Here is a 57,671-nt window from a genome sequence, read left to right as displayed (position 1 = left end):
CGGATTTACCATCAGTACAAACTGTTTTTCTGGCTCGCCCAACTACTTCAACCATCCTTATGACTCAAATGATAGGCAGGGCTTTACGAGGCGAAAAAGCAGGAGGAACGGCCACTGCCTATATTGTCAGTTTTGTCGACCATTGGCGGGATAAAATTGCTTGGGTTAATCCTCTGCGTTTAATTGAAGATGAAAATGAGTGGAACGAAGTTAAAGATAGGGAGAAGCGAGAACATATCACGCGTCTTATTGCTATTCAGAAAATGGAGGAATTCGCAAGAATCATAGATGACAGCGTGAATACAGATGCGATTGAAGCCCGTCCCTTCATGGAAAGAGTCCCTGTTGGACTCTATTCGTTCTCATTGCTTATTCCTGATTCTAAGGGCGAATGGGTAAATAAGCTTTGCGACATTCTCGTCTATGACAATATGTACGATGCTTTTATGGCGTTCACCAGCGAACTTGAAAGTATTTTTGCCGATAATCAAATCGGTGAAATGGAAACGATATCCGAAAACACATTGGCTGACCTCAGTTTCGACATCCAAATTCAGTATTTCGAGGATTCGGTCAGTTGTGAAGATATTGAAGACATTCTACGCTATTATTCTTTAAACGGGGTCAGCCCAGATTTCTTGGAGCTTAAAGACCGTGAAAATTATGATATTACAAGAATTGCCCAATATATTTGGGATAATGATTTGGGCGAAAGGAGCAAAGCCCCTTACCTAAATGCCATCTGGAATGAAGATAAGAGCTTTTGGAAAGTCTTCTTTGCCAGTAAAGAAAAATACTTCCTCCGCCAGGTACAAATCGAACTGGATAAGTTAGCTCATCCAAGCCTATACGAAAAAACAGATCAGCCTGAAGTAATACATGAAACAATAGATATAACCCAATTGTCGTTAGAGGAAATAAAAAAACGCGACAATGATTATTGGAAAGAGCTGATTGAAGGCATTTATGCAAAAAGTAAAGATAAAGAGGGCTTTTATAACAGTGCCATAAGTGATTATCAGAGTAAGAACCGCTTAAATTTTCAAATTGACCACATTCATCCCCTCTCAAAGGGAGGGCTTTCCGTCTTGGAGAATCTACAGCTTATTACCCGATGGGAAAATGCTAAAAAGGGAGATACGTGGTCGGATGACGACAAGGGCCGAAATCTCCACAAGGAATCCAGAGATGTTAAAAATCCTGTAATCAATGAAACAATCAAATTTTTCAATGAAATCTATGACCTCATCGAAAATGGAGAAGCGGAAACTGCCCTGTACAAAATAAACCGAGAATTGGCTTCAGGCATTAAAGAAGAGGAATATTACTTTGTTAAAGCAGATATTTTGGCAGAAAAAGAGCAATTTGAAGAAGCCTTCGAGTCTGTTAAAGACGCAATGAGGTCATTTCCTCTGAGTCCAAGAAGTAACATTGCTAAAGGACATTTGTATGCTAGGATGGAGAAATGGGATGAAGCTAAGGAAGAATACCTTAAAGGTTTAGTTAAGGACCCTGATAATGAAAAGTGTTTGTTTAATCTTGGACTTGTATATGAAACGAAAGAGGATTATAAAAAAGCACTCCAATATTACGATGACGTTATTGGCGTAAATCCATCGGATGCAAAAAGTAATTTGAGAAAAGGAGTTATCTGGTCTCGCATACATCCGAGGAAAAAGGATGAAGCTTTGGAATTGATAAATAAAGCTATAGAACTTGATACTCAGGATGGTGAAGCTTACTTTGAAAAAGGGGAGCTTCTCAATAGCTTAAGTCAATATAGCGATGCCTTAAACTGCTATGAAAGTGCGGAAAAATATGGGAAGGATGATATTGATACTCTAGCTGGAAAAGCATATGCTTTGGAAAGTCTGAAGAACTATGATGAAGCCATCGAGGCTTATGAAGAGTTAAGCAGAAGGGAGCCAACGGATTCTTATTCCTATTTTGAAATAGCGTGGATACTTGATAAGCAGAAGAACTATGATGAGGCAATTGAAACTTACCGAAAGTACATTCATATGGAACCAGAGGATGCTATGGCATATAACAACATGGGCTATACTCTTTATAAAATGAGGAAGTTCGATGAGGCACTCAATGCATATAACAAAGCGTTAATAATTGACCCTAAGCATTCTTACGCTCGGAGAAATAAGGAAAATCTACTTAAGAAGATGGAGGTATCTTAATTTGATGTAATGCCACTGTGAAACTGAATGGGTCATGAGAATATTCAACTATACTTTTTTGGGGTAAAGAGCAATTATTTGATTATAATTACTTTAATAATTACTATGACAGGTGGACTTAGAAGATGGAACTAAAATCGGTAGACCCTAACCAGGGCTATTTAGCGGATATGATACTGATAAATTTTCTCATTGCTTTGGGAAGTAATACAAATCTTCATGGTGAAATTGATAGTATTTATTCTTCTAATAAACTGGAGTACTATGATTTCTATAGAAAATCACGTTACAAAAATAATAGACTAATATTTTCTTTTCCAACATTGTATACAGAACAAATCATTAAAGTTATCGGGATATACTACTGGTGTAATGAAAGAAATCAATATGACTTGGTTACAAATTTTGTAAGACTAGGGTATAAGAAGGTCTTGAATTACGTTATTAATAATGAAGTCATATATTTAGATGATTTTGTAAACAAAATATTCGATAATACTCATAAATTTAATAAGGTCACTAATCAAGAATTTAATTCGATTTTAGCGGTCATGTTTTTTCTTTGTTTTAACCAAGATAAGACATGTGAACTTGGGTCAATTGGTAATGACATAAGAATGAAATTCTTTGAGGATTATAATTTTGAAAAAGGACTTCCTGGTCACGAAGAGGTGGGACCTCAACACAAAGCAAAAGTTAAAGAATTGCATGATGTATATTGGCTTTCTAGCAAATCAAAGAATAAAACATTAGACCAGCTAATGGAAGCTAATGAATATCAAATATCTAAGGAATTGGATACCATTTTGCATAGTCGTAGAAGAAAAATCAACAAATATTATGAAATACTTTTATCGTATTTTAAAAGTCTAGGTATCGGAGCTTATGTGTTTGCTGGAGAATCTATAATAACGTCGAAGGATTTTGATAAATTGTGTGAGACGTTTTATAGAGAACAAAGTGATGGCTCTCTAACAGATGAAGAATGCGATTTTTTCATAATCACGTGTTTACTTATTAGTGCCTTTGTTGCAGAATATGAAAACACTCGAAAAATATATTTATCGAATGCTAAGGATGATTATTACTTAGATACACTAAATCTGAAGCTGGAAACAGAAGCGAAATTGGAATTGCTCCGTAAAGAAAAAGCAGATTTCAAATCAGAAATCGTCCGATTAGAAGATTTGATGCTTAGCTGTCAAGATGAAGCAAGCCGTTGGCAACGTGAAGCAACTCGATTGCAACAAGAGCTTAACCAAGCTGAGCTAAACAAAAAGGAACTTCTGGCTCTTCGTGATTTTGTCTTTGAACAGCAAACATCGAAAGAGGAGTTAGAGGACGATTCTAACGACTATTCTAGGGCGTTGGAATCACTTGGAAAACACAACTATGTGATTACAGGTGGACATGCTAATTTAATAAAGGGATTGAAAGAGATTTTACCCAATCTAATCTATCTTGATATGGATAATTTGCACAAGGATTTGCGATTTTTAGATAATCAGGAAGCAGTTTTTGTAAACACAGCATATCTTTCTCATGCTTTTTATTATAAGGTCATGAGCAGAATGGAAACGAACAAGACTAGGCTCTTCTACTTAAGTAGCTCTTCGGTGAGGGGCGTTGTGCTTAAAATGAGTAAGCTATTAGGTATATAATTTCTGTCCAGTAATTAGTTAATTAGGACGGAAAGGCCTCCTTAGGAAAATAAAGACCACCCAGAGGATGTTTGGTTTGTTTATATAATGAACAACCTTATTAATTTCGGATTTACTGTAAACTGTTTTCAAAGGGTATATCATTAACAAAGTCATCATCATTTCCCAAAAAGGTATTGTTGCGGAATTGAAGGGCTGTTCTCTTCAAACGAATCGGTCTTAAGTCATAATAAAATTAATAACCCCTTGCATAGGAAAAACCTGCTCTTAAAGGGCAGGTTTTTTATTCTCCTTTTATAAGTGCATCACGATTGAAAGCATAGAACGGGGTCATGCAAAAAAGCCCTTCCAGACTCTTTACAAAGAGGCTATTATTTGTTCATCGAGTAAGTAAGGGGGGATGTAGATAAGCAAAGTGGACAATCAGGTAACTAAGATAGTACAGGTGGCAACCCGTAAGGGTTATATAAGCTAAGCTTAGGAAAAAAGGAAATAGGCTCAAGAAGTATACCTCTCATACTAAGATGGAGCCAATCTGTCTACATTCCAATCATTTTTCTATTTCTAGTAGTGAAATCACTATTATTGCTTGCCCCACAATAGTAGGGGATTATGGTCTAGTTTAATGGATGACGAATTTGTAAAGCAACATAGAGCATAAAACTTGTTTCCTTACAATTCACTAAGGTGTAATATTTCGCTTATAGAAGCCGAGGCTTCAAAAACACGAAGGAGGAATTAGATGACAAATAATTATAACAATATCCCTGATAAACTCAAGGAGAAAAAGTATTGGGTAGGATGGAAAAGAGAGGAGAGAAATGGGAGACTTGCAAAAATTCCAATTAACCCTGCCGATGGTAAACGAGCGGATACGACAAGTCCTCAGACGTGGGGGACATTTAGGGAAGCATTATCCGCTTATGAGAGATTTAAACTCGATGGTATAGGGTTCGTATTTACTTACGAGAATCCGTATGTTGGAATTGATATTGACCATTGTATTGATGAAAATGGAAATATGAATGAAGTTGCTAGGGACATTATTTTACGGCTCAACAGCTATGCAGAAATTTCTCCCAGTGGTTCAGGAGTCCATATTCTTTGCAAAGGACAATTGCCAGAAGGTAAGAAACGGGATAGCAACATTGGGTTGGAAATGTATTCTGAGAAAAGGTATTTCACAGTCACGGGGAATATTGTTCCTGGAAGCTCCAGGTGCGTGGAAGAAAGGAGTGATGCACTTAGAAATATTCATAAAGAATACCTTGGGGATAAGGGGAATAGTGAGTTCAAGATAAAACAGGAGTCAGTAGAAGAAGTGCTGAGACAAGGAAATGAGGCTATTAGAAGAGGATTGTACACTCGAAATAATTATGATTTGACGGATGAAGAGATAATCGAAAAAGCGAAGCGGGCAAATCGAGGCGATATTTTTGATATGCTATTCTCTGGCAATTGGCAAGGTTACTATAAGTCGTGGAGCGAAGCGGAAATTTCCTTTGCCAACATGCTGGCATTTTGGACGGCTAAAGATAGCGAAAGAATGGACAGGATTTACAGACAATCGGGACTTAAGCGAGCTAAGTGGGACGAAAAGAGAGCAAGTTCAACATACGGCCAAGGAGTTATTAATGACGCTATTGCAAGGTGTACAAAAGTCTATGATAGACAGATGAAGGAGCGAAAAAGAATTGATGGAAATTCTGAGATTCAAGGAAGGAGGAGAGAGTTTGAAAAAGAAGAAAATGCTGACTCTCGTGATAAAGAGTCTACTGGTTCTAATGAACAAAAAGTTACTACGCCAAATCTACCTGCTTGGTATCAAATCCTACCTAATGGCAACCTTAAGTTTCTCCCCGCCGTGCTCGCAAGATACCTTTATGAGAACATTCAAGTAGTCTATTCGAACGGACAAGCCTACAAATATGAAAAAGGGGTTTATTCACTTGCTGAAGATATTGAATTAGATGTAATAGTTAAGGACCACTTGCGAGATGACCATGCAACTATGTATGCTATTCGGGATGTCCGAAAACAGTGGAAGATAGAATGCTCACGAAACCGAGTAGAGTTTGATTTACCTTCATTATCCTATATTATTAATCTCAAAAATGGCTTGTATGATGTCAAACAAGAAAGGCTCTTATCCCATACACCCGAACATCTTAGTTTAGTACGATTAGATTGCTCATATGAACCTGATGCCAAATGTGAACGATTTAAAGAATTTATTAATCAGGCTCTACCGCCAGAATCGGTGGTCTTGGCACAGGAAATTGTTGGGTATTTTCTAGTTCCAATTACTCATGCACAGAAAGCTGTTATCCTCTATGGCCCAGGTAGAACTGGTAAGTCTACGTTTATCCGTGTCATTGAATCAATTATTGGAGAAAATAATGTTTCTAATATTGCATGGCAGGATTTATCCGATAGATTTCGTCCAGCGAGACTCTTTGGGAAATTATTGAATACCTTTGCCGATTTACCAGATAAAGCGTTAAAAGATGTTGGCAATTTTAAAACCCTTATTGGTGAAGATAGAACTACAGCGGAAAACAAAAATGTAAACGCTTTTGAATTTAGAAATAGGGCACGTTTTCTATTTTCAGCTAACCATCTTCCTCAAAATTCTGGCGACAGCGGGGAGAGTTTTTATAGTAGGTTGACTATATTACCTTTTGAAAATAGAATCGACAGAGATGAAATGGATACTCACCTAACAGAAAAACTCATTGAGGAAAAGGATGGGATTTTCCTCTGGGCTATTGAGGGTTTGAACCGCCTGATTAAAAATAACTTCATATTTATCGAAAATAAGTACTCACAAAAGGTTCTTGCTAAATATAAAATAGAATCGAGTAGCGTTCGTTGGTTTGTTGAAAATAATTGTGTTTTTGAAGCTGATTCTGTGATGTCCGCTGAAGAACTTTTTGGGCGGTATCAACAAAGTAGCAAATCTGATGGAATTATGCCAATCGATAACAGGAGATTCATTCATGAAATGGAAGAAAACTACGGGACTACCATATCAAAAGGAAAAGATGGAAAAACGAGAAGGGCTATTTGGCGGGGGTTAAAGCTCATTTAGTTGTTGGTTGGTCTTGATATTGAACATTTAATTAAAGCAGGTAAGGCATCTGAAATTTGAAAATATCGGCTAAAATGCCTTAAATATAAAAGGTGCGAAGGGATAGCAAGGAGCTATTCCTTTTTAGTACATATTTTTTGACAACTACAGTGGGGGGTGCAAGCCGAAGGTTCTTGAATGGCTGTCATCATTGCTACAGCTGAAATCGAAGGTATCGAAGGTATTTTATTATACTTAATACAGTGGGTTGGTTATTTATTTATATATCTTTATATTAGTATCTTTACGTTAATAAATATAGTTAAATAACCACCTTCGTGAGCTACGGTCTTGGTTGAGATGCCCCCCCACCCACACCCCACCCACACCCGCTGTAGTTGTCATCTCATGATGACTAATGTTGTTATGACTAATATGTTAATGATTGTCTTATGGTTATAGATTTCTTACGCTAGGGTTTAATTTACCCAAGGTCTATCCTAACCGCATGATAAATTAGCTTAGTAGGCAAAGCTTTTAAATGACCTTTTTAAGCTCTATTTGATTGGGATTGAGATAAGTCAAGTCAAATCATTACAGTATTAAATGCATCATTAAGTAGGGATTTGATTTTGATTTGAGGCGGAATTCCAGAACGTTACCTGGCGTTCTGGTTAATTTTTGGGATGCTCGCGTTTTTGGGAGGAATATTTGGAAATTTGTTGAATTCATGAGAGAGGGAATTTGTGGAATGTTCTAAAAGGGTGTTTAGGAGCTTTATGCATCATTAAATGAGAACCTAAGCTTTCTTCATAATTATATGGATGGTGATATAGCATTGCATGACGAAACAATGTTTGATATAACTTCACAAGAAAAGGCAAAGGGGTTTCTGAGCAATTTTTTAAACATAGGTATAGATAATATTGAAAATTACATTAGTAATAATGCTGTAGAGTATGATGCTGAAGATTTTATAGATAAGAATGATATCAAACTAGAGAAAGTACAGATTCGCAATTTGCAATTAATTGTACAGCATATCTCTACCAGTCATGATGAATGCCAATCTTTAAGGAAGTTTGGCTTATTAAATCTTCAGCAATCATTAACCATGGAAACAATACTTAAGGAATACTTAGCGAGTTTCGGGATTTTCTTTGATATATCGAACAAATGGATGGCTTGTAAAGGAGAAAAGATTGATATTACATATAAATCCGATGATATAGGGCTTCCAGGTGGTTCACAAAAACATAGAATTTGTAGAGTCGCCCATAAAATATATTACGATTATCAAATCAACGGATTCTTTAGTATGGCAAACAAGACTTCGTATGGTGGTAGAGTTCACGAGAGACCTGAATTTTTGCATAATTTGAAAGAACTTTTTAAAGCTAACATAATTGAAGATAATTGGATGAAGCGAGTAAACCCATATCTAATTACATTTAAAGCGAGCTTAGACAGTTTTGCTTGGTTTAGCTTTTACAATAATAAACGTGAGTACGAAGAAGATTATTTCGAAAAAGAGGAAATTAAGAAGTGGTTAATAAAGAAAGCCCTTTATGTGATATGGAAGGATTTCCGTTATTCAAGGCCTGAGATAATTGCGTATATGAAGCCAGAGGTCATTATTCCTCCAAGTGATTTTTTGAGTATAGAAGAAATAATGAATTAGAATTATTGTCACTATGACGGAAAAGCAGGAGTATTATACTCTTGCCTTTCAAGAGGGAAAATGAAAAACAAAAATTGGCTAAGGTATATGGTGAGTGGTCTGTTTTGGGAGGTTCAGTATGAATAGCATTACGTTTTGGCTTAAAAACAAAAAATGGGTTATTAGAATAGTTATCATATTTGGCATCTTGCTTTTAAGCTGGTTTGTCCAATGGAGATTCACAAGCATTAAGCCGAATGATGCAAGCGAAATCCAAAGGCTAATTTTAGATTCCGTGGCAACGGAGCAAACGGCTATTATACTAGCAGAACCATATCGTTCAAACCCTAACATCAGTCTTACAGACGAAGTTAAGAAAATAGCAAATGAGAACATTGAAGATAAGCTTTCTAAATCCTATACTCCAAACTCGCGGATTTTAAAGAAAATAGTTGGGCAATCAGTAGAGATGATAAATGCACAGGAAACAGGTAACTATAGATTTTCAGACGGTGGAGTTTCCAAGTATAAAAATATTAAGATAAGTGGACATGTCAACATGGCCACCGTCAGTGCTGACATTTGGGTTTGGAATAAAGCGTTGATTAACAATGTAATTGCTCACCCTGAAGTTGGATTGCATTATCGATTTTCAGTTGTTCGAACAGGTAATAAATGGGCAATTAATGATGAAAGCTCGCATGTCATACCTGGCGAAGGTGCATAGATTCATTTACTGGAGATTATTGTTCTAGGGATAAGGGAATATGAAATATTTCTATTGATTATTTATATCTGACATAGGGGGAGCGGTTTCATGGAATATATGAACATCAACGGGAAAGAGTATGAATTTGTGCATGGATACGGGAAAAACAATGAACTCAGAAAGAGTTTTAATGATTTAACACAAAAAACATTTGGATTTGATTTTGAACAGTGGTATCAAGATGGATATTGGAAAAATCAGTATATACCTTATTCGTTAATAGATGAAGAAAAGATTGTTTCTAACGTATCCGTTAATATCATGGATTTTAAAGTTTTTGGAGATGAGAAACGGTATATTCAACTTGGAACTGTAATGACCCATCCCGATTACAGAAAGCAAGGCTTATCACGAGTGCTGACAAATAAAGCGATTGCTGATTATCAGGACAAATGCGACTTAATATACTTGTTTGCGAATGACTCCGTGCTCCATTTTTATCCTAAGTTTGGATTTTATGAATTAAAGCAATATCAATGTGTGCATAAGGCAAACTCAATTCAAACAGACGTATCAGTCAAAAAGCTGAATATGTCTGATGAGAACAATAGTGCCTTCGTAATTGACAAGGTAATGCACGCCGTTCCTGTTTCCAAACTTTCTATGTGCACGAATTCAGAACTGGTTATGTTTTATTGCACCCTATTTATGAAAGACAACGTTTACTATTTGGAAGATTATGATGCCGTTGTAATTGCAGACTTTGTGGAAGACACGTTGGAAGTGATAGATATTTTTTGCTCTGAAAGTATTCCATTAAATATAGTACTGAACGCTATGACAAACAAGAGCGTAAAAAGAATAGCTCTTTCCTATACTCCCCTAGATACTTCTTCATTTGAAACAATATTGCTTGAGGGTGAGGAAACTTTATTTGCAATGGGAAAAGACCTACAACTGCTTAAAAGCAACCAATTCATGTTTCCGAAATTATCTCATACATAATTTGAATTAGCAGAGACAACACGAGATTAATATTGTAAAGAAATGTTGGAATACCTACAGGGAGAAGCATCTGCCAGTCAATTCTCCATTTTCCTTCTTGGTGAATACGGTGAAATAAGCCTGGTACTCCTAAAATCTTTCCTATCAATATAGGGTATAACATACAGTACCGCTGTAGAGGCAGTAGTGTTTTTAGTAGTTTGGCTATTCTATGGAATGGTTATGGGATATTTAAAGGCAAAAAGCTTTACTAAATTCATATCGCTCTATTGGGGAATAAGTGGTTTAGTATATGTACTTTCTATTTTTCTTGCTCCCATCGGTAAATTAGCAATTTTGTTTATCCCTATAGTTATACTTACCTTAGCTCCAACTTATGGGCCTGGATATTTTGTGCATTTAGGAATACATGGATATCTCTTTGAAATAAAGTGTATTACACTATCATGGTCATCAGGAGCTATTGGGTAATCACTTGGTTATTTACTGAAAAAGTCCAAGGTTAGTATGTTGTTGGATAAATAAATATGTCGCGTTCTTCTAATGCTGTGACGCATCAGTACGATATTTTGAAGTAAAAAGGGGGCAACGTTAAGGTGGAAACAATGGATGCAATTGCGAAACATATCTTACAACTAGAAAATAGTTTATTGACATCTGAAATAAGAAAGTCACCACAAAAAATAGCTGGACTATTAGTAGATGACTTTATTGAGTTTACAGGTTCAGGGAGTGAATACCATTATAAAAATGGTGATGTATTTCAAGAGCAAAATGATAATTCTGATTTGGACTGGGAAATAATTAATTTTAAGATTAGAGAGCTAGCTACAGATTGTATATTAGCGATGTACAAGGTAGATAAACATAGCGATTTAGATGAAAGGAAGAAGTATTCACTCCGTAGTTCCATATGGAAACGTTATGATAGTAAATGGAAGATAGTTTTCCATCAAGGAACGCCATCTTTATCCCCTTGAATAGAATTCGAAAATCTATTCAAGGGGATAAAAGGTTACTACGCATCATTCTGATTATGTAGAATTTAGGTCAAGAAAAGGAGACCTGCGGGTCGTCTCTCAATTGCTCGTGTTGTATATTAGGGATTGTAAATTTCGTGATTTGAGGTGGGAAAATGAAGAGATGGGTCGTAGGCACAATTTGCTCATTTGTCATAATTCTCTTTTCGTTAGCATCTATGATTCAATTTTCTAACGGATGGACAATAGGGGATTATATTTTCAAGTTCCTAAATCAACTACCCTGGTCGAACGGTTCATCAGGGACACATTATAGTGTAATAGCTTTTTTGGTATTATTACTTGTAGGGGCAATCTGTTTAAGGTTTTCGTTAGAGTCAGCACCTACAAAATTAGCTAATAGGCTGAATATTATTACACTAATTTTGGTTTTATGTTGGTTGCCAATTACATATGCAGGTGAACAATTAGTTATGAGATTTTCTACAGGGATTAACTCTATTGGATATGATAAAGGGATAAGCTCATGTAATTTCAAGGTCAGTGATGATGGTAGAATAATAATCTCTGCCGAGATAAATTTAACTAACCATGGCAAGAGACCTGTAACATTCCATATGGAGATTAAATCGCATAGTACCGATGATGACTTAAAACGTTTCTTCGGGGATGGCTTGGTTTTAAAAGATATGGATAACATGATGGAAACATTTGAATTGAACCCAGGCGAGGCTCGTACATTTGAGATAGAAGCATATGCTGATAATTTGAGTGATTTACATATGTCAGGAAGCATGAGTACTCCCACATTGGTACTTTTTAATGAACAGGGTGAAAGGACATTTGCAAGATAACTTGTGGTGAAGAGGGTAAGCTTAGCGGAGCGATGAATGAGGTCTCCGAACAGTTATGAACCTTACTGATTAAAAATTATGGATAAGTTGCAAGACTATAATTTGAATATTTAAGAGATTAGAGAAGTGTTCGGTTATCGCTTTCAAAGTTCTGACTTCTAATATTTCTGAGCAATAATTTTATTCATTGCATGTTGATGGGGTATACCCGAGGAATTGCAGTCAAAAATTACTTCTGTGCATTCTTGAATTAACCAATCGTGATAGTGTGTGAATATCTCACCTGAAGTCCAGTTACAAGCAGTTGGCTCCTTTTCAGGTGGTGGAACAATGAATGGCTTGTTTACGAATACATTTAGGACGTGAAGTCCATTTGGATTGGTAAACTGTTTATAGTTGTTTAAGATTTCTTCTCGTAATTGAGGTTTGATGTAATGAAAGACACCACTCGAAAAGATGACATCAAAATAAGTGTCTAAACGGTAGTCTAAAATATCTGCTTTTAAAACCTTTACCTGAACATGGACGTTGCCAGCAAGACGCTTTGTTTTTTCTAGTCCAGCATCAGAGATGTCAATAGCTGTTACATCATATCCATTTCTTGCAAAAAATACAGCATCTTTACCTTCCCCACAACCTATGTCGAGGAGTTTTAGACGACGTGTGGATGGTGGCAAAAGTTCAAGTACCCGTAAACACGCTTTGGAAGGCTCGATTCCCCAATAATATTCTGATATTTTATATTCTTCTTCATAGATGGATATTTGTTTATCGTAAAAAGAATACCCCAGCAACTTATCAACGCTAATGTCAAATACTTGCGATAATCTTGGTAACAATGTTATGTCTGGAAAGGTTTGACCTGTTTCCCATTTAGACACGGCTTGAAATGTTAGGCCGAGCATTTTTGCCAGTTCCTCTTGAGTTAACCCTTTTTCTTTACGATATCTACAAATATTCTTTGCCAATTCGTCCTTCATATCTTCTCGCTCCTTTATAGCCATTATCTTATCGTTTAGAGAGAAGCGTTTCAATAACTCAATATTTGATTTTCTTGAAAACTCAACTCATGGTTGAAATTCTAGAAGGGTTTATATGGAGGGATTTCAGATGGAGGTTTTGGCGAAGCCTGGTGTTTGTGGAATAATTGAGCAAACTATTAATAGAGTGCATCATATTTTACAATGTCTGCAAGAAATACTGTGCCATTAGTGTTTAAAAATAGACAGGAATTTAACTGGAGGTATGAATATGTTAATGCAGGAAGCAACACCAGAAATGTTTGAAGCACGGGAAGTGACATGGAATGAGTATAAGGATAGGCTGAACCCAAATCGCAAGTCTGGTGCAGAGATTGTTGCATATCTCTCAGGCAAGTATTTACTATCGAAAATTCATGATGATGAGGCACTGCAAGTGATTATCGATAATGTACTGAACAATGAGCCGTATGCAGAGAAAATATCTGTTGGAAACACCCCATCACCAGTGGCTTTTTTCGTTAAGAACACTGGTAAAGGGAAAATACTCTTTGAAAATCAAGATGAAGTTTTTAAAGAGAATAAAATCTTTGTTGGCGTTGACCTCACATCTGGATTTTTCTGCGTTGAGGGTAGCAGTATGCTTTGGGATGAACTATGTGCCTTTCAGGGCTTGGATGAAAAAGACATACAAAACCCTTACTGCGTTGCCGAATATATTTCCTGTTTGAGGCGGTTTGGCTTACTGGATGAAATTATAGATACAGTCGGATAAATTTCAATGTATAGGGTGGGAACGCTCTATATAAAATTGTTAATAATCAACAATATGCTGTGACAGAGCCTTAATCTATTTGAACAATTAATATCGCATTCGTTGGATTATGTGCATTAAGAATTATTTGTATAATAGGTGGTGGCTAAACTATGAAGGATACAATTGAAAATGTTTTTAAATTTGTACCAGAACCACATTCTGGAGAAGAGTTAGTGCAATTTTTGAAAACAAACTTTAGTGCTGTTGAAATTAGTGAAGAATTTGAGGATTTAGCATTAAAAGATTCTGCTTTGCAGGTCATTGCTCCGAGCTTCGCTCAATCCCTCCCGATGGATTTTGTTCAAAGGTTAAAAAGAGTCCGTGATATTCCTAAAGAAGAATATGCAATACAAATTGTCGCATTGCACTTGCCTCAATTAAATATGGATTTTCGAATTGAACTAGAATCCGCTTGTTTTATTGCTTCATACTCAGGTGATGATGAAATGGACGAAGTCAATCGCCGTTTTTTAAATAAACTGCGTCTTTGGTTGGGCATCTCCCAAGAAGATATTGATAATCAGTCTGGTCGCTTTATGACTTATGTACATGCCTATAAGGAAGTTAGTAAACACACATTATGAGCTTCATGTGTTGTTGAGTTACTGCACATTTTTCTTAGTATGTTCAGTCACGCAAGTTGAAACTTTGTGTGACAACTACAGTGGGGGGGCTAAACAGGAAAGCCGAAGGTTCTAAATTGACTGAAATCCTTATCACACCTGATATCGAAGGTTAAGAAGGTGCTTTTATTACTTTAAACATAGTGGGTCATATATTTATTGTCTATGTTGCTATTATATTTACATTCTTAACGGTCGAAAAGTGGAAAAACTGCCTTCGTAACCTTCGGGGTTGCCCCCCACTGTAGTTGTCATTTCTTATGCATAAGAAGAAATATGGCTATCTTACTATCTCCTGCTTGTTTCTCAACATCTGTTTGAATCATTTGCTTTTCGATATGTTCCAAAATGTAATTCCAGAGACAGAGCCAATGAACGTTAAAATAGCTGATAACAAGCTCTATCACCTCCTCTCTTAGAAAACGTAAGAGGGGAGGTTTTCTTTTCCTACCATAATTTCTTTCAGCCGTCCCGTTCGACAAGCTCGAACAGTTTTATTACATACAGCCCATTGATAAAACTCTATAATTAAATCAAAGAGAGGAGGTGAAGTAAAATAATTGGACATTGAGTTGTTAGAAAGTATTGAGAAAGCCATTTTTATGGGATCTCTTGAACATAATCTAAAAAATCATGAACTTGGCAAAATGTATGCAAAACTAATTCAGATGCGTAACGATGCTCTGGATGAATTGCCTAGAGATACTCTGAGTATCGAGGAAATTAGGGAGATAGCATTCAGGTTCGGTGAGGATATACTTAATTTGAGAATCCTGATTCGAGAACAGAAGGGATTGGATATTAGTTGGGAGATTGAGAAATTGAAACAACTTTACAGGCAGGGACATTAAGAAGATATAACTATAGGATTTTGTAAGAGACCGAAAGTATAGGACTTTTATCCCTGTTTTTACTTAAAATGTAGAATACTCTAATGAAAAGTAATATAATTTCGGTGCTGTTAGCAATAATTTCATCATGAAATTGGATTCGAAACCCCGAAAACTACAGAAAAAGAGACTAAGGCAATTAATATAGCAACACCTAAAGTGGCAAAAGAAAAGAATCAAACGATGGATTATATGGAGGACTTTGTAATGCTTTACAAGGCTAAAGGAAATTCTGGTTACGAACTAGAGGTTGATGAACGGAAATTATTTATTAAGTCTGCCAATGAATCACAAAGTGCCATATATCGAATACAAGAGGTAGCCGTAGAAGATTTCAAGATGTCAAGCAGTGATAATGGTTCAATGAAAATTGTTGCCGTTAGGCGAGAAACTTCAAGAGAATATCTCATAACATTTAATAACGAACAACAAAGAGACATTTTTCAGGTTGCTAATTGTATAACGTTCTCGAAATTTAGACCAAAAAACGGGAATCCCTCGTTTGCCATTGGCATCGGTGGCTCCCTAGAAATAACCGACGAAAAGTTATTTGTTTCCAGAGATTCTAATCAACTAATTTGTCCCTGGGCAAAAAAACATAGAAGTTTTGAATTGAACTTCACAGATATTAATGAGATTGGTTTTTATGCGGTTGGTATGTTAAGAAAAGATATTATCCCAGGAGTTAGAAACATAGGTTGTATTCGTCTGATTTTAGAAAATCAAGAACACATGGAATGGAACCCTTTAACCAATGAAAATACCATTTTGTTTGACGAGAGCATGGAAATGAGCTTTTATAGGCTTTTCAGGCTTGTTAAAAAACTAACAGGTTCTCCAACTCCTAGAATTAAAGAGGTTAATTTATGGTATTTCTCAGATTGGGTAAAAGATGACATGGAGAATTATCTGGATAAACATCAAAATACCGATTTTAAGACAAAAAAGGAGATAGATAAACTAAAAGATACCTATCTTAAGGATGTTTTTAAATTAGGGTCCCGAGACTATATTTCTAAAGATGAAGCATATATGTTACAAAAAAATTATTCCAAAGAAATAAACTTTGTAGGTTTTTTATCCTCGATGAAGAAAATTAAGGATAAAGAATATGAAGAATTGCTAAGGTCACATAGAAGAGGGTTAATAATTGAGGAAGAGTGGAATAGCCTTGAGCTTGACTATTTGCGAGGATATTCTAAGAACGAAGCATGGAGGCGTTTACGGGCGAAAGAAAATACCGCCATGAAAGTTAGCCCAGAGAAATCGGTAGAGCAGGAACACCTTATCGAAATATTGGATGAAGAACTGACAGAACCGATTGCTAAGTCAACGAAAGCAAAACACAAGAAAGGAAAGCTCATTCATTTTCCGACGAGAAAAAGGTAGTTTTCTCTTAGGACAAGAGAGTATCTTTGGATTTAAGGGGAGAAGCAATATGGAGAAAAACCAAGTAATTATTATCGATAACAAGAAATACAGGCTGATTCTTGAGCCTTAGGTAATTAAGGATGTTGTGAAAGGAAAGGCCAGGCGTGTTACTAAAGAGATAACATTATCCTCACGACCTACAATTTTCTTTTCTTAAATAGGTCCCCCTAATGGAAACAACTTATTAGGCATATACACCATCCTTAATTACTTACATTCTTTGTAATATTATATTACAGAGAATGTAAGTATTACGAACTAAAAGCAATAGCTTTTTTGATAATGCCCGATAAAGAGTCAATATCCCATGGAACGCAAGGAATTAAGGACCTTGTGTCTCCAGTCGATGCAATATTTACAAAAAGAGTCTTTGAAAAGGGTACATTGAAGTAGGGATATCTATACATCGGACAAGGGGAAACTATACATTTTACTAGGGAACGTAAATGCTCAACTCCAGGTATACTGCGGGTTTGATGGTTTTAAGATACTCTAACTAATATAATTAATATAACGACGGGGAAGAGCTTGATAGCTCTCCCCGTTTTGTTTCTATTAAGGTTAAAGAAAAACTGCTATCTTTTTTGCATGAAACAGATGGACTTCTCTTTTAATTGTAATTATGCTTTCTTCCTAAACAACTTGGCAGAAGGAATTTATGTCAGTCATTAATGGTGTGACACCGTAAATTGCAATTTGTGGGTCTGGTCTGCTATTGTCGATAAGATTGGCTATCAATTGCTGTAATAATGTGACCACAACTTGACGTTGAAGGCGACCAAGTTGGATAGTCTGCCATGTCTGAACGGCACATTACGACTGAGTATCCGTACCATTTATTTAATTGTTAGACATTCTAATAGGTGTCATTCTTTGGACTGGTAATGCCGTCATCAATTGTACAGATTACCATGCAAGCTATTAAGCTATTGGCTGTGTTTATAGAATACTTTTGAATAACTGAAATTATATTTATTGATTAGGAGGGGGGCTGGCATAAGTCGGCTTCTATGTGATGGATATAGAGTTTTATTATTAAATTTAGAGGTAGAACCATATAGCCCACGATGCTTATACCCTAATCGTTATAAATTTATTATCAAAAAACTATAATCTAATAATTATTGCTAAAGAACCCGAAATTCACACTAAAAAGCATATACAAAAAGTCGGAAACCACAGAAATGAAAGAAGGAATATATACAATGAAAAGAATTAACGGGGCAATTTTCTACTCGCTTAGAGAGATAGCCATTATTTTGAATAGAAATTACCAAACTATTTTGAGATATTTCACTGTCAGTCAAAAATTAAGAGACAATGGGAAAGAGGGCCTGTTACCTATTCCGACCCAAATTGGCAAGGGTCATTATTATTATTCCGAAACTGAAGTCAGGCAGATTAAAGAAACAGTTAGAGGCTTCAAACGAGGAATGTTCAAAGATTTCAGCAAAAATAGAACAACATATCAGAAGCTCAAGGAAGAAAACGAGAAGTTCAAGAACAAGATTAAAGAGCTGGAAACGGGGGTGAGATGAGTGCGAGAAATTGACGGAATTGTTTATTATACCTCTGGTGATGTTTCAGCTTATATCACGAGGAGCCGTCAGACGACTGTTGCATTAGATGTTCTAAGTGATTTTTGGGAAAAGGAACATGGGGAAAGGTTTGTACCGAAGCCCATCAGAGTCAATGGTCAACGCCTTTACACAAAGGACCAAGTTCGGGAAATAAAGAGATTTACCGATACAAAGAAAGGCGGAGAACTTGCAAGGGCAAAAAAGGAATACGAAGCAAAGAAAAAAGCAGAAACAAAGCAGGAGAAGAAGCAGTGTTGGGCGATTGCAGAAAAGGGAAAAAGACCAGATTGATTTATTTAAGGTGAGTGAGGTTAGGAGTTTTAGATATTATGAAAGGAGGAGAGTTTTAATTCCTGACGCAGTATATATACTTTATATATAACATATATATAAAGTATATATGTCATTCATATATTTGAGAGGTCTCACACACTAAATCAAAGGGAAAAGTATATACATTATATATATAATGTATATACTATGTATTTATAGAATTTGGAAACGACAAATAGGTATTGTTAAAATGAAAGAAGAAATATATTCTTGTCATAAAAGATAAATTAATACTTGACAAATGATATTTTTATGATTATAGTTGTCATATAGTCAACGCAAAGAATTCCTTGACTAAATAGAATGATGATGAAGCTTCTAAGAGGGGAGCTAGATTTACTGAATATCAGTAAGTCTAGCCCCCTCTTTTTGTTTATCTATCGACAAGTATGTATTTAGTTTGGGAAGAAGTCCAACGGTTGATTAATAAAAATATGGAAAATGGAGGTAAAAACATGATGAAGAAAAACGAAAATGAAATGTATGGCGGTATTGAAAAGGTTAAGCGGGGAAAAAAGAATACGGTTCATTCTTCAACTATATGGCAAGGATGGAGTAAGCCCCAAGGAGCTGATAACGGTTTAATGGTATATAGACATGTCCAGATAAAGAAAAAAGACTGAGACTGAAATACAGATGAATGACGAAGAACCTTATTTTGAAACAAAGATGGCTAGGAGGAAGAAAGATGATTAATCAACAAGTAGTAAACAATTGGTTAAATAAACTACTCAATAAAGTATTCAATGGGAACGCACAAGAATACTCAATTCTTAAATCTGGGGACAACTATTTGTTCTGTGAGGAGCCAAATTCGAGAGGGGAAATTGTATATCGTTCGTACTTAACGCTTCATGTATCCGATGTTCTAAATGTAATTCGTGCCCCAAGTATCCCAAAAAGGAGTTTGGATAACGGTGCAACTATACTATACAAAAGTCAAAGAACATTTGCAATTAATGAGTTTAAAACATACCTAATAAATGAAGTTAATAAATCCAATTGCAAGAGTCTAGATTTAATTAACGCATTGGAAAATGGGTTAAATGAAGTGCAACGGGAATTTAAAGGTAAAATATTAGAAGAGAATATGCCACCGATAGATATTTGTGAGAGTTTAATGCCATTTGTTTGGGCTAAAGAACTTTTAAATAATACTACTGAGACTAAAACATTTTATCTTTTCTGGAGTGGAAGGAGATTTTCATATTGCACAGAATACCAACAGCAACTTCCTCTTGTATTAGAAGTGATACCAGACAGCAAAATTGAAAAGGTTGAATTGGTAAAACAAGTGCTTGAAAAAGCAAGTAGAAGTGATTACGCATTTGATAATGAGATTAAATTCCTTAATCAGGTAATTCAAAAAGCTTTAAGTGAAATTCAAGAAAAAGTTTAGTAAGATAGGTCTTTCTTGCGGAAGGCGGTGGAGTTGCTCATTCGCTGGGTATGAAATCCGTTTTTCAAGGTGCTGGAATGGTTGGGAATGTAGCAGGGGGACTTATTGGTGCGTCAAAAGCAAAAGAGGGTGGCGGTAGTAATAATATTGGCTCTAGCAATAGTACCAGCGTCCTTTGAGAATGCAGGTGCTATTGTACGTTATTTGGGTTGCGGTTCTTTAGAGTACGCACCTGGAAAAGCCTACCCCGTCAAGGCGAATACCTTTGATTTGTTAGCCATTTTCCCATTTTTTCCTAAAATAAAAACTGCAATACCTTTCGAGTATGCAGTCTCTTGGCTATTACTGGTGCATGTGCCGAGCACAAGGCCTCTCTTGCAATTATTTGTATTTCACACTGTTTTAATAATGTTTGTCAACTAAGAAGCTAGGGGTTAGTTGGTACGTTCACTTAACCGATTTTAGTCTTGTTATATTTTGCTAGTTGCTTACCTCTCTGCAATTCGGACAAACATCTTGTCGTGTTCGGCTTTATTAACTTCCGATAAATGCTCTAGTGCTTTCAAAATTCGCATATTCTCTTGAATTTGACTTGCCAAATTCTCAAATTTCTGGTCATGCTCTAAAAGTTGTCCTTTAATTCGAAGGATGTGTTTTAATAAATGGAAAAAGATGAGTTCCAGAGATTGGTTTTAGAGTCTTTCAAAGAAATTACCGTTAATGGCATTATTATACCGCATAAGTAGTTCCTTGAGGCAGGCTATCCGTCCATAGAAAGAAGTCCCGAAAGGCCGACAGAAGGTAAATCTGAGGCTCTGAGTGTTATGTCAGCCATTTATGATACAATACCTCAGGTTTTCTTCCAAGTTTTCTTTTTAAGCTTTCCTTCACGCATAAGCTTCATTTCTTTGAGAGACTCTTCTAACGATTCTAAAACATTATGCTTTTCTTCAGTCTCTAATTCAAGCTCTACATCACAAACATCACAATTCTGACTTTCTTTTTTTCTAGCGTCTCTTAAATCGTTCAGTGACATTTTTGTAGAATATGCCCCTATTATTCGTTTAAGTACCTTCTTTTTTTCGTCAGTCATTCTTTTCTCAGTCACACTTTTCTCCTTCATCATATAACCACTGCGGGCATATATCTTGACCGTGAAGCCACCGAACTGTACCCTCCCATGCTTTAACCGTCTTGAATAACGAAATATCTTTCAACTCATTCCATTGTTGTTTATTCAACAAAGGTTTAACATCAAATACTCTTTTTTCGTTATTTTCAAATGTCACTAAAATCCGATAGTCGTCAAGAGGTTTGACTGCTACTACATCTAATAACATATTTTCACCTCATTTTCTGAGTGAATAAATATATCTTGATAGATGTTTCAATAGAGTGAGTTGTCTATCTTCAAAGGGTATCGTTATTTTTTTAGGGAGTTTCAATCTCTTCACTCATTTCATAGCTTTTTTCTCTTCGAATACGAGAAGCTTCTGACTGCATCTTATCAATCTTTTGATGCATCCTCTCTGAATTTTTTTTGCTCAATCAATAATTGGAACAACGTTTCTAATATCTTCGTCTCTTCTATTTTTATCATTCTCCTACATATTTTGTCTTCGGTGTTCTTTTTCTGCCTTTGCTAATGCATTTTCAAAAGCAACCATATTGCGAGCGAGTTGCCGACGCTCTTCAACAATTTGTTCGTGATAAAAAGTAGATTCAAGTTCATCTTCAGCGACCATCTTTCGATACTCATAATCATCGGCAGACGGGTCGAGACTATTGAGTCGATTGAGGTGTCCCCAGATGAGTCGGTCAAGCCCTGCTTCAAACATAAAAACCCCTTTTAGTAAGATTATATCATCTTATAGCGTCTGGATATTATTGCCAATATAAGAATTTTCAAGAGGTTTTGACCAGAGTATATGGCTACCAAGAATGTTTTTTGCTTTTCCTTGCCTCATTGCATTAACTTCTTTTATAGTTGTTCTGGTGATTGAGTAACAGATGATTTACTATATTCCTGGCGTAACCGCTCCAAATCTTCATCATGTGTATCAAGTTTTTGGTATCCGTCGAACATGAAAATCTTCTCGCAATTTATGCAATAGAAACCAATTAGAGAGCGTTGTATACTGGAGTAAATAACAATGTCATCATTACCACATTCTTCGCACAGTAATCGAAAGTCTAATTTTTTCATTGGTGGCACCTCAGTTTAAATATTGACTCAGTTGAATTATAGTGTTGATATTTATACAAATTAAGGAATGAATCAAGTTGCGGTAGAAATTGGGTGTATCATAAATTCCCTTTTTCTATCTGTCTTTGAAAAACTCTATTTCTCGTTGGTTTTATATGATTTTCAAAGAAGTCCTTCATTTTTTTAATTGCTTCAGGTGGAAGCTCAACTGGTTTCTCTTCCATGCCTGTAAAAAACATATCTTTTCGCCTGTTTTGTTGACGTATTTGCTCAAAGTCACGCATTCTAAATTCACCTTTCTTTTATGCTACTTCAAACTGAGAAAAATAAACGGATTAACGGATTTCTCCTTACCTGTTTATTTGCCAACTTCTTAAATGTTTCATCAACGCATTGACGTCTATTGTCATTATACCTCCGAAAGGAGGTATTGTTAATAGTCTGAGCCAAATATTGCCGTATACAGTTATTTTCATTGACTATAGTCGATATGGATTAAATACGTCTTGATATATAGCTATTGCTATTTATTTTGCAATATATCATAATAATAGAGATGTATGTCCTTTAGCAACTTATGAAAAGGAAGTGATTTTGTATGGGACAATTTGTGAAAATGTACTCTTATGATTCTAATTAAGTAAACCAAAAGCTAATCAGAATCATAAGAAGATAAAACTAGCAAAATAATTAAGAATAAAGATGGAGATTGAATATGTCTGATGAAAAAATGCTTATGGAGATATTGGCAAGATTAGACGACTTAAACCAAGCTCTAAATGATAAACTTGATTTCAATACAGCAGAAAAAAAATATATGGAATATTCTCCAGCATGGATTGACACTAAAGAAGTAATTGAAGAAGAACTTGACACCACTTCCTCTCTAATAAAACTGAAAGGAGTTTATCTTTCAATTGAGTCTTTAGCTAATTTAGCATATTTGAAAAAGAAATTTAGAGTTTCGGAGAGTTGCATTGTAAATAGTGCAGTCAAAAGAATTTATTATGAATACATGAAGGAAGGAGATTTAGAAATGAAGGAGATTATATGTCTGAAGAAAGAATAGCCGACAACCGAAAAAACGAACAATAAAATCCGCCTTGAAGGCGGATTTTTGAGCAAATGGTGTTATTTAACAAGTCTCTTAAACGACCCATGAATACGGAATTATTAATCAATACACTACAAGTTAATGTCGATATTCAACAGTAATAATATAGATATGTCACCTAAATTCGCCACTATTCGCCGAACTTCTGTGAGATAATTAATATTATTATTAATTTAATTTCTCGAGATTCATAGCGATAAGAAGTCGATAGGAGGAGTATCAAATGAAATCAACGACTGCAACTAGAAGAGAACTTGTTGATTTTCTATGGGAATGGGCAAATAATTATGGGGATTGGAGCAAGCTACTTGTAAATTTGATTGTGCAAAAAGAAGACGTGCTGACGATTTCTGAAAGAAATAATGTATTTGACTATTTCCTTCAATCGATTGGTCTGAAAAAAGGATTACCTTCTTTGACTATTTCAAAACCAATATTTACCCCGACAACTAAAAAAATTCGTATTACCTCGTTATCAGAAGTTAAGGGTGTAAATAAACTGGCTGAAAATCAAACTATTAATTTTGGTGAAAATTTAACTCTGATATATGGTGAAAATGGTACTGGGAAGACAGGGTATGGCAGAATTTTAAAATCTTTAGGTTTTAGTTATGAGTCTAATAACGTAATTTATGCAGACATTGATAATTCAAAAGTTCCTCATACAGCAATTATTCAATATCATTGTAACGGGATTCCGAATACTTTTACTTGGGATGGTGAATCCCCTAATATTGATTTGCAAACAATATCAGTTTTCAATAATAATTGCGTTAATATATCACTTAATGAAAGTCGCGAACTAATAGTATCTCCTCTTGGATTTCATTTATTTAATCTTATTACAAATGAGTTGTCAGGACTTTCAAAGATGTTAGAACAAACAATCGATGAACACCCAACATCATTGAATTGGAGTGACAATTTAAGTAATGGTGGTACTCCTCAGTATAACTTCATTAAAAATATTTCAGCTAAATCAACTGAAAAAGAATTACTTGAAGTCGCATTATTTACATCAGAAAACGAAAAGGAACTAATAGAAAAAGAATCAGACCTAAAGAATCTTAATAAGACTTTGCTTGAAAATATAATTAAAAGTTTTACAACCCAAGTTACAGAATTTAATGACTTAATACAAAAAATTGAAGATGCACAAAAGAACCTGACAATGACAAATTGGGAAGAAATAAAGAAATGTAATAAAAAAATAGAGGAACTTGAAAAAGTTGCAAAGAAAGGGTTAGAGGAGATTGTTGGGTCTAGGGGAATTGAGTTTTATAAGTCTGTAGAGTTTACGAACTTCTTGAAATCAGCTGACAACTACATTAAGATTCTGGGTAAAGCGAATTATCCTAATGATAATGACGATGTTTGCATATATTGCAGGCAACTATTAGATAATAGCTCAAAAGAACTATTATCCAATTATAAGCAACTTTTAAATGACACTACACAAGCTGAAATTGCTACTTATAAAAAGATTAAAACAAACATTGCTTCTAAGATTAAAAATATTGATACTGCCTTGATTTTTCACCAACCTACCTTTGGTCTAAATGACAAACAAGAAATTACTCAACCAGATAAGATTCTCCAATACAATCAAAAGGTAAGTAATTATAAATTAGCAATTACTTCTGATACGGTTGATAATGGCGTTGTGTTTGAGTTAGAGTATTCCGATTACATACAGCCATTAAAAGATAAGAAGGAACAAATTATTAAATTATCACTAGATAGTACCGCTACGTTGGACAATATGTCTATAAAAGAGAAGGAACTTAATGGGATAATTGCCGAACTCAAGGACAGGAGGTTATTATCTACTAAAATCGAAGAGGTAAAAAAATTCATAGCAAATAAGAAAATAATTGCACTACTTGAATCTTCTAAAAGCAAATTCTCAACTAATTCAATTAGCCGTAAAACTACAGAAGCAAGACAAGAACTAGTTAACCAAAATTTCGTCACGAAATTCGAACAAGAATTGAAATCGTTTAGAAAATCCCAAATCAAAATTGAACTCAATTTTGGAACAAGCAAGGGGCAATCAAAAATTCAACAACGGATGAATTCAAGTTATTACTTAAAGGATATTCTTAGCGAAGGGGAACAAAAGGCAATAGCACTAGCGGAATTTTTGACAGAATTACAACTAGATAGTTCCGTTTCCCCTGTAGTGTTTGATGACCCAGTAAATAGTTTAGACCACAACATTATCGATGATGTTGCTAGGAGGCTTATTAAACTTTCAAATGACAGACAAGTTGTGATTTTTACTCACAGTGTATTACTTTTTAACAGCATAATGTATTTATTCACATTACCACCCAATAAAATCTTAGAACATAAATTCTATGACGTAAAAACCGAGTTTGGAAAGACTGGAGTAATTAGTAGTGCAGAGGAAGAAATAAATAAGGTAAATAACTACATCAAAAAAATAAATACCATGGTTAATAACACTCCTAAAGGTCAAAGTGAAGGCGAAATTGCCTCTAATGGATATGGCTATTTGCGGTCTGCTATAGAACTCTGTGTAGAGCATGAGATATTTCAGGGAACGGTAAAACGATATCAAAAGAATATTGCACTATCGCAATTCGTAAAAGTGGATGGCAATTTATTAAACCAACATAAGGATGAATTAAACGAAATATTTGAGAGGTCATGTGGTTATATTAATGGACACAGCAGTCCAATAGAGATACATAATGAGCCTAAATTACATGAATTAAAAACAGACTTTGAGGGTTTTAAAACTATTAGAAATGCTTTTATCGCGTAATGCCCTCCCATTTGTCAAGTTAAATAAGGTTAAACGCCAAAGTCAAATAAACAGGCTCGTTCTAAAAGTGAAGTCCTTATTCCCAAATGCGTTCCCAAAAAGATACGAAAAATATTGGAATTATCAATACCAGATGGAATATAAAAATCCCTAAACCCGCATGTTTAGCGTATTTAGATATACATTGATACCAGCCGATACGGGTTTCAACTCACTCGTAATGAGCAGGTCGTCGGTTCGATTCCGACCATCGGCTCCATAGGAAAACGAGACCCCGCAAGCGATTGCGGGGTTTTTGTGTTTTGTGGAATAGGCTAATTTTTGCTTATCGTTGCAATAGCGTTGTCACTCCTTTTTTCTTTTTCTTTGGTCTCTCAAGTGGCTATCGATTTTCGAGGCCGCTTTTCTTCGTTGGTTGAGATGATAGAAATTCTCGCGCCAACGCATTTGATTTTGGGGTCTTACAATTGACACACATAGAGCATCTAGGTATGATATGCATAGAAGTATTAGGTATAGCGGGGGGATTGAATGAATGTATCTAAAGACTTGGTAGCAGCCTCTGCTACCCCACTCATTTTGGCCATTCTCAAGGAAAATGACAGTTATGGCTATGCGATTATCAAGCGCGTGAAAGAGATGTCTGAGAATCAACTAATTTGGACGGAAGGTATGTTGTATCCGGTATTACATCGTCTAGAAGAACATCGATTAATCGAATCTTACTCGAGTAAATCAGAGGCAGGCCGGCAGCGTAAATATTACAGGATTAAAGAGAGTGGGTTAACCGAGTTGGAACTGCAAAAAAAACAGTGGGAAATAGTTCATAATGCTCTGGACAGGACATGGAATGAAGAAAGTAATTCGTAAGGAGGAGATCAAGATGTTTGATTTGGAAACACAGATTCATTCTTGGAGCGATCATTTGAGAACCCATGGTAATTTAAGTGATGCGGATATTCATGAATTGGAAAATCATTTAAGGGATGAAATCGAGGACTTAATTGCAACCGGACTCACGCCAGATGAAGCATTTTTAATTAGTGTCAAACGTTTAGGAAATGTCGACGCGATCTCACATGAGTTTGCCAAAGTGAATACCGAGAACCTGTGGAGACATTTGCTAGTAGAACCGGTAGATTCACTAGCCAAGCAACTGAATCGGCGCGATATTACCCTGGTGGTGATTTTTGCGTTGCTAGCCGGGACACTGGTCAAACTTCCTGAACTTTTTGGTTTCGGATTACTAGATCAAGACGGTGAAATTAAGATGTTCTTCATTAAAAACTTCAGTTTCTTTATTTTACCTTTCATAGCGGCGTTTTTCTTGATCAAGAGGAAATCAGAGTTAAAAACATGGGCAACGATCCTGGGAATTTTTATCCTGGCAGCGGTGATTATCAATATGTATCCATCATTTGATCCTCACAATACAGAAGTTCTTACCATCGTTCATCTTCCTTTGTTTTTGTGGTTGGTCGTCGGGGTAACTTATATAGGCAGGGAGTGGCAAGGCAGCCTAGGGAGAATGAATTTTATACGCTTCACAGGTGAAGCCTTTATCTATGGTGTCTTAGTCATGGCAGGTGTAATGGTGTTATTCCTGTTCACGCTAGGTATTTTCCAAGCCATCCAAATTGACATTGGAAAATTTCTTGCAGAGTATTTGCTGATTTATGGAGGGTGTGCGGCAGCCATGATTACTGTTTATTTAGTAGAGGCTAAAAAAAGCGTGGTGGAGAATTTTGCACCTATTTTGGCCAAAATATTCAGCCCGCTCTTCCTGATAATTATGGTTGCTTTCTTAATAGTTATGATGATTACTGGTAATAGTCCATTTATGGAAAGAGATTTCCTAATTGGATTCGATTTTATGCTGGCCTTAGTATTGGGGTTGGTTTTGTACGTCATTTCGGCGCGAGATATTCGCCAGCCAGCCAATCTGTTTGATTACTTAAATCTAGCCTTGATTATGGCGGCACTGGTTATCGACGGGGTTGCTTTATCTGCGATACTTTTCCGCTTGTCCGCCTTTGGAGTTACCCCCAATAAGCTGGCCGCGCTAGGGGAAAATTTGGCTTTGCTAGGCAACTTGGCCGGACTTGCCTGGTTATATATCGGGTATTTCAGGAAGAAATTTGATTTCACAAAGATCATAAAGTGGCAGACAGATTACCTCTATGTTTATTTCATTTGGACAGCAATTGTTGCATTTATATTTCCCATTGTTTTTAGGTTTAATTAATTTCTTTAAACCTCCATCCTTGGTCCTCACCATGATTTCGGTAGTACCGACGCCACCCCCTTGATGTCCATTGGTTGTTCTTGGTAGATACGATTGGGAACAAGTGCCAAGGTAAAAGGCCCAGGTATTACCTAGGCCAACCTTTATGCTGTTGTAGTTGCTATTGTTGTTATGAGCCCAAACTATGAAGAAATTAATAGTAATAATACAATTAAAAACGCTAAAAAACCTAAGAATCCAAAGATAAACATTATTTATTCACCTCCTCACTTGGGGATTCCATAAAATGAGAAGGCTCCTGATGTATACTATGCGGCATGTCCATTAAGTGTAATGGCCTACGATTTTAGAGGATACCCACCAAACAATCTCTTAATATATCAAAATTGGCAGTGGAAGCAGCTAGGTAATCTGCAGCGCGAAGCCCTGTCTATCAACGGTCAGAATGAACGGTTGATAGACAGGGCTTGTGTTTTATCAAGAATGGCCTAGTTCACTGACGGCCTCAAAATTTGTCCCGCGATAAAGTTTATCCTCAGGTTGTCCATGTTGTGATGCAGAAGTTTGGTGCCTTAACTTAGTATAAGCCTGTTGCAAATGGGAGTATTTCTCCTTAAGTTCTCCTAATTCACTGGCTAAAGCGTCTTTTGTAGCTTCATCTTTATGGCTCAAAAAGCTCCCCTCCTTTATTTAATTATTATTTAAACAGTATCTCCTGAATTACAGGAATGATGTTTATTTCCTTCGAATTTGCACTAAGAAATTTGAAGTATATTTACCACTTTTATTTTCATGGAGGGCATACTAATAACCTAACTAATTGGGAGGGATTAATTTGTATGAACTAGATGAAATAGTAAATCAAATCGAAGAATTACGTTCAAGCACGATCAAGATAAAAGAGGATAAATGATTAGAAATTTTTATTACTAAATGAAATTTAAAGCTATCGTGATGATAATTCCTACCAGATTTGGTTATGCAAACAGTTGCCTACAAGTTTACATGGTAAGACCCCTTCAAGTGATTGCGGGGGGGTTGCTTTTTAGGAATAGACTCATTTTACAAAGATAGGACTAACGGACCTTGTAGAAAATGATCAAAGGAAATATACTTATTTAACACTATATTAACGGAATAAGTCACAAAATGGTGAAAGAGGAATCTTTATGAAATGGTTAATCCCCTACATAGTTGTAGTTGGGTTACTATTATTGTTTAATCACGGAGCTCACATGAACGATGAAGATTGAGGAACAAGGGTGATTGGAGTCACGCTTGTTTTTTGGCTTAAGCATTTGCAAAAGTGACAAACGCCTTGAAAAAGGGGGCGTTATTTTTATGCCTTAAACTGAATGTGCGAATGAATCAATTTATTTTATGCTGCTGATTGGTATATCGAAATGGAATATTATGGAAGCGTCCGATAAAGCCGCAAAAAACCATGCTAATAGAGAGGATTTTTAAAATGAATTCTTAAAAGCAGAAATGAATAGATATTAAAGCCGATAGACCAATATAAATTCCATCCATGATAATATCTGAAGTGTCCTATTTTGAGTATAAATTCAAAAATACTAAATAGTGCTACCCAGGCTAAAATAAACATGCTTTTTTAGCTATACTCCCTTTTTCGGGGAAACGTCCTAAAAGAGTAGGACTGTTGCAGGAAAGGTGATAAAATCTATAAACATCGTATTAAAGGTAACCTTTCCTCCAGAAGAAATCAGTTCCCACAGGGGATAGTTATAAGTCAGGTATCCATAAATATAATGCCTAATATCAAAAGAGGATAGTTGGATAGTATATTTTATGACTCTCGTCGGTTACGATGGGAGTTTTTTGCTACAATTCGACAAGTTTCCCCTTACTTCTCAAGAAAGTTATGAGATGATTGGGACTGGAAAGTTAAAGTATTCAAGGATATTTATTAGTTAGCCCTTCAGCAATTTGAAATTAGTAGCGAATATTTGTGGTTCTATAATGCTTGGTTTATGACGAAGTAATTTAGAAAATTGTAGTTTTAGGCACAAGAAAGAGAGTAAAGACAATGAAGAAGATAATTATGTATGTATTATCCGCAACACTGGTGTTCACTACTTTCAGTTTTGGTATTCCAGAAACAGTGCAGGCAGCAGAGAGAGCAGTGAATACTGCAACGGTCGCTAAAGTTCAGACCTTGAAAGGGATTAAAAAGTTAAAAAACGATAGAGTTAAAGCCGTAATTCTTGGGGATTCAATTGCTGTTAGTCAAGGTGCTTCAGATCCCTTAAAAAATGGTTGGTACAAAGATCTTAGAAGATCTTTGTACCAGACGTATTCAAACAACATTGTGTGGGATAACAAAGCTTTATCAGGGGTTCTTATTGATTATTGCTTAACGAGAGCAACAGAAATAGAAAGTAGTACAGACGTTGTATTTATATGTGTAGGAAGAAATGATAGAAATTTTTATACTCCATCCCAGTTTAGTAGAAAATATACTCAGTTAATCCGTATCATTAAAAGTAAAGCTCCTAACGCAGATATATTTTGCATTGTGGAACCTCCAATGGTTTCATTAGATGAATCTTCATTTATGGGTATCAGAACAGCAATTATTAATGTGTCTGCTAAGACTGGGTCAAACTTATTAGATGTTTGGAGTGCATTTCCTAAAGATCTAGTTGACTTGGATGCATTCATGAAAGATGGACTTCACCCAAATGACAAGGGGTATGAGTTAATGTCGGACTACATGTATAGTCGATTAGTTAAGGTGATAAAGAGAACCTAAAAATTGTAAAAGGAAGAGAAGCAGTAAAGGGGGAGCCTAATCGCTCTCCTTTTTGTTCTTCAGGTGTAAATAAAAATGGCCGCCCTTACGGACGGCTCTGTCTCAATCAAACATACGATCATTATCTCCCCAGACTTTGCCTAACCAAACCGCTGCACTAATACCAATAGCATGGATAACTAAAGAGCGAGGACTGAATAAACTACTTTTGCGTTTCATCATTCCCATCATTTATATAAACCTCCTTTTAACTTTGTAACGAATCTATTTTTTGTTATTTCAGTCTAAAGAATACTGGCAAAAATTTGTAAGCATGAATGGTTTTTAAAAGAGCAATGCATAGGATAAAAAAGAGGCTTAGGTCATAAGAGTGAGGGGGATTTATATATTCTAATCAGCCTGAGAATGTTCGTGGGGGACTAGCCCTCGCTCCTTGAGCCCTCAAGATGCTTTCTCATAAGAATCTTTGATTGTTCCACGTTGTGACTGACAATAGCATCATAGATTGAGATATGTTCTTGAATCGTGCATAGTCCCCCGATGTCATGACTAAAACGGAGCGGTCCGGCTTTCTTAATGAGTTCTAAAATATGGACGACAAACGTCTGCAACAGTCGATTCATCATCGAATTCTGGGAAGCTTGTGTAATCAGAAAGTGAAACCGCATATCCGCTTTAGCATAAGCGTCCAGATCTTCTAACGATGACTTCATATCACGAAGGGCATGGGAAATTATCTGCAGATCTTCTTCCGAGGCTCGCAATGCTGCTAAACCCGCACATTCGACTTCGAGGGTAATACGCGTTTCCCACAGTTCCTCTATTCGTGTCGGCTCTACCGATAAAGCTAAAGCTAAAGGGCTAATAACGTCATTTAACTGTGCATTCCGTATGAAAGTGCCGCCTCCAGGCTTAATTTCAACCCATCCTAAGAACTCCATAGTTCTTAGCGCTTCACGCAAAGTGGTCCGGCTAACTCCCAATTCCCCAGCCATTTCTCTTTCACCCATCAGTCGGTCACCGGGACGGAGCCTTTCTTCGATAATCAAGCTATTGATTTGTTTTAAAACCTCTTGAGACGTTCGCTGAGGTTTCGTAATCTTTTCAAACTGCATTGGAACCTCCCATAAGCGCACGGAGCTAAACTTGAATACCTGCAGGACAGTTTTCATTACACAATGAGCAGTCCCCACAATCCGGATCTTCAGCTTGTTTGGAACCCTCCAAAAAAGCTGCTAAGACGTTTGCCCTTTTGCCGGAGTAATAATAGCCCCTCTCTAATCCCTCTTCAAGATATTTTGGACAATCGACGAGACATCCTCCACAGTGCAGGCATTTAAGCAAATCCCACTGCTGATTTTCAGATGTTGCCAAACGTCCATTATCCAGTAAAATGACATACACCTCTTTGGGGCCATGCATACCTTGGACCATTCTAAACTCAATATCGGCTGTTCTGCTGGGGCCACTGATAAAGGAAATATACTTAAGAATATCTCTACCTAATCCATATACACTGATCGCCCGACAAACGCTCAAAGCATCTTCGAGAGAGGGTACGATTTTATCGATTCCGGCCACCACGATATGGTTATACGGAAGATTCGAGGTAAATCGTACGTTTCCCTCACTTTCTAACAGGGCCAGGGTTCCATTTTGTTCAATGATAGCCTCTGCACCTGTAATACCATATTGCATATGGGCCGCCTGCTGTTTAATCTCATTCTTAATTTGGGCTACCCACTCTTTATTGGAGATTGGTGTATTGATACTGGCAATCCAAGGGTGTGCTTCGACCTTAGTCCCGGCAACTCTTTCCCCCAGGTCGGTATCGAGAATCTCAACATTATTTAATTTTAAATACTCTCTCAGAGCAATTTCGGTGAAAACAGAGTTTTTACTCATGGCTATGCGCTGATGACCCGCCAGGATTTTCAGGATTTGCTCTTGAGCTTCTGTGGAGTTCTTAGCAAAGATCACATGACATCCTTTACCTTTGAGGGAAGAAGTTGCTTTTTTCACATACTCTTTAAGATTAGCCGCAGTCGTGCTTTTGATCTCCTGTACTTGGCTAGCCAAATTCGGATACTCTTTAAGAAGTGTGTCGCGGCGAGAACTGATTTGCTTCAAGATAGTTCGAACTTTTGTACTGCTCATTCTGCTTATCTCCTCCCATAGGCGCGGCTAAGAATCTGAACCACGTGAGAAACTTTTTGCTTCATTTTGTGCTGAGCAATCCCATCACGGAAATGAACCATACATCCGGGACAACTCGTCGCCAGGGTGGTAGCCTGGGTGTCAGTGACGGTCTTTAACTTTCCTTCGTTAATCCGTTGCGAGAGTTCATAGAAACTTAAGCTGAACGAACCACCGAACCCACAACACGTATCAGCATCCTGCATTTCCACATAATCCACCCCAGGGATCATCTGGATGATTTCCCGGGGTTCCTTTTTTACACTCATACTTCGAGCGAGATGACAAGGATCATGGTAGGTTACTTTTTCCATAACTCCCTGTTCAGGAAGCTTTAAGTCAATATCTTGGATAAGAAATTCATTGATATCTTTCACTTTCAGAGCAAGTCTTTTTACCTTTTCCTGAAGCTCAGGGGAATCCTCCGCAAACAGTTTAGGGTACTCTTCTTTAAAAGCGACAGCACAACTCGGGCAAACAAAAACAAAAGCATCCATATCAAAAGAACTATAAGTCTCGATGTTTTTTAGAGCCATGGTTTTGGCATGATCTAAATCTCCACTCACTATACTAGGAATTCCACAACAAACATCCTCTTTGGGGAGTTTAACCTCAACGTTATTTTCACCTAAAACATGAAGAAGCGCTTCTCCAAGATCTGTCTCCGTGTAATTCACGACGCACCCGGGATAAAAACCAACCTTTTTAATCGGTTTAGCAACCGTTTTAGGTTTGGCGATTTCCATAAAAGACTTGTCTGAGAATCGAGGAATCACGCGGTCTTGCGGTAACCCGAATGAATTGAATGTCAAACGGGAAGTCATCCCCGTATCAGACTCTTTTAAGGCCAGCTTCCCGAAGGTTGTTGCTAGTTTACTTACTAACGGCAGTGTTCGGGGTTTGGTTAACATCGAGAAGACTAAATCCTTCTTCCAACCTACTCCTTCTTTTGCTACAGCATCTTGCCGAAGTTTCCATAACATTGCTGGGGTCGCCATCTGTACGGGACAGGCAGTTTGACACTTTTGACAACCGATGCAGAGAGATAAGCCATTTTCTTCAGACTTTTCCAAGTCACCATGGAAGGCAGCAAAGACTAAGCCGCGTCCCCCAAGATACTTATATCCGTATTTGCCGCCAACTTCCGCATAGACTGGACAAAAGTTCAAGCAACTTCCACAATTGATACAATAAAGAGACTCTTTAAATCCTACATCGATCGCTCGCTTACGGCCATTTTTCAACAAAACGATATGCACTTCTTTAGGGCCTTGACCGTGCGTATATTCCTCAAGATCAGGATCAAGAGCTTCGCTTACTCCTGAGATCACAGAAACATAGGTTCCTATGTCCTGACCTACGCCGTAGACCGCTGCGGCTCGTACAACTTGCATAGCATCTTCAAGAGACGAGACAATTTTTTCCACACCTGCGATCACAATATGAACTTTAGGCATCATCGAAACCGCCCGAATATTACCTTCATTCTCAGTTACGAAAACACTCCCTGTATCGGCTGCAATCGCATTCGCTCCGGAGATCCCCACATCCGCTTTAACCAAAAAATCACGGAGTCCTTTACGAGCAGAAACGACCAGCGCTTCGGGAGTGCATTCTAATTGGGTTCCCTCCTCGTCAGAAAAGAGCTTGGTTATCTTTTCAATAGGAATATGGATAGCTGGTGCCAGTGAGTGACTCGCTTCACACTTTGCCAGCTGATTAATTCGATCTCCAAGATCAGTTTCTACGACCTTCACGCCACGATCTTCGAGGTAATGTGAAATATTGATTTCTTTACCGGCATTTGACTTGGACTTAACGACCAAGCCTTGATCAGGAATGAGGCTTGCAATATACTTCTGAGCATCTTCGGCAGTTTCAGCTAGATATACTTTACAGCCCTTTTCTTCCAATGATCGTTGTGCTTTTGCGATCACTTCATCCAAATGCCCCATACTGTATTCTTTGATTTTGCGTAAACGGTCAGAAAGCTCGGGATAATTGGGGACCATCTTCAACATGGCTGGGCGAATCGCATCAAAAGCTCTAAATCTACCCTTCCGAGATTCCATATCATGGAGTCCTTCGGTGACTTTGCTTTTCACGATTTTATAGGTTTTATTTCCCATGGTAAACTATCTCCTCTCTTCGGTTTACTGGTTGGACCGGCAGGCATAAATAAAAAAACCCTTCGTAAAAAATAATCCCCACGCCTATGGATATAAGGGGGGGATTAAAGCAATGAATAAACAAAATAACTTGATTTATTAGGTATCTGCCTTCGCTCCGCCCAAGTAGGCTTCCATAACACGAGGATTCTTGGCAACCTCTTCAGCTTTTCCGTGCAGTACGATCTTTCCTGTTTCCAGAACATAGGCATAGTGAGCAATCTTTAAGGCTTGACGGACATTTTGTTCAACGAGAAGTATGGTTGTACCTTCCTGATTGATCTCTTGAATAACTTTGAAAATATCTGAAACTACTAGAGGTGCCAAGCCCATGGAGGGTTCATCGAGCAATAGAAGCTTGGGTCTGGCCATGAGTGCACGGCCGATGGCCAGCATTTGTTGCTGTCCGCCAGAAAGAGTTCCTCCTAATTGTTGTTTGCGTTCCTCTAAGATTGGAAAACGCCTAAAAACCTTCGCTAAATCCGCCTGAACTTCTTTATCTTTCCGCTGATAGGCTCCCATTTCCAAGTTTTCCAGAACCGTCATCCCTGCTAGAATCTTACGTCCCTCCGGCACCAGAGACATTCCCAAGTTTACGATTTTGTGGGGGGCAAAACCTCGAATCTCCTGGCCTAGGAACTTAATCTGGCCAGACTGAGGTTTGAGAAGCCCAACAAGAGAGTTCATTATAGTCGTCTTTCCGGCTCCATTTGCCCCGATGAGGGACACAATCGAGCCGTGGGGAACGTCCAGGTCTATCCCTTTGATTGCTTTAATACTGCCATAACTCGTTGACAGACCGCTAATGTTCAGCATCTCTACGCCTCCTCCCGGCCTAAATACGCCTCAATGACCAATGGGTTTTTCTGAATTTCGGCCGGAGTACCTTCAGCAATCTTTTGTCCGAAATTAATCACCACGAGTCGGTCGCAGACGTTCATTACTAGGTTCATATCATGTTCAATTAAAACGACGGTTTTCCCCATCATTTGTATTTTCTTAATCAGAAGACGCAGGTCTTGGGTTTCACTCTCATTCATCCCTGCAGCGGGTTCATCGAGAAGAATTAACTCGGGTTCTGTTGCGAGTGCCCTGGCAATTTCCAAGCGGCGTTGTTGCCCATAAGGGAGCGACCCCGCGGGAGAATCTGTGTCATTTTCAATCCCCACCAACTGCAGCAGAGCCTGGGCTCGTTCTCTGGTTGATTTCTCTTCCTTGCGCTGAGCGGGAGTACGCCATAATCCTCTCCATACGCCGGCTTTAGTTCTGCAGTGTGCCCCGACCATGACATTGTCCAGCGGACTCATATGGCCAAATAGACGGATATTCTGGAATGTCCGAGCTAAGCCCAACGCTGTAACTTTATACGGCCGTAATCCTAACAAGTTTTTACCGTGGTAGCTTATCTTCCCCTCAGTAGGAGGGAAAATCCCAGTAATTAGATTAAAGAGCGTCGTCTTTCCAGCACCATTAGGTCCAATAATTCCTACAATTTCCCCGTCATTGACCTTAAAACTAATGTCACTTAAGGCCGCCAAACCGCCAAAGCTTTTACTCACTTGATCAAGGACTAATGTCATTGATTAATCCTCCTTCCAAGCTTGCGTTTCCAGAAACGAACCGTCTCCTTACTAATGAGTCCCTGAGGACGAAAGGCCATCATAATGACCATTAGTGCGCCGTAAATCATCAGGCGGTATTCAGATGCCGAACGCAACAGTTCAGGCAACATGGTTAGCAGTAATGCCCCGACAATTGGACCTATAATTAGGTCGCTTCCACCTAAGACAGCAAAAGAAAGGATTTCAACGGTACGGTGGTAGGCAAAATCCTTTGGCCCGATGAAAAAGGTTAAATGGGCAGACAGACCGCCAGCCATCCCAGCGATGAAAGCTCCTAAAGCAAAGGCAAGCAGTTTATAATAGGTCGTATTGATTCCCATAGCTTCGGCTGCCGACTCATCGGCTTTAATAGATGCAAAAGCTCGACCGACTCGTGAACGGTTAAGTCTTGTACAGAAAAATACCAGAAAAGCGAGAATGAAAATCAGAACAACTAAAACCAGCAAGTTACTGGTCTGCTGAGCGGTTAATCCTCCAAACCGCGATAAACCAAAGGAAGACAACATTTTGCTAATCTTTGTTCCAAGGGTTGGAATTCCGGATATCCCTAAGGCACCATTAGTGATTTTTAAGTTCAAAATGATGACTCGAACAACTTCTCCAAATCCGAGCGTGGCAATAGCCAGGTAAATCCCAGTGAGTCGTAAAGCCGGATATCCAATGATTAGTGAAATGAAACTTGCTGCAGCGCCACCGATAGGGATGGCCAGATAGACGGGAAAGCCTGCTTTTACGGTCAGAATCGCACAAGTATAAGCTCCAATGCTCATAAAGCCGGCATTTCCTAAAGATAACTGTCCGGTTGAGAGCGTCATATAAATGCTCACCCCAAGGATGGCATTCACCAACACAAATATAACAATTTGAAGATAATATTGGTTTAGTATAATATCCATTTAAAATCGTCCCCCTTGTCGTTTCCCAAAAAGTCCTTGAGGACGAATGAATAAAATCAAAATAATTATACCAAAGGCTACGGCATCCCTATAGGAAGAGGCACCGTAAGCTACAGTGAATACTTCGGCGATTCCTAAAATCAGACCTCCCAGCATCGCTCCGGTGATATTTCCCATTCCACCAAGGATCAGTACAGCGAGCCCTTTCAAGCCCATGCTTAATCCCATAGTAGGTTCCACAGCATTAATAGAGAGACCAACAAGAACTCCTGCAATCCCACCTAATGCTGAAGCGAGTGCAACGGTCAATAAGATAATTTTATTAGTGTTGATACCTAGCAGGTTGGCAGTCTCAATGCTCTCAGCTGTTGTCCGGATGGCTTTACCAACACGAGTTTTAGACAGCCAAAAACGAAGAACAAACATCAAGCCGAAGGATATCCCAAGAATTACAATTTGGACAAGGGTAATTCGAATCGGCCCAAGTTGCAACTGAACTCCTGATAAGGCTCCCGCAGGAAAGGCCTGTGATTGCGGCCCAAAGATCTTTAAAGCTAGATTTTCCAGAAAGATCGATACCCCAATAGTGCTAATTAAAGGAGCCAGATCGGAAACGGCCCGGCGTCTCAAGGGACGCAGGGCCAGCATTTCGAGAAGAATACCTAGCAACGCACTCGCCGCCATGGCGCCAGCCATGGCCACAAAGATATTTACCTTCAGATAATTCACCAGAAATAATCCGACGAACGCCCCGAACATAAATACCTCTCCGTGAGCCATATTGATGATATTTAGGACTCCCATAATCAGGGTATATCCTAAAGCGACTAGTGAATATGTGCTTCCCAATGTTAAGCCATTGACCAATTGTTGCCAGAACAAGACGTTCACTCCCAAAGTTTATTTTAGTTCCGTAAACTGACCGTCCTTAACGATCAAAACAGTAGCGTCCATCAAGGGATTCCGTTTTTCATCAAAAGCAAACTTTCCGGTTACACCTTGGAAATCTTTAATGGTTGCTAGGCTGTCACGCAGCTTTGCGCGATCCGTGCTTGACCCGGCTTTCTCCAAAGCGCTGGCATAGATGTATAGCGCATCATAAGATTGGGCAGCAAACTGGTCGGGTATTTTATTGTATTTTGCTTTATAATCTGTCACAAACTTTGTGATTTTTTCATTTTCCTTACCTGGGTACCAAGGGCTCGCAACAATTGCATCATCTGCTGCTTGTCCGGCGATCTTGATTAACTCTGGAGAGTTAAAGCCATTTGTACCGACAAAGGGGACAGTAATCCCAATTTCTCTGGCTTTCTTTAAAACGAGGGCTGCTTCCTGATAGAGGCTTGATACCATGATGGCATCTGGTTTTAATGAGGAAATCTTTGTCAGCTGAGCGGAGAAATCCGTATCCTTATCGGCAAAGGTCTCGGTAGCTAACACTTCCACTCCGTTATCCTTGAGGGCTTGCGCCATTGTCTTATAACCGGAGACGGCCCAGTCGTTATTACTAGAATACATCATCGCTACTTTTTTTAAGTTATACTTTTGAACAGCCATCTTGACGGCCTGGGGAACCGCTGAAGACTCTGGCAAAGCATTCCGGAAGACAAACTCCCCAATATCAGTTATCCCTTCAGCCGTGGTTGAGGTTCCCATGATTGGAACTTCTGACTGATTAGCAATCGGCCCACTCGCAAACATTTCTCCACTCAGGGTTGGCCCAATAAGTGCTACGACATTATCTTTATTAATTAATTTATTGACCGCATTAATTGCTTCGGTATTGTTCCCACGGGAATCTTCGTAGACGAGATCGATTTTGACCTTTCCTAGGGCATTAATTTCATCCTTAGCGAGGTCCAGACCTTCCTTCTGTGACTGACCATAGGCGGCTCCCCCCCCAGACAGATAGGCAACGACACCGATCTTAGCGGCCCCTGCACCTTCTGACTCAGAATTCGCGGCCGGAGCGGAACCTCCTCCACATCCCGCTGTTGTTAAAAGCAGTGTTCCAATCATCATTCCAGTCAACCATTTTGTAAGCCCTTTTTTCATTGTTACAAATACACCGTCCTTAATTTGATTGTGTTTTATAATAGAATTAACTATTCGTCATATCTTATGGAATACCTGCTTGTAGCAAAAAAAACCACGAAGTTTGTAACACTTCCCAATCTCGTTGAATAGAGTGAAAGGGGAGGTTTTGACATGAAAGTATGTATTGATCCAGGGCATGGCGGTTATGATCCAGGGGGTATCGGAAACGGACTGAAAGAGAAGGATTTAACACTGGACGTATGCCTTAAATTAAAGCCATTGCTTGAGTTCAACGGTATAAGTGTTATTCTGACTCGTGACGGAGACTATGCTCCTGGGCATTATGAGAATGACCAAAAAGGAGATTTGGGAGCGCGAGTTAACAGCGCAGAATTAGGAAAAGCAGATCTATTTGTTGGGGTCCATATAAATGCTGGTGGGGGCACAGGGGTTGAGGTACTCGTTATAAGTACTGGTGGACGAGCGGAAATAGCAGCCAACAAGGTCTTGCCATACCTTGTTCAGGTTGGTGGCTGGGCAAACCGTGGAGTAAAAACTCAGAATGTCATGGTGCTTAGGGAAACAAGTATGCCTGCAATTTTAACGGAAAATGGGTTTGTCGATACAGCAACCGATGCGGCAAAATTAAAGGAACCCATTTTTCGTCAGGCGCTTGCAATAGCTCACGCTAAAGGGATTTGTGATTACTTTGGGATTTTATACAAGGAAGCAAGTTCAACGCAACCAACCCCTAGTGTCATGTATCGTGTCATTTTAGATGGCAAGCAGACTATGGCTTTAAGTTCTCAAGAGAGCGCAATTACTGAGGTGAAAAAAGCAGTTGACAGCGGGCGATCTTTAGGGGGGGTGGTACAGCGAACGACCGATAATATAAACGTCTTTGAGTATGCGGCTAACTCAAATGTTTCGAGAACTCAAATTATGGGTGAAGAAACCATTACAATTGAACAGTGTAGACAGTTTTTGTTGAAGAATAATTCTAATGCACCAGATATTATTCACTTCTACAAGAAGAATGGAGAAATTCTTGGCATAAGATGGGGTTACGCAGTAGCCCAAATGATACGAGAAACTGGCTACCTAAGATATACTGGGATTGTAAAGGCAGATCAAAACAACTTCGCTGGAATCGGAGCTGTTGGAAATGGGGTTCAAGGTGCGTCGTTTTCTTCACAGGAAGAAGGCGTGTTGGCCCACTTAGAACACCTCTTTGCATACGCCACAACGCAACCTCTGCCTGTAGAAGTACAGAAAGTAGATCCTCGCTTTGATTTGGTTGAGAGAGGAAGTTGTCCAAACTGGGAGGATCTTAACGGCCGTTGGGCAGTTCCAGGGAATGGGTACGGCCAGGATGTAGTCAGAATCTACGGTGAAATGGCTAAGGAGACGATATCAGACAGTGAGGAAACATCTATATTGAGGAAGATATCCCAAATTATTTCGAATTATTTCAATGGGAAATAACTTAATATATAGTAATACGAAATTATTTAACAAGAAATTAATTCTATGACAAGATAAGGCTTAGGCAACGACAAATGCCGAAAGCCTTTAATGGTTTATTATAGTAGTAGAATTTGAATAATTTTTCTGGATAAAAGTAGTATGAAAGTTGTGTAAGATAATGTGTAAAAATTGAATTTGCTACCTGAGTAGAGGGTTTAATATATAATTAACTATGTTATAATTGCTGAGTTAAAGAGGTTAACAATTGAGCTAAAATGGAATAGAGGAAGAGAAATGTTCCAATCACATTTAGGAGAAATTGCTGCACTCGTAACTGCGTTGTGTTGGACTATTACAGCAGTTGCATTTGAATTAGCAGGAAAAAGAGTGGGTTCAATATCAGTAAATCTAATTAGACTTGTCATAGCCTTACTCTTAATTTCTGTCTTTAATTTATTTACTCGAGGAATGTTGCTTCCACTGGATGCCTCAGGTTCAACCTGGTTCTGGTTATTCATTTCGGGAATAATTGGCTTTGTAATCGGAGATTTGTTTTTATTTCAGGCGTTTGTATTAATTGGTTCGCGTCTGTCGATGTTAATTATGTCAGCCGTACCACCTATCACAGCTATAACTGGTTTTATAATGATGAGGGAAAGAATTTCATTATTAGGTTTAACTGGTATGATGCTGACGATTAGTGGGATCGCCTTGGTCATCTTGACTAGAAATCCAGAGAACAGGATGGTTAAGTTTTCTTATCCGATAAAAGGGTTAGTATACGCCCTTATTGGTGCTTTAGGACAAGCTTTTGGACTTGTTTTTAGCAAATTTGGCATGGGCTCTTACAATGCTTTTGCAGCAACTCAAATTCGCATTATCTCAGCTATTATAGGATTTGGTCTCGTAATTACGATAACGAAAAATTGGAAAAGAGTATATTCAGCTGTGAAAGATATGCAGGCGATGAAATATATCTCCATAGGGTCGATTTTTGGTCCTTTTATAGGAGTCTCATTAGGCCTGTTGGCTGTACAGCACGCACCAACAGGAATTGTATCGACAATAACCTCAATTACGCCTATACTTATTATCCCAATGTCAATCTTTGTCTTTAAAGAAAAGGTATTACCAAGAGAGATTTTTGGAGCAATAATAACTCTGGGAGGAGTTTCCCTTTTATTTATCAAGTAAGCATTATACTTTGTGAATACTAGTAAATCTGAAAATCTATAGACACTTTTATTTTTGACAACTATAATAAAGTTAACAGCAAATGGCAGGATCTAGAGAGCAAAGAGGCTCTAAAACGGCGTTTATTAAAACGCTCTTTTAGAGCCTTTTTTTTATTCTTAGCCAATCAAAGTTCACTAGGGTATTATTTAGTAAGTTTAAAGAGACGAGGAGGATTAATAATGACAGCATTAAATACTGGGGATATTGCTTTCCTGGTTATATGTACTCTGCTAGTTTTTCTAATGACGCCCGGCCTGGCATTATTCTATGGGGGAATGGTTAGAAAACGCAATGTGCTTTCCATTATGATGCAAAGTTATGCTGCCATGGGGGTAGTCACCGTTATTTGGGTATTATTTGGATACTCATTAGCTTTCGGACCGGATCACGGTCATATAATAGGAGGTCTTGATAGGACTTAGAGGAGTGGGGCTTTCTCCCAACCCTGACTATGCTCCGACTATTCATCATTTATTATTCTTCCTATTCCAACTAATGTTTGCGATTATCACACCAGCTGTGATAAGTGGAGCAACTGCAGAAAGATTGCGTTTCACAGCATTTTTACTGTTTATCATTCTTTGGAGCGCGTTCGTATATATACCTCTGGCCCATTGGGTGTGGGGGACTCGGCGGATGGATGCGCAATCTGGGAGTATTGGATTTTGCGGGAGGTACGGTCGTTGAGGTAGCTTCTGGTGTATCCGGATTAGTAGCAGCATTTGTAGTAGGTAAGCGTTTAAAGGTAGGGTATGAGTGGAATATTCCCCATCATATGCCCAACGTTCTTTTTGGAGGTGGGCTATTATGGTTTGGTTGGTCTGGATTTAATGCCGGAGGTGCAATGGGAGCAAATGGCGTCGCGGTACTTGCGCTTGCTACAACTCAAATAGCCGGAGCAACCGGCATGATCGGATGGGCGCTGGTTGAATGGATTCATCGTCGCCAAATAACCGTCTTCGGTGCGGTCAGTGGGATTATTTCTGCTCTGGTAGCCATCACACCAGCAGCGGGATATGTCTCGACGGTTAGTGCTCTGCTTATCGGATTTATCGCGGAAGGAGTATGTTATTTAGCAGTCAGCATTCTTAAAGCAAAGCTAGGATATGACGATGCATTAGATGTCTTCGGAATTCATGGAATTGGAGGAACATGGGGGACAATTGCTACCGGGATTTTTGCTGATTTAAGCCTTAACCCACAAGGAAAAAACGGTTGGATCAATGGAGGCGGATTTGAACCGATTTTATTACAATTACTTGCGGTGTTAGCTACATATATATTTGCTGGAATGATGACGTTTCTCATTCTAAAGGGAATAGCCTTGATTACCCCCCTTAGAGCAAGCGATGACGAACAAGTTAATGGACTGGATTTAACTCAACATAGAGAAAAGGCCTATCCAGACTTTGAACTTAGCGAAAATGTGTATATCTAAAGAGCCGCCTCACCGTGTTCGCCTGTTCGAATGCGGACTGAATCCACTACGTCATAAACGAAGATTTTACCATCTCCAAATTCACCGGTTTTCGATGTATTAACAATGGCTTCGATGACTTCATCTGTTTTCTTAGATGAAACCACTACTTCCAGTTTTATCTTTGCTAAAAGCTTTGTGATGATTTCTTGACCGCGGTAAATTTGAGTGTAGCCCTTTTGATTTCCAAACCCCGAAACGTTAGTGACAGTCATCCCATTAACACCCAGGTCCGATAGAGCGATCTTTACATCATTAAGTTTCTCTGGTCTAATGATTGCTTCAATCTTTTTTATAACTACCACCACCTTAATTGTTTATTCTTAGACAGAAAAGTGTCTAGGCTACTCCATTATATCAGAATGCTTTTTTAGATTACATCTCTTTTAAACGAAAAGCCGGGCTTATGCCCGGCTTTGAGGAGTTTTTTTCTTGAAAGGAGAGTTTTTACCTCAATCAGGTTTACCTGTCTGCGCTTTATCGGTTGCTCGATTAGACATGTGTTTCCTCCTTTTACATTAGATATTTAAGGAAATATCAAGTTTTTGAGATACTTTTATCCTTTATGGATTGTCTCTTGATCTTTGCCATAATCAGTTCTGCCATCTTGATCTGGTTGATGACTGTAGGGCAGATCTTCACGCTTTGGAAACCTTCGTTTGTTTTGTTGGGATTGATCCTGATCCATAGAAAGCCTCCCTTAAGGTGGAATACCTTTAGGATACCCTATGAACAGATATTTATGTTGAGCTTTGTATTAGATTTTCCCAACGAATTTAAAATCTTTTAAGATTCCAGTCATTCCAGGTTGCCAGTACGCGGGTACACCTAGCCCGGTCGTTTCTTCATACATCAGTCCCTGAATAACGCGAATAATCTCAGCGACGTTACGACCAACCTCGGGTGGATAGAGGCTGGTGTACTTTACTTGGCGATCAGGAGAAATAATAAAAGTTGCTCGGTAGGAAATTCCTAAGTCTGTTCTAAGGACTCCGTATTGATTAGTTATGAAATGAGAACGGTCGGATAATAATGGATAATTTATGGTGCGTGCAGAGGGGGATGTTTCCGCGAAGATTTTATGAGAATAAATGCTGTCAGTGCTAATGGCTAAAACTTGAACACCAAGTTCTTGGAATGTTTTTTTCTGGGCAGCCACGGCTGCCAATTCAGTCGGTCAGACAAAGGTGAAATCACTCGAATAGAAGAATAAGAGAACCCATTGGTTTTGAAAATCACTGAGTCGGATCGTCACTTTGTTGCCACCGGCGTATGCTTCTGCTTCAAAATCCGGCGCATGTTGGGTTGGACTAATCATCTTCTTTAACCTCCCTGAAAAATACTCTCTCTTAAAATATGCTTTCCCGGGGCACCTTGACATGAATCTAACACAATAGAAAAGAGATCTCCCTAAATTTTAAGGAGATCAAAGAAGAGGACTAACTACATGAAGAAAATGAGAATAAACTTAACACTATTATATGTAGGAATATGTCGATTATATTATGTTCATTTTATGTAATAATTTACAATTAATTTGATTTAAGATCGGGAAAAACATCTAGAAATCATATTGACAGGACATTAGCTTAAATGTTAGACTCAGCATAATGAATTAAATTAATAGGCTCTTATCCGGAGTGGTGGAGGGACTAGCCCTATGAAACCCGGCAACCAGCTTGATACGCGCGATTTATGTCTTAGCGTGGAGAAAGCATGGTGCTAATTCTTGCAGGAGAAGATTTTCCTGGCAGATAAGAGGAGTGTCGAATAATGAAATTTTGACCTCTTCTATCACAGAAGAGGTCTTTTCTAGTGGAAAAATTCCATGAGTATTAACAGTTAATCTACTGGCTCAATAAATCTGGAGGTGGAGATAGTTATGAGTGTTGAAAAGACTTACGCAGAAATCAATACTAAAATCAAAGCAGGAAAAGCAATTGTTGTGACTGCCGAAGAGCTTATTACCCTGGTGGAAGAAAAAGGCCTTACCAAAGCAGCTCAAGAAGTTGATGTGGTAACAACCGGCACTTTTGCTCCAATGTGTTCCTCAGGTGCCTTTTTAAGTTTCGGGCACACGAAGCCACGGATGAAAATGCAGAAAGTTTGGCTGAACGGTGTTGCCGCTTATACAGGGATTGCTGCTGTTGACGCTTATATCGGGGCAACTGAGATGCACGAAGATGACCCGCTAAACAGCAACTATCCAGGTGAATTTAGATATGGCGGGGGTCATGTAATTGCGGACCTCGTTGCTCGTAAGCCAGTTAAACTAAAAGCGCTGGCATATGGTACAGACTGTTACCCGCGTAGAAATCTAGAAACAACCATAACCCTTGATGATATAAATGAGGCTATTCTATTTAATCCTCGAAATGCCTATCAGAACTATAACTGTGCGGTAAATTTAACTAATCGTACCATTTACACATATATGGGAATGATCAAACCTCATATGGGAAACGCCAATTATTCTACTGCCGGACAACTGAGTCCACTTTTGAAAGATCCACATTTTAAGACAATTGGAGTGGGAACTAAGATCTTTCTCGGCGGCGGGATCGGATATGTTGCGTGGAATGGCACTCAACATTTTCCATCGATGATTGATGTTGAGGGAAAAGAACTAGGCAGTGCAGGAGGGACACTGGCCGTCACTGGGGATCTAAAACAGATGAACCCGCGATGGCTTGTGGGTACAAGTTATCTAGGATATGGTGCAACGCTAAGTGTTGGAATTGGCATACCCATACCGATTCTAAATGAAGAAATTGCTCGGTATGCCGCTAAAAAGGATGAAGAGCTATTTGCACCCGTTGTCGACTATGGAGAAGCGTATCCTTCGTTTACACCGGGTAATCTGGGATATGTCAGTTATGCAGACCTTAAGAGTGGGAAGATCACTGTCAATGGCAAGGAAATATCTACTGCTCCTTTGTCAAGTATGCCTCGGGCTCGTGAAATCGCTGCAACCTTAAAAGGGTGGATTCAGAAAGGGGAATTTCAGTTGACTGAACCAGTCAAAACTCTTCCCTCACCCGCTGATGGCTTTACCGCTCACAGTATAAAGGAGGATTGATTATTGTGTCGCCAAAGAGAATAGTGTTGCGTTTTGGAACAGATATCTCGGTAAAACCCATTGTTTATCGTTTGGTTAAGGATTATGATTTAGTGGTTAATATTGTGAAAGCAGACGTCAACCCTCAAAAAGAAGGTGCGATGATCTTAGAGGTTACCGGAGATCAAAGTGAAGACGGGCTTAATTATTTGCGTAATTTAGGAGTTTCGGTACAGAATCTCACTCAGGAAATCGTGCGAAATGATGAAAAATGTGTCATGTGTGGAGCATGTACAGGGGTTTGCCCAACAGGTGCCTTATATATGGAACGCCCATCTATGGAAGTACGCTTTGATGGGGATCAATGTGTTTTTTGCCAACTATGTGTGAAAGTCTGCCCAATGTGGGCTATGGAGGTTCGTCTGTAATTGGATTTTACGGAACGCAGTTATCGCCAAGATCATCGTCAAGAGGATTTAGTTCATTTCCAGCTTGCCGTAAGAGAAACTGATTTGGATATTGGTATACGGAAAGAACGATTTACTTCCGAACTGGTTGAGTGGGTAGCAGAAATCATTCGAGACTGTCGCAGACCGCTAGAAGACTATATTCAAAAGGATCCTGGTTTTGCAAGCTCTTTAACTCCATATACAGTTTTGTCAGATGCTCCAATAATTGTTAAGAGTATGGCGGAGGCCGGGAGACTTGCTGGAGTTGGGCCGATGGCCGCGGTTGCAGGAGCAGTGGCAGAGTGGGTTGGGAAATTTATTGCGAAGCGCTCCCGGGATGTGATCGTAGAAAACGGTGGGGATATCTTCATGCGTACAAGCCGGATTCGCAAAGTCGGGATTTTTGCAGGGGATTCACCGCTGTCTAATCGTGTTGCAATTGAAATCAGTTCCAAACAAACTCCGCTAGGAATATGTACTTCATCTGGTAAAGTAGGTCATTCCTTTAGCTATGGCAAAGCTGACGCCGTAGTCGTGCTTTCTCCCTCGGTGCCTTTAGCGGATGCTGTTGCTACTGCAACTGGGAACCTTGTTCAGACGGCGGATGATTTAGAAAGGGCCATTGCATTTGCATCTCAGATTGAAGGAGTTACGGGTATCTTGGTCATCAAAGATGACCGTTTAGCGGTCTGGGGAAGTGTAAAGCTGTTGCCAATCAAGGCCTGAATTTTAGGATGCCATGATTTATTTAAAAGTGAATTATTATGACAGAGTCAAAATAATTCTAATACCATTAATTTTAGGCGTTCAAAGGGAGGGATTGGCCAATAGGCCTAATCCCTCCCTTTTATTCTAGGTAGGTTAGAAGTGTAAACTGACTGTGTTAGTTAGTGATGATTTTCTAGAAGGTCTCGTCACGCAATCCTCGGCTACTGGGACACTAAGTCATCATCGTATATAGCCAACCATAGATCGCTAATCTCGACCATTTCCGTTCTGAGTCATGACCGACGCCAATGGCTTGGTGTCTAGACAAAATTTCTAAATTAAATTCAAAGACACCACAACACATAGAAAGAAACCTCCCCGTCGGGAGGTTTAAGTTTTTGCGCTAATGTCTTAAATTTCTTTTATATAATTGGTACAATACAAATTTAGCACGAATTGAAGGAGGAATCAATGCCCAGTTTTTAGGAGTTTATAATAAAAGCAGTTAATTTGTTGGTTAAGGGGAGCTTTAAAGACTTTTTTATATAAATTCTAGAAATAGGAAGGAGACAGTCTGTTGCATATAGAAATTCTTGTAAAGGAGTGATATTTTCTGAAACGCATGAGACTTACTCTTCTTATTATAGGATTTTTATGTTTAGCTTCAATGGGATGTGGGGTCCAATTGGTTATATTATCAGCTTCAATTCAAAATTCGAAGCAAGTCGCTGATGAAGTGGGAGAGTTATCCGACGCAACAAAAGCTAAACCCCCTGTCAAAAAAACGGTTACCCTAGTGGCGACTGGGGACATTCTAATGCATAATACTCAAATTGCATCAGGGCAACAGGCTGATGGATCATTCCAATTTGATTCTTTTTTCAAACCTGTTAGATCTTTGATTGAGTATGGAGATTATGCTTCAACTAACTTTGAAGCGGTAATGGCTGGTGGAAGTTCTGGGTACACAGGATATCCTAAGTTCAATAGTCCTGATGAAATGGCTGCGACTCTAAAAGAAGCGGGATATGACGTGGTTATTACTTCGAATAACCATATATTAGACAGGGGTTACTTGGGAGCAATCCGGACCATGGGCGTATTAAGAGATGCAGGTTTAGACATCGTTGGGACATATCAAAGCCAAGAAGAGAAGGAAAGCTTTTTCATTAAGGATCTAGACGGAATTCGCGTCGGTTATTTAGCGTATAGTTATGGGACCAATGGTATCCCTGTACCAAAAGAACATCCCTATTTTTTTAATTTCCTTAACAAAGAGACTGTTTTAAAGGAAATCAATCAATTAAGATCGAAAGTGGATGTTCTCGTTCTCGTATTGCACTGGGGAGTTGAGTATAGCCTCCAGCCCACTGAGGAACAGCGAGAATTGGCACGGATATTTCTAGAGGCCGGAGTGGATGTCATCCTTGGCAGTCATCCACATGTAATTCAGCCTATGGAAGTTATGAAAATCAATAATCAAGATAAGTTTGTTATTTACTCAATGGGCAATTTTATAGGAGATCAACGTGGAGTTGAAAGGAACAGTGGAGTTATTTTAAACTTAAACTTTCAAAAGGACATGTCGGGAGGACAAACCGTTCTGAAAAATGTATCGTATACTCCAACCTATTCACATAGCTATCTGGATAAAGGGCGCCGTCGTTTTCGCGTTGTAGCGGTCGAAGATGCAATTCGCAAGGTGCAGGAGGGGAAGGATCCTTATCTTAAAAGTTCAGATTTGGTGGTTTTGAAACAAGTTCTGGCGCAGACGCAAAAGCAACTGGGTACGCCGTTTAATCAAACAGAGGAATTGAATTCCAGTAATAATTAATCATAAGCACCAACATAAGTTAGCTTATGTTCAAAAGAAACTTTTTGCCTTATTGAGCGTAGGAGGTTAAGGTTTATTGTTTTCTGGGTTTCCAGTTTAGTGATATTTTTATACTTTATCCTATAGGATAAGTTGACAGTACTTTATTAATCGTCCAATCATAGGAGGGTTAAGGATGAAACGAAATATAAAAGGGACATTCAATAGAGTACCTAATGGTAATTTTCTAAAAAAAAGCGAGACTAAAGCCGATTTTCCGGAAGCTTGGTTTCAAATCGGTGGAAATAAGGAATCTAGCTGGAATTTTAGGCATGAACCGGATATGTCAGCTTTGAAGATTAGTAATACTACTGCCATTCGCGCTGGAATCATCCAAAGTCCGGAGGCTTCTCTAGGGATTGATAACGTTAAGGAATGGATCATTAAAATTATTCTAAAAGCAGATAGGCCTAATGCACAAGCTTATTTACGTATTTATCCCATCTCTTCACAAGGGGATGTAGCTAAGCCTTGGGAGTATTGCTTTGGAGCCGGGTTGGAGCAGGAACAGTTTCAGCAAGTCATTAGTGCTGATTATGACGTGGATTTGCTACGTCTGGAGACAGGGATTTTAGGGGCAGGGTCTCTCTGTATATACAAAATAATTGCATATTCTCTCTCTCCGAACCGTATGAAAAGGCGGGTGAAGAAGCCTAAACAAGAGATCCTTCATATAAATTCTATACAGACGATTGGAGAAATAATTAAACCGATTCAACTTGCTACCCCAATTCCCCTGAAGATTCCGGTCAATGTCCAAGCACATGTGAATGCCGATGTACGAAACCTGACGCCGATTCGAGACAAAGTGCAGATTTTCGGAAATAGCCAAGTTCCAATAGCGACATCAGTATCTGGACGAGTTCAGGTGGAGATTAACGGACATGGATTTTATGAAAGCCTCGAAGATGTTACCGCTAGTGAAACAATATCCTCAACCATTACTCGCGATATTTCAGCACTTCTTCGTTGCTCCTTTGCTGTTTGCAATTTTGGAAGTAACCTCGCATATGTAGATGCAGAGCTTAGCCCTGACGGAATCCATTGGACTGCAGAGGATAATCCACACGAGGTCGGCCCCGGAAAACTAGTGATCATCTCCCCAAAAAAGTTTTTGCGATACACGAGACTAACATACAAGGCAGAGGATTTAACTTCCTTGAGAATTTGGGTTCAAGCTCAGAACTAACAATATTCACATAACCTGTTAATATGTCATACTATCAGATTCTTAATTTGTAGATTATAAATGTTTTAAAAGTGGGACGGAAATAACGGATAAAAACTAAGTTTATAATAGTCATTTCCTATTAGAACAAGAGAGTAATCTCTATTTTCCAGATGGATGGGCTCAAACCGGTGGAGACGGTGCAACTAAGTGGTAGTGGGTTTGCACCCCAAATGGTTCAAGAGCTATAAAGATTATGCATCCGTTTGGACCGAGAGCGGGATTATTCTTGAGAATAATGTTATGATACCTGCTGGAGAGGGGCAACAATGGGAATTCAGGGCGGTTCTGCAAACGGAGCCAGCAGAGGTTTTCTTGTTATATTCGAGTGTACCTTGGTGCTGTCAGGCAATATTTATTTACCGTGTGCCCTAGTTCAGAGCTGGAGGAATTTACACGGGTTTTTTGCACACCAACAGGTGTAACGGGAGTTCGAGTTGAGGGAATCGTTTCTATTCATGAGATTCAGGTAAAATATTACAGGGAGCGCTTTCGGTTTTTACCCCAAATCGTTTTCTTCGTTATGTCCGCCTTATTTATCGCTCTCAATCGCCTAACCTTTTAATTATATGGTTTTTTCAGGCCCAAGGATAGGCGTTTTCACTTCAAATGACTGTCCCTCGCTTCCCCTAAGAACATTACAAAGGAGTAGGAATATTATGGAGATGTGGAGGGAAGTTGATTTGGAGGAGAGATTTTTAATGGACGGACTAGCTTTGGTTTTTATGTTAGCGGTTCTGGTGGAGAAAGTCGTTGAGATTTTTAAAGATATAGTTTATGCTATTCCCTTTTTCCCGGATAAGTTTAGGCCCCTTACTCTGGAACTTTTGAGTTTAGCATGTGGGGTTCTTTTTGCATTTCAGAGTGATATTAATGCATTAGAATTATTAGATGTTAAGATCACTAACCCCGGGGTAGGTATTGTGATTACCGGACTTGTTATAGGAAAAGGAGCAAATTTTGCGCATGATTTTTTCCATTCGTTTAGTAAGGGTAATAAGCGATAGAGGGACTTGGGGGGACTTGTATGACACAGCGCTCGGTCATGCGACGCAGGGCAAACTAACCGTTTAAGCGACTGACTTTGGGGAGCGGGGTTCCCGCTAGATGAGCAGTCCGACGACCATGGATGGGTCTAGTGCCCCTGTAGCCCGAAGACACTGTCTCCGCACGGATTAGCCTTCTTGCAGGACGGCGAGAAGGAGCCGTGGCTCACTGGCGGCAGTGTACATCCCTGTACACTGCCCCGCGTTTCGGGTCGGTCCCTTAAAGGAAGTTTGCTAAGCTGCTTACGTAAAGACGTCGCGCTCGTGTCATACTGCGTCCCGGGCTGGGGTCCGGGGAACGGAATGTTTGGGTGACGGCACATTTCATGTGCACCGCCTATGATGTCGTATTGGGAACGCTTAAACGAAAGTTGCTAAGATGCTCTTTAGATGTCGCTTTTACTCCGCTGTTTTCCTAGAATTGAAAGTCGTTCGTAAGGTTAAGCGGATTTAAGCAAGTCATAGATTCTGACATAACACATACTCCTTTTGCCCCTGTTTTTTTTATAACCTCTATTTTATTTTTTGTAATTCCACCAATAGCAAAGACAGGGATGGTGACTGAAGCGCAGACTTCTTTAAGAAATGAAAGACCTCGTGGGGGAACACCTTTTTTAGAGTCTGTATAGAATATATGCCCTGCTATTATGTAGGAAGCACCTAATGCTTGTGTTTCCTTGGCTTCAGGCACTGTGTGCACTGAGGTGCCGAATGTAAATTCACTGACTTCACTTTTATATTTTCTTAAGTCTGAGATTGATAAATGGATATTTCTGAGTTTAAGTTTAGTGGCGGTTGTAATATTTTGATTGATAATAAGGGGGACTTCATGCAAGTCGCAGATTTCACTTACTTTAACTGCCAGGTATTCAAATTCTGTCAAACTTAAGTCCTTTTCTCTTAGCATGATGGCATGGGGTTTTCCTTTGGCCAATTGACTTATTCGACTTAAATAATCGTCTTTACAATCCTTTCGATTGGTTACACAAATTAACATGTGTTTTCCCTAAACCCTTATGTAATCTGTATAAACTGGCTGGAGCCCTCTGTTGAGAATCATTTGATGTACTTCGCGCACACTTCGTGAGTCGGAGATCTCAAATTGTTCATCTCCTTTTTCGTCTTCTTTGTGCCCTCCAACGCCGACACATACACCGGCAGATATTTTTGTTGCCACCATTCCTATTACATTATCGCGAAAACCCGCTCTTTCCCTGGTGGAAATGGTAATGCCTGCAAAGGGCATAAACAGACGATAGGCAAGCATCACCTGTAAAAGTTGTTTTTCATGGACATCATGAGGGCTGTTTTTCTCGTTATTGATATAAGGCCTTAGACGCGGGGTGGAGAAGGAGATCTCTGCGTGGGGATATTTTTGTTGAATGAAACACGCATGCAATCCTACTGCGAAGGCATCTTTTCGGAAGTCATCCAGTCCGAGGAGTGCTCCAAAAGCGACACCTCTTACTCCACCTGCTAATGCACGTTCTTGTGAATTAAAACGATAGGGGAAAATTTTTTTTGGCCCTCTTAAGTGTACTTGTTCATACTTATCCGTATTATAAGTTTCCTGGTAAACGGAAACAAAATCTGCACCAGAGTCTTTTATAAAGGCATATTCATCAGTATTTAAGGGATATATTTCAATGCCGACTGTAGAAAAGTATTTGGCTGCCAATCTAACTGCTTCACAGATATACTCCACTCCTGACTTATGTCGAGATTCCCCAGTTAATATTAAAATTTCTTTCAAACCTGTCCGGGCTACTTCTTTAAGTTCTTCTTCAATTTCCGCGAAGGAAAGGATGCCTCTTTTTATTTTGTTTTTGCAGTTAAATCCACAGTAGATACAATGATTTTCACAGAAGTTAGAAATATATAAGGGGGTAAACAGGAAAACAGAATTACCAAAATGCTTTTTTGTTTCGGTTGTCGCTTTACTTGCCATTTCTTCTAAATAGGGCATAGCTATGGGGGATAATATTGCCCCATAATCTTCTATCGTTAGCTGGTCTTTCATCAGTGCTCTTTTTACATCGTTACTTTTATATTGACGATAATCGTATTTTTTTACTAATGCCAATACCTTTTCCATAATGTCTGAATCAGTAACTTCCATGCCCTCTAAATAGTTCATATGATTAACATTTACGGCTTTCATAATTAGGCCTCCAAAAAATCAGTCAAAGGACTGGATGCCTCTGCCCGATAATTTAATACTCTCCCCAAGCCTGCGAGATAGGCTGCCCGACCGGCTTCAATCGCCAGTTTAAAGGCTTTGGACATTAAAGCCACATCAGTTGCTGTTGCTACGGCGGTGTTGCACATAATAGCATCAATGCCCATTTCCATAGCTTCACAGGCTTGGGATGGTCGGCCAATACCAGCGTCTACGATAATCGGCAAATGTATTTCATCGATTAAGATTTGTATGAAATCTTTTGTGCACAACCCTTTGTTGCTTCCGATTGGTGCCCCTAAAGGCATTACTGATGCTGCGCCGGCACTTTCTAATGATCTTGCTACATTTAAATCAGGATAGATATAGGGCATAACAATAAATCCTTCTTTAGCAAGAATTTCGGTTGCTTTGATTGTTTCATAGTTATCCGGCATTAAATATTTGGAATCATGAATTACTTCTAATTTGATAAAATCCCCGCAGCTGATTTCTCTTGCCAGACGGGCGATTCTAACGGCTTCCTCGGCATTTCTTGCCCCGGAGGTGTTTGGTAACAATGTAATTCCTTTAGGTATATAATCCAAGATATTTTCTTGACCGTCTAAATTAGCACGTCGCAACGCCAGAGTTACTATTTCAGCTCCTCCATTTTCGATAACTGCATTTGTCAATTCCAAGGAAAATTTGCCAGACCCAAGGATAAATCTCGATTGAAACTCATGTTCGCCAATTATTAATTTTTCGCTCACACTAAAACACCCTTTCTTAAACATCTTTAATATCTAACAGTAATCGAAGAACCATATTAGCTTGATGCCCGGCACAGATTTGAACTCTAGGTGCCATTAACCCTTTTCCAATTTCAGCTCCGTTTTCCAGATCACCACACACGTATAAACGTTTCATGGGCATTACTGTCTTAATTAAATTGGAACTTTCATAGCCTGCCATGCCGGAGGCAGAAACTATCCTCATATTAGGAAGCTGATTTAAGGCACCATTCACCAGCATTGATTTCGCTTCCGGCCGATCAAATGCTTCGCAAATAATGTCATATCCATTGAAAAGCTCTAGAATCTTGTTTTCTGTGACTTTTACATTCTGAGTTATTATTTTAATAAAGGGGTTAATTTCTTTAAGCTGATTTTTTAGTGCCATAGTTTTTGGCATTCCCAAATGACTTATATAATAACTTTGTCGATTCAAGTTACTTGGCTCAACAATATCAAAATCCACCAGAAGCAACTGTCCCACACCAATTCTGGCAAGCATAACTGCAATATTGGACCCGAGGCCGCCTAATCCGGCTATGGCTACCTTGCCTTCTTTTAGCTTTATGTGTACATTAGGCGTATGCCTTGCCATCATCATGCTCTCAAGTTCTGTCTGCTCAGGCATGGTGCCTTTACGAATGAGGGTTAATGTATCATTCTCGGATAACTTGCTGTCCTTTTCTATCTGAAAACCATTTAAAATTACGAGGTCTGTTTTGTTCCCAATTTGTTCTCTTGCCTCAAAGGCCGTCTGACAAACCAAGTCCTGCTTTGTCCCATTAACTTCTATTATCATCAATTAGCCTCCACCCACAAATCGGACAATTTCCAAAGTGTCTTCATCGCTAAGGACAACGTTTTGGTAGGTCGACCTTGGAATAATTTCACCATTTCTTTCTACAGCAATGGTATTAACATCAATACTTTGGGATTGTAAAAAATCAAATAAAGTTTGATTTTTGTCTATTAAAATATGGGTTCCATTTACTTGCATGTCTGCCTCCTTAAAAAACATATAAAAAGCACAAAATGAAATTACACCCTTTCGGTGGTGTACCCCATTTTGTGCTTTTTTTATTTATTTAGGGTTATATTATATCGCGCTATTGTTTTAGTCAAGTCTAATGTCAGTCAGTTTTTCACTTTTACTAGGTTATGAAGATCTTCTTGGAGGGCTCTCTTCAATAAGATGAGGTTACGGTTTCTCTTTTTGTGACGTATCTTCAGAGAGAAATTTATGTTTCAAGATAGGGTATTTGGCAAGCCCGACTTTTTCTTAATCCGGTAGGGAGACCTGCTCATGAATCTTGCCGACATACTGATAACTCACGTTGTTTCTAAACAACCTGAGCACGTAAAACGTATTATATTCGTTCGTGGAATCCGAGAGAGGGTTAAGAAGAGGGAGCAAGAAAGCTTCCTTGTCTTTTCTAGATTTAAAAAGGTATGAAAGGAGGTTATATCTTGCACTCAACTTCTTGATCGGCATCTACAGCCAAGATCCAATCACCTGAAGCGCGTTTAATAGCATAGTTTCGAGCGGCACTAAAATAGTTTTCCCAAGGAAAGAAAATACGTTTGGGTATAACGCTGAGCAATGCTGACGGTATCATCAATGGACCCGGTATCTACAATAACTATCTCATCAACTTCATTTTTAACACTTTCCAAGCAATTGGCTAAATGAGCTGATTCATTTCTGACAATCATAGTGAGGCTAATCCGCTGTTGGTTCATAGTTGGACGAGACCTCCTCCGATATTTTTCTGAAGATATCGTTTTCGGGATACTTTGCTAAAGCTTCATTTAGAATTGAGTGTATTTTCATAGTAAATTAGTTGGAGTAATGTTATTGCTAGATGCCGATACATTTTGGGAACAGAGTGGTCTTCTGTCAAGAATTCGGACAGGTTAAAAGTAGAAATAACCCCAGTTTATT

Annotated in this window: 57 protein-coding genes, 1 tRNA gene, 1 pseudogene and 1 riboswitch (1 of these 60 running past the window's edge); of the genes and pseudogenes, 34 read left to right on the top strand and 25 right to left on the bottom strand. The window is 38.7% G+C overall.

Annotation, left to right across the window (positions count from 1 at the left end; translation table 11 throughout):
• From LJE72_RS17750 to LJE72_RS17710, 9 genes are all read left to right on the top strand, one after another.
• Window positions 1-2,192 carry the 3' portion of a tetratricopeptide repeat protein gene (locus tag LJE72_RS17750; protein ID WP_229249248.1) on the top strand. 1,096 nt of this gene lie to the left of the window's left edge, so 2,192 of the gene's 3,288 nt are visible here — the last part of the coding sequence; its start codon lies off the left edge, out of view; the stop codon is at window positions 2,190-2,192.
• 125 nt (window positions 2,193-2,317) lie between these two features.
• Complete coding sequence (locus LJE72_RS17745) at window positions 2,318-3,853, top strand: hypothetical protein (RefSeq protein ID WP_229249246.1); 1,536 nt, start codon at window positions 2,318-2,320, stop codon at window positions 3,851-3,853.
• A 1,222-nt stretch (window positions 3,854-5,075) separates the two neighbouring features.
• Window positions 5,076-6,944 carry a phage/plasmid primase, P4 family gene (locus LJE72_RS26565; protein WP_229249245.1) on the top strand — a complete coding sequence of 623 codons (1,869 nt, stop codon included), beginning with the start codon at window positions 5,076-5,078 and terminating at the stop codon, window positions 6,942-6,944.
• An 817-nt stretch (window positions 6,945-7,761) separates the two neighbouring features.
• A complete protein-coding gene (locus LJE72_RS17735) occupies window positions 7,762-8,604 on the top strand; it encodes a hypothetical protein (RefSeq protein WP_229249243.1) in 843 nt (280 codons plus the stop codon).
• A gap of 118 nt (window positions 8,605-8,722) precedes the next feature.
• Window positions 8,723-9,310, top strand: coding sequence for a hypothetical protein (locus tag LJE72_RS17730; RefSeq protein ID WP_229249241.1), 588 nt, complete (start codon window positions 8,723-8,725; stop codon window positions 9,308-9,310).
• A gap of 90 nt (window positions 9,311-9,400) precedes the next feature.
• A complete protein-coding gene (locus LJE72_RS17725; protein WP_229249239.1) occupies window positions 9,401-10,297 on the top strand; it encodes a GNAT family N-acetyltransferase in 897 nt (298 codons plus the stop codon).
• A 186-nt stretch (window positions 10,298-10,483) separates the two neighbouring features.
• The gene (locus tag LJE72_RS17720) at window positions 10,484-10,768 is read left to right on the top strand and encodes a hypothetical protein (RefSeq protein WP_229249237.1); all 285 of its coding nucleotides are present in this window, start codon (window positions 10,484-10,486) and stop codon (window positions 10,766-10,768) included.
• A 134-nt stretch (window positions 10,769-10,902) separates the two neighbouring features.
• Window positions 10,903-11,277, top strand: coding sequence for a nuclear transport factor 2 family protein (locus LJE72_RS17715; protein ID WP_229249278.1), 375 nt, complete (start codon window positions 10,903-10,905; stop codon window positions 11,275-11,277).
• Window positions 11,278-11,432: 155 nt separating this feature from the next.
• The gene (locus LJE72_RS17710) at window positions 11,433-12,131 is read left to right on the top strand and encodes a hypothetical protein (RefSeq protein ID WP_229249236.1); all 699 of its coding nucleotides are present in this window, start codon (window positions 11,433-11,435) and stop codon (window positions 12,129-12,131) included.
• Window positions 12,132-12,289: 158 nt separating this feature from the next.
• On the opposite strand, the gene LJE72_RS17705 is transcribed toward LJE72_RS17710, so the two are convergent.
• Window positions 12,290-13,111 (bottom strand): methyltransferase domain-containing protein, encoded by an 822-nt coding sequence (locus LJE72_RS17705; RefSeq protein WP_229249234.1) that lies wholly within the window; start codon window positions 13,109-13,111, stop codon window positions 12,290-12,292.
• A gap of 271 nt (window positions 13,112-13,382) precedes the next feature.
• On the opposite strand from LJE72_RS17705, the gene LJE72_RS17700 reads away from it, so the two are divergent.
• The 9 genes from LJE72_RS17700 to LJE72_RS17660 all read left to right on the top strand — a co-directional run bounded on the left by LJE72_RS17700 (window position 13,383) and on the right by LJE72_RS17660 (window position 20,607).
• Window positions 13,383-13,886, top strand: coding sequence for a hypothetical protein (locus LJE72_RS17700; protein ID WP_229249233.1), 504 nt, complete (start codon window positions 13,383-13,385; stop codon window positions 13,884-13,886).
• A gap of 152 nt (window positions 13,887-14,038) precedes the next feature.
• Window positions 14,039-14,512 (top strand): hypothetical protein, encoded by a 474-nt coding sequence (locus tag LJE72_RS17695; protein ID WP_229249232.1) that lies wholly within the window; start codon window positions 14,039-14,041, stop codon window positions 14,510-14,512.
• A gap of 599 nt (window positions 14,513-15,111) precedes the next feature.
• The gene (locus tag LJE72_RS17690; protein ID WP_229249231.1) at window positions 15,112-15,402 is read left to right on the top strand and encodes a hypothetical protein; all 291 of its coding nucleotides are present in this window, start codon (window positions 15,112-15,114) and stop codon (window positions 15,400-15,402) included.
• Between the two features lie 198 nt (window positions 15,403-15,600).
• The gene (locus LJE72_RS17685) at window positions 15,601-16,830 is read left to right on the top strand and encodes a hypothetical protein (protein ID WP_229249230.1); all 1,230 of its coding nucleotides are present in this window, start codon (window positions 15,601-15,603) and stop codon (window positions 16,828-16,830) included.
• 1,226 nt (window positions 16,831-18,056) lie between these two features.
• Complete coding sequence (locus LJE72_RS17680; RefSeq protein ID WP_229249229.1) at window positions 18,057-18,410, top strand: hypothetical protein; 354 nt, start codon at window positions 18,057-18,059, stop codon at window positions 18,408-18,410.
• On the top strand, window positions 18,411-18,743 hold the full coding sequence (locus LJE72_RS17675) for a hypothetical protein (RefSeq protein ID WP_229249228.1): 333 nt from the start codon (window positions 18,411-18,413) through the stop codon (window positions 18,741-18,743).
• 497 nt (window positions 18,744-19,240) lie between these two features.
• Window positions 19,241-19,408, top strand: a complete 168-nt coding sequence (locus LJE72_RS17670; RefSeq protein ID WP_229249227.1) for a hypothetical protein — start codon at window positions 19,241-19,243, stop codon at window positions 19,406-19,408.
• A gap of 65 nt (window positions 19,409-19,473) precedes the next feature.
• Window positions 19,474-20,184: a hypothetical protein gene (locus LJE72_RS17665; RefSeq protein WP_229249226.1), complete on the top strand. Its 711-nt coding sequence runs from the start codon at window positions 19,474-19,476 to the stop codon at window positions 20,182-20,184.
• 108 nt (window positions 20,185-20,292) lie between these two features.
• Window positions 20,293-20,607, top strand: a complete 315-nt coding sequence (locus LJE72_RS17660; protein WP_229249224.1) for a hypothetical protein — start codon at window positions 20,293-20,295, stop codon at window positions 20,605-20,607.
• 427 nt (window positions 20,608-21,034) lie between these two features.
• Here the strand turns inward: LJE72_RS17660 and LJE72_RS17655 are convergent, their stop codons facing one another.
• The 4 genes from LJE72_RS17655 to LJE72_RS17640 all read right to left on the bottom strand — a co-directional run bounded on the left by LJE72_RS17655 (window position 21,035) and on the right by LJE72_RS17640 (window position 22,674).
• The gene (locus tag LJE72_RS17655; RefSeq protein ID WP_229249223.1) at window positions 21,035-21,292 is read right to left on the bottom strand and encodes a hypothetical protein; all 258 of its coding nucleotides are present in this window, start codon (window positions 21,290-21,292) and stop codon (window positions 21,035-21,037) included.
• Window positions 21,285-21,524, bottom strand: a complete 240-nt coding sequence (locus LJE72_RS17650; RefSeq protein ID WP_229249222.1) for a DUF2442 domain-containing protein — start codon at window positions 21,522-21,524, stop codon at window positions 21,285-21,287. Before LJE72_RS17650 ends, LJE72_RS17655 begins: the two co-directional genes overlap by 8 nt.
• A gap of 264 nt (window positions 21,525-21,788) precedes the next feature.
• The gene (locus LJE72_RS17645) at window positions 21,789-22,022 is read right to left on the bottom strand and encodes a hypothetical protein (RefSeq protein WP_229249221.1); all 234 of its coding nucleotides are present in this window, start codon (window positions 22,020-22,022) and stop codon (window positions 21,789-21,791) included.
• 466 nt (window positions 22,023-22,488) lie between these two features.
• Window positions 22,489-22,674, bottom strand: a complete 186-nt coding sequence (locus LJE72_RS17640; RefSeq protein WP_229249220.1) for a hypothetical protein — start codon at window positions 22,672-22,674, stop codon at window positions 22,489-22,491.
• A gap of 431 nt (window positions 22,675-23,105) precedes the next feature.
• On the opposite strand from LJE72_RS17640, the gene LJE72_RS17635 reads away from it, so the two are divergent.
• From LJE72_RS17635 to LJE72_RS17615, 5 genes are all read left to right on the top strand, one after another.
• Complete coding sequence (locus tag LJE72_RS17635; RefSeq protein WP_229249219.1) at window positions 23,106-23,459, top strand: ATP-binding protein; 354 nt, start codon at window positions 23,106-23,108, stop codon at window positions 23,457-23,459.
• A gap of 268 nt (window positions 23,460-23,727) precedes the next feature.
• Window positions 23,728-26,295 (top strand): AAA family ATPase, encoded by a 2,568-nt coding sequence (locus LJE72_RS17630; RefSeq protein ID WP_229249218.1) that lies wholly within the window; start codon window positions 23,728-23,730, stop codon window positions 26,293-26,295.
• 193 nt (window positions 26,296-26,488) lie between these two features.
• Window positions 26,489-26,554 (top strand) — tRNA-Ser (locus LJE72_RS17625).
• 272 nt (window positions 26,555-26,826) lie between these two features.
• On the top strand, window positions 26,827-27,165 hold the full coding sequence (locus LJE72_RS17620) for a PadR family transcriptional regulator (protein WP_229249217.1): 339 nt from the start codon (window positions 26,827-26,829) through the stop codon (window positions 27,163-27,165).
• Between the two features lie 13 nt (window positions 27,166-27,178).
• Window positions 27,179-28,540, top strand: coding sequence for a permease prefix domain 1-containing protein (locus tag LJE72_RS17615; protein WP_229249216.1), 1,362 nt, complete (start codon window positions 27,179-27,181; stop codon window positions 28,538-28,540).
• Window positions 28,541-29,017: 477 nt separating this feature from the next.
• Here the strand turns inward: LJE72_RS17615 and LJE72_RS17610 are convergent, their stop codons facing one another.
• A complete protein-coding gene (locus tag LJE72_RS17610) occupies window positions 29,018-29,212 on the bottom strand; it encodes a hypothetical protein (protein ID WP_229249215.1) in 195 nt (64 codons plus the stop codon).
• A 1,378-nt stretch (window positions 29,213-30,590) separates the two neighbouring features.
• Here LJE72_RS17610 and LJE72_RS17605 point away from each other — a divergent pair.
• On the top strand, window positions 30,591-31,316 hold the full coding sequence (locus LJE72_RS17605; protein ID WP_229249214.1) for an SGNH/GDSL hydrolase family protein: 726 nt from the start codon (window positions 30,591-30,593) through the stop codon (window positions 31,314-31,316).
• A gap of 102 nt (window positions 31,317-31,418) precedes the next feature.
• On the opposite strand, the gene LJE72_RS26325 is transcribed toward LJE72_RS17605, so the two are convergent.
• From LJE72_RS26325 to LJE72_RS17565, 9 genes are all read right to left on the bottom strand, one after another.
• Complete coding sequence (locus LJE72_RS26325) at window positions 31,419-31,547, bottom strand: hypothetical protein (protein WP_282434043.1); 129 nt, start codon at window positions 31,545-31,547, stop codon at window positions 31,419-31,421.
• 188 nt (window positions 31,548-31,735) lie between these two features.
• Window positions 31,736-32,431 (bottom strand): FadR/GntR family transcriptional regulator, encoded by a 696-nt coding sequence (locus LJE72_RS17600; RefSeq protein WP_229249213.1) that lies wholly within the window; start codon window positions 32,429-32,431, stop codon window positions 31,736-31,738.
• Window positions 32,432-32,456: 25 nt separating this feature from the next.
• The gene (locus LJE72_RS17595) at window positions 32,457-33,473 is read right to left on the bottom strand and encodes an LUD domain-containing protein (RefSeq protein WP_229249212.1); all 1,017 of its coding nucleotides are present in this window, start codon (window positions 33,471-33,473) and stop codon (window positions 32,457-32,459) included.
• A gap of 5 nt (window positions 33,474-33,478) precedes the next feature.
• On the bottom strand, window positions 33,479-35,641 hold the full coding sequence (locus tag LJE72_RS17590) for an LUD domain-containing protein (protein WP_229249211.1): 2,163 nt from the start codon (window positions 35,639-35,641) through the stop codon (window positions 33,479-33,481).
• Window positions 35,642-35,779: 138 nt separating this feature from the next.
• Window positions 35,780-36,496, bottom strand: coding sequence for an ABC transporter ATP-binding protein (locus LJE72_RS17585; protein WP_229249210.1), 717 nt, complete (start codon window positions 36,494-36,496; stop codon window positions 35,780-35,782).
• Between the two features lie 2 nt (window positions 36,497-36,498).
• Entirely contained in the window at window positions 36,499-37,260 is a 762-nt protein-coding gene (locus LJE72_RS17580; protein ID WP_229249209.1) for an ABC transporter ATP-binding protein, read from the bottom strand.
• Complete coding sequence (locus tag LJE72_RS17575) at window positions 37,257-38,198, bottom strand: branched-chain amino acid ABC transporter permease (protein ID WP_229249208.1); 942 nt, start codon at window positions 38,196-38,198, stop codon at window positions 37,257-37,259. Before LJE72_RS17575 ends, LJE72_RS17580 begins: the two co-directional genes overlap by 4 nt.
• Window positions 38,199-39,080 carry a branched-chain amino acid ABC transporter permease gene (locus LJE72_RS17570; protein WP_229249207.1) on the bottom strand — a complete coding sequence of 294 codons (882 nt, stop codon included), beginning with the start codon at window positions 39,078-39,080 and terminating at the stop codon, window positions 38,199-38,201.
• Between the two features lie 18 nt (window positions 39,081-39,098).
• Window positions 39,099-40,253 (bottom strand): ABC transporter substrate-binding protein, encoded by a 1,155-nt coding sequence (locus LJE72_RS17565; RefSeq protein WP_229249206.1) that lies wholly within the window; start codon window positions 40,251-40,253, stop codon window positions 39,099-39,101.
• 153 nt (window positions 40,254-40,406) lie between these two features.
• Here LJE72_RS17565 and LJE72_RS17560 point away from each other — a divergent pair, with 153 nt between their 5' ends.
• From LJE72_RS17560 to LJE72_RS17550, 3 genes and pseudogenes are all read left to right on the top strand, one after another.
• Window positions 40,407-41,720 carry an N-acetylmuramoyl-L-alanine amidase gene (locus tag LJE72_RS17560; protein WP_229249205.1) on the top strand — a complete coding sequence of 438 codons (1,314 nt, stop codon included), beginning with the start codon at window positions 40,407-40,409 and terminating at the stop codon, window positions 41,718-41,720.
• A gap of 276 nt (window positions 41,721-41,996) precedes the next feature.
• Window positions 41,997-42,896 carry a DMT family transporter gene (locus tag LJE72_RS17555; protein WP_229249204.1) on the top strand — a complete coding sequence of 300 codons (900 nt, stop codon included), beginning with the start codon at window positions 41,997-41,999 and terminating at the stop codon, window positions 42,894-42,896.
• 221 nt (window positions 42,897-43,117) lie between these two features.
• A pseudogene (locus tag LJE72_RS17550) lies at window positions 43,118-44,376 on the top strand (ammonium transporter).
• On the opposite strand, the gene LJE72_RS17545 reads toward LJE72_RS17550, so the two are convergent.
• The 3 genes from LJE72_RS17545 to LJE72_RS17540 form a co-directional block, all read right to left on the bottom strand.
• Window positions 44,373-44,711 (bottom strand): P-II family nitrogen regulator, encoded by a 339-nt coding sequence (locus LJE72_RS17545; protein ID WP_229249276.1) that lies wholly within the window; start codon window positions 44,709-44,711, stop codon window positions 44,373-44,375. The pseudogene LJE72_RS17550 and the gene LJE72_RS17545 overlap by 4 nt on opposite strands.
• A 260-nt stretch (window positions 44,712-44,971) precedes the next feature.
• Window positions 44,972-45,103 carry a hypothetical protein gene (locus LJE72_RS26320; protein ID WP_282437921.1) on the bottom strand — a complete coding sequence of 44 codons (132 nt, stop codon included), beginning with the start codon at window positions 45,101-45,103 and terminating at the stop codon, window positions 44,972-44,974.
• Window positions 45,104-45,172: 69 nt separating this feature from the next.
• Complete coding sequence (locus LJE72_RS17540) at window positions 45,173-45,733, bottom strand: peroxiredoxin (RefSeq protein ID WP_229249203.1); 561 nt, start codon at window positions 45,731-45,733, stop codon at window positions 45,173-45,175.
• A 310-nt stretch (window positions 45,734-46,043) separates the two neighbouring features.
• Window positions 46,044-46,176: riboswitch (SAM riboswitch) on the top strand.
• A 121-nt stretch (window positions 46,177-46,297) separates the two neighbouring features.
• Here LJE72_RS17540 and LJE72_RS17535 point away from each other — a divergent pair.
• The 7 genes from LJE72_RS17535 to LJE72_RS17510 all read left to right on the top strand — a co-directional run bounded on the left by LJE72_RS17535 (window position 46,298) and on the right by LJE72_RS17510 (window position 52,738).
• Window positions 46,298-47,494 carry a homocysteine biosynthesis protein gene (locus tag LJE72_RS17535; protein WP_229249202.1) on the top strand — a complete coding sequence of 399 codons (1,197 nt, stop codon included), beginning with the start codon at window positions 46,298-46,300 and terminating at the stop codon, window positions 47,492-47,494.
• 5 nt (window positions 47,495-47,499) lie between these two features.
• Entirely contained in the window at window positions 47,500-47,901 is a 402-nt protein-coding gene (locus tag LJE72_RS17530) for an NIL domain-containing protein (protein WP_229249201.1), read from the top strand.
• A complete protein-coding gene (locus LJE72_RS17525; RefSeq protein ID WP_229249200.1) occupies window positions 47,902-48,648 on the top strand; it encodes a UPF0280 family protein in 747 nt (248 codons plus the stop codon).
• A gap of 667 nt (window positions 48,649-49,315) precedes the next feature.
• Window positions 49,316-50,464 carry a CapA family protein gene (locus tag LJE72_RS17520; protein ID WP_229249199.1) on the top strand — a complete coding sequence of 383 codons (1,149 nt, stop codon included), beginning with the start codon at window positions 49,316-49,318 and terminating at the stop codon, window positions 50,462-50,464.
• A 175-nt stretch (window positions 50,465-50,639) separates the two neighbouring features.
• Window positions 50,640-51,692: a DUF6385 domain-containing protein gene (locus tag LJE72_RS17515; RefSeq protein ID WP_229249198.1), complete on the top strand. Its 1,053-nt coding sequence runs from the start codon at window positions 50,640-50,642 to the stop codon at window positions 51,690-51,692.
• Between the two features lie 513 nt (window positions 51,693-52,205).
• On the top strand, window positions 52,206-52,325 hold the full coding sequence (locus tag LJE72_RS26795) for a DUF6385 domain-containing protein (protein WP_396391392.1): 120 nt from the start codon (window positions 52,206-52,208) through the stop codon (window positions 52,323-52,325).
• 107 nt (window positions 52,326-52,432) lie between these two features.
• On the top strand, window positions 52,433-52,738 hold the full coding sequence (locus LJE72_RS17510; protein ID WP_229249274.1) for a hypothetical protein: 306 nt from the start codon (window positions 52,433-52,435) through the stop codon (window positions 52,736-52,738).
• A gap of 454 nt (window positions 52,739-53,192) precedes the next feature.
• Here the strand turns inward: LJE72_RS17510 and LJE72_RS17505 are convergent, their stop codons facing one another.
• The 7 genes from LJE72_RS17505 to LJE72_RS26310 all read right to left on the bottom strand — a co-directional run bounded on the left by LJE72_RS17505 (window position 53,193) and on the right by LJE72_RS26310 (window position 57,469).
• The gene (locus LJE72_RS17505; RefSeq protein WP_229249197.1) at window positions 53,193-53,774 is read right to left on the bottom strand and encodes a thiamine phosphate synthase; all 582 of its coding nucleotides are present in this window, start codon (window positions 53,772-53,774) and stop codon (window positions 53,193-53,195) included.
• Window positions 53,775-53,783: 9 nt separating this feature from the next.
• On the bottom strand, window positions 53,784-54,938 hold the full coding sequence (gene thiH / locus LJE72_RS17500; protein WP_229249196.1) for a 2-iminoacetate synthase ThiH: 1,155 nt from the start codon (window positions 54,936-54,938) through the stop codon (window positions 53,784-53,786).
• A gap of 2 nt (window positions 54,939-54,940) precedes the next feature.
• Complete coding sequence (locus tag LJE72_RS17495; protein WP_229249195.1) at window positions 54,941-55,708, bottom strand: thiazole synthase; 768 nt, start codon at window positions 55,706-55,708, stop codon at window positions 54,941-54,943.
• Window positions 55,709-55,724: 16 nt separating this feature from the next.
• On the bottom strand, window positions 55,725-56,528 hold the full coding sequence (thiF, locus tag LJE72_RS17490) for a sulfur carrier protein ThiS adenylyltransferase ThiF (RefSeq protein WP_229249194.1): 804 nt from the start codon (window positions 56,526-56,528) through the stop codon (window positions 55,725-55,727).
• A gap of 3 nt (window positions 56,529-56,531) precedes the next feature.
• Window positions 56,532-56,726 carry a sulfur carrier protein ThiS gene (gene thiS, locus LJE72_RS17485; RefSeq protein ID WP_229249193.1) on the bottom strand — a complete coding sequence of 65 codons (195 nt, stop codon included), beginning with the start codon at window positions 56,724-56,726 and terminating at the stop codon, window positions 56,532-56,534.
• 463 nt (window positions 56,727-57,189) lie between these two features.
• The gene (locus tag LJE72_RS26315) at window positions 57,190-57,345 is read right to left on the bottom strand and encodes a glycosyltransferase (RefSeq protein ID WP_282437920.1); all 156 of its coding nucleotides are present in this window, start codon (window positions 57,343-57,345) and stop codon (window positions 57,190-57,192) included.
• Window positions 57,278-57,469: a glycosyltransferase gene (locus LJE72_RS26310; RefSeq protein ID WP_282437919.1), complete on the bottom strand. Its 192-nt coding sequence runs from the start codon at window positions 57,467-57,469 to the stop codon at window positions 57,278-57,280. Before LJE72_RS26310 ends, LJE72_RS26315 begins: the two co-directional genes overlap by 68 nt.
• Between the last annotated feature and the right edge of the window lie 202 nt (window positions 57,470-57,671).

The sequence above is a fragment of the Desulfosporosinus shakirovi genome (genome assembly GCF_020595055.1).
Lineage (GTDB): Bacteria > Bacillota > Desulfitobacteriia > Desulfitobacteriales > Desulfitobacteriaceae > Desulfosporosinus > Desulfosporosinus shakirovi.
The sequence above is the reverse complement of the archived record's forward strand: the minus strand, read 5'-3'. Positions and strand labels throughout refer to the sequence as shown.

What these genes read in the sequence shown, in the direction of transcription:
- LJE72_RS17745 (WP_229249246.1), top strand. Translation starts at nt 2,318, where the DNA reads ATGGAACTAAAATCGGTAGACCCTAACCAGGGCTATTTAGCGGATATG.
- LJE72_RS17730 (WP_229249241.1), top strand. Translation starts at nt 8,723, where the DNA reads ATGAATAGCATTACGTTTTGGCTTAAAAACAAAAAATGGGTTATTAGA.
- LJE72_RS17725 (WP_229249239.1), top strand. Translation starts at nt 9,401, where the DNA reads ATGGAATATATGAACATCAACGGGAAAGAGTATGAATTTGTGCATGGA.
- LJE72_RS17715 (WP_229249278.1), top strand. Translation starts at nt 10,903, where the DNA reads ATGGATGCAATTGCGAAACATATCTTACAACTAGAAAATAGTTTATTG.
- LJE72_RS17710 (WP_229249236.1), top strand. Translation starts at nt 11,433, where the DNA reads ATGAAGAGATGGGTCGTAGGCACAATTTGCTCATTTGTCATAATTCTC.
- LJE72_RS17705 (WP_229249234.1), bottom strand. Translation starts at nt 13,111, where the DNA reads ATGAAGGACGAATTGGCAAAGAATATTTGTAGATATCGTAAAGAAAAA.
- LJE72_RS17700 (WP_229249233.1), top strand. Translation starts at nt 13,383, where the DNA reads ATGTTAATGCAGGAAGCAACACCAGAAATGTTTGAAGCACGGGAAGTG.
- LJE72_RS17695 (WP_229249232.1), top strand. Translation starts at nt 14,039, where the DNA reads ATGAAGGATACAATTGAAAATGTTTTTAAATTTGTACCAGAACCACAT.
- LJE72_RS17680 (WP_229249229.1), top strand. Translation starts at nt 18,057, where the DNA reads ATGAAAGAAGGAATATATACAATGAAAAGAATTAACGGGGCAATTTTC.
- LJE72_RS17670 (WP_229249227.1), top strand. Translation starts at nt 19,241, where the DNA reads ATGATGAAGAAAAACGAAAATGAAATGTATGGCGGTATTGAAAAGGTT.
- LJE72_RS17665 (WP_229249226.1), top strand. Translation starts at nt 19,474, where the DNA reads ATGATTAATCAACAAGTAGTAAACAATTGGTTAAATAAACTACTCAAT.
- LJE72_RS17650 (WP_229249222.1), bottom strand. Translation starts at nt 21,524, where the DNA reads ATGTTATTAGATGTAGTAGCAGTCAAACCTCTTGACGACTATCGGATT.
- LJE72_RS17645 (WP_229249221.1), bottom strand. Translation starts at nt 22,022, where the DNA reads ATGTTTGAAGCAGGGCTTGACCGACTCATCTGGGGACACCTCAATCGA.
- LJE72_RS17640 (WP_229249220.1), bottom strand. Translation starts at nt 22,674, where the DNA reads ATGCGTGACTTTGAGCAAATACGTCAACAAAACAGGCGAAAAGATATG.
- LJE72_RS17635 (WP_229249219.1), top strand. Translation starts at nt 23,106, where the DNA reads ATGTCTGATGAAAAAATGCTTATGGAGATATTGGCAAGATTAGACGAC.
- LJE72_RS17630 (WP_229249218.1), top strand. Translation starts at nt 23,728, where the DNA reads ATGAAATCAACGACTGCAACTAGAAGAGAACTTGTTGATTTTCTATGG.
- LJE72_RS17620 (WP_229249217.1), top strand. Translation starts at nt 26,827, where the DNA reads ATGAATGTATCTAAAGACTTGGTAGCAGCCTCTGCTACCCCACTCATT.
- LJE72_RS17615 (WP_229249216.1), top strand. Translation starts at nt 27,179, where the DNA reads ATGTTTGATTTGGAAACACAGATTCATTCTTGGAGCGATCATTTGAGA.
- LJE72_RS17605 (WP_229249214.1), top strand. Translation starts at nt 30,591, where the DNA reads ATGAAGAAGATAATTATGTATGTATTATCCGCAACACTGGTGTTCACT.
- LJE72_RS26325 (WP_282434043.1), bottom strand. Translation starts at nt 31,547, where the DNA reads ATGATGGGAATGATGAAACGCAAAAGTAGTTTATTCAGTCCTCGCTCT.
- LJE72_RS17600 (WP_229249213.1), bottom strand. Translation starts at nt 32,431, where the DNA reads ATGCAGTTTGAAAAGATTACGAAACCTCAGCGAACGTCTCAAGAGGTT.
- LJE72_RS17595 (WP_229249212.1), bottom strand. Translation starts at nt 33,473, where the DNA reads ATGAGCAGTACAAAAGTTCGAACTATCTTGAAGCAAATCAGTTCTCGC.
- LJE72_RS17590 (WP_229249211.1), bottom strand. Translation starts at nt 35,641, where the DNA reads ATGGGAAATAAAACCTATAAAATCGTGAAAAGCAAAGTCACCGAAGGA.
- LJE72_RS17585 (WP_229249210.1), bottom strand. Translation starts at nt 36,496, where the DNA reads ATGCTGAACATTAGCGGTCTGTCAACGAGTTATGGCAGTATTAAAGCA.
- LJE72_RS17580 (WP_229249209.1), bottom strand. Translation starts at nt 37,260, where the DNA reads ATGACATTAGTCCTTGATCAAGTGAGTAAAAGCTTTGGCGGTTTGGCG.
- LJE72_RS17575 (WP_229249208.1), bottom strand. Translation starts at nt 38,198, where the DNA reads ATGGATATTATACTAAACCAATATTATCTTCAAATTGTTATATTTGTG.
- LJE72_RS17565 (WP_229249206.1), bottom strand. Translation starts at nt 40,253, where the DNA reads ATGAAAAAAGGGCTTACAAAATGGTTGACTGGAATGATGATTGGAACA.
- LJE72_RS17560 (WP_229249205.1), top strand. Translation starts at nt 40,407, where the DNA reads ATGAAAGTATGTATTGATCCAGGGCATGGCGGTTATGATCCAGGGGGT.
- LJE72_RS17555 (WP_229249204.1), top strand. Translation starts at nt 41,997, where the DNA reads ATGTTCCAATCACATTTAGGAGAAATTGCTGCACTCGTAACTGCGTTG.
- LJE72_RS26320 (WP_282437921.1), bottom strand. Translation starts at nt 45,103, where the DNA reads ATGGATCAGGATCAATCCCAACAAAACAAACGAAGGTTTCCAAAGCGT.
- LJE72_RS17535 (WP_229249202.1), top strand. Translation starts at nt 46,298, where the DNA reads ATGAGTGTTGAAAAGACTTACGCAGAAATCAATACTAAAATCAAAGCA.
- LJE72_RS17515 (WP_229249198.1), top strand. Translation starts at nt 50,640, where the DNA reads ATGAAACGAAATATAAAAGGGACATTCAATAGAGTACCTAATGGTAAT.
- LJE72_RS17510 (WP_229249274.1), top strand. Translation starts at nt 52,433, where the DNA reads ATGGACGGACTAGCTTTGGTTTTTATGTTAGCGGTTCTGGTGGAGAAA.
- LJE72_RS17505 (WP_229249197.1), bottom strand. Translation starts at nt 53,774, where the DNA reads ATGTTAATTTGTGTAACCAATCGAAAGGATTGTAAAGACGATTATTTA.
- thiH (WP_229249196.1), bottom strand. Translation starts at nt 54,938, where the DNA reads ATGAAAGCCGTAAATGTTAATCATATGAACTATTTAGAGGGCATGGAA.
- thiF (WP_229249194.1), bottom strand. Translation starts at nt 56,528, where the DNA reads ATGATAATAGAAGTTAATGGGACAAAGCAGGACTTGGTTTGTCAGACG.
- thiS (WP_229249193.1), bottom strand. Translation starts at nt 56,726, where the DNA reads ATGCAAGTAAATGGAACCCATATTTTAATAGACAAAAATCAAACTTTA.
- LJE72_RS26315 (WP_282437920.1), bottom strand. Translation starts at nt 57,345, where the DNA reads ATGATACCGTCAGCATTGCTCAGCGTTATACCCAAACGTATTTTCTTT.
- LJE72_RS26310 (WP_282437919.1), bottom strand. Translation starts at nt 57,469, where the DNA reads ATGAACCAACAGCGGATTAGCCTCACTATGATTGTCAGAAATGAATCA.